Source organism: Pseudonocardia sp. ICBG1034 (genome assembly GCF_020131375.1).
Lineage (GTDB): Bacteria > Actinomycetota > Actinomycetes > Mycobacteriales > Pseudonocardiaceae > Pseudonocardia > Pseudonocardia alni.
In genome coordinates this window covers 169516-227186 of sequence record NZ_JAHLEK010000023.1, presented here as the reverse complement: position 1 = coordinate 227186, position 57671 = coordinate 169516, and the positions used below count along the sequence as shown (strand labels likewise).

Genomic DNA, 57671 nt, shown 5'->3' with positions numbered 1-57671 from the left:
CGCGAGTGCCGACGAGCTCGTCGTCGCCGTCCGCGAACACGCTCCCGGCGAGCAGGTCCCGGTCGGTCTCGTCCGCCAGGGACGACCGCTCACCGTGACCGTCACGCTCGGGCAGCGCTAGTACCCGTACGCTGGCGCTGTGTTCGAGAACATCGGCATGCCGGAGATCCTCGTCCTGGTCGTGGCGGGGCTCTTCATCCTGGGCCCGGAACGGCTGCCCGAGGCCGCGGCCTGGGTCGGTCGCGCGGTCCGCCAGGTCAAGGAGTTCGCGAGCGGCGCCCAGAACCACCTGAAGAAGGAGCTGGGCCCGGAGTTCGACCAGATCCAGCAGCCCCTCAACGACCTGCGCAGCCTGCGCTCGCTCAACCCGCGCACCGCGATCACCCGCAGCCTGTTCTCCGACGACGGGTTCGCCGGCCCGGTCAAGCCGAACGGCTTCGCCCCCGGCGCCGGGACCGCCGCGGCGGCCGGCGGCGTGGCGGCGGCCGGGGGCGCGGCCGCCGCGAGCACCCCGCCGCCCGTCCGGGAGCCGCAGCCCCCGCTCACCTCGGGCGAGAAGCCCCCGGTCGACTGGGACGCCACCTGAGCCCACCCGCTCCGACGCCCCCGGCGCCGCACCCGATCCCGGGGTGCGGCGCCGGCGTCGTGCGGGACGGGGTCAGCCCAGCAGCGGGGGCCTGCGCAGGTGGTGCGTCGTCGCCTGCTGGTAGGCGTGTGCGGCGGCCAGCACCGTGGCGTCGGCGTGCCGCGGCCCGACGACCTGCAGCCCCACCGGCAGCCCGGCGGAGGTGAAGCCGCACGGCACCGACGTCGCGGGCTGCTGGGTCATGTTGAACGGGTAGGTGAACGGCGTCCACGACGTCCAGCGTGGGTCGTGCCAGCCCTCGGGGACCTCCCGGCCGCCCTCGAACGCGGTGATCGGCAGCGTCGGGGTGAGCAGCAGGTCGTACTCGGAGTGGAAGGCGCCCATCAGCGTCCCCAGCTCGTTGCGCACAGCCATCGCGCCCAGGTAGTCCAGCGCCGAGACCCCGGCGCCCTGCTCGGCGATCTCCACCAGCGCCGGGTCCATGGCCTTCCTGGCCTCGGCGCCGATCGGCTCCAGGGACTTCGCGGCCGCGGCGAACCAGAGCGTGTGGAACGGCTCGATCGGGTCGGCGAAACCGGGGTCGGCGTTCTCGACGGTCGCGCCGAGCTCACGGGCGAACACCGCGACCGCCTCGGCGACCAGCGCCGCCACCTCCGGGTCGACGTCGACGAACCCGAGGGTGGGGGAGAACGCGATCCGCAGGCCCTGCGCGCCCCCGGCGAGCCGCTCGACGGCGGACTCGCGGGGCACGTCGAACACCCACGGGTCGCGGGTGTCGGGCTGGGCGACGACGTCGTGCAGCAGCGCGGCGTCGTCGACGGTGCGGGTCATCGGGCCGACGTGGGCGAGCGTCCCGAACGCCGAACCGGGGTAGTGGGCGATCCGGCCGTAGGTCGGCTTGTGCGCGACGGTGCCGGTGAACGCGGCCGGGATGCGGACCGAGCCGCCCGCGTCGGTGCCCAGCGACAGCGGGCCCATCCCCAGCCCGACGGCCGACGCCGAGCCCCCGGACGAGCCGCCGGCCGTCCTCGTCGGGTCCCACGGGTTGGTGGTCACGCCGGTCAGCGGCGAGTCGGTCACGCCCTTCCACGCCAGCTCGGGCGTGGTGTTCTTCCCGATCAGCACCGCACCCGCGGCGCGGACCCTGGCCACCGGCGGGCCGTCGACCTCGAACGGCCCGTCCGGCGACGTCGTCGTCGAGCCGCGGCGGGTGGGCCAGCCGATCGTCAGGAGCATGTCCTTGATCGAGGTGGGGACGCCGTCGAGCGGCCCGACCGGTTCCCCGGCCTGCCAGCGCGCCTCGGAGTCCTTCGCCTGCGACAGCGCCGAGTCGGCGTCGACCAGGCAGAACGCGTTCACCGCGCCGTCGTGGGCCTCGATCCGGTCCAGCGCGTCGCGGGTGGCCTGCACCGGCGAGATCTCGCCGCTGCGGTAGCCCGCCAGCAGCTCGGTGGCGCTGAGGTCTGCGGTCGTCACGGCAGTCACACCTTTCCTGCGGATGAGCTCACGTACCCACGTTCGGGGTCCACCACGTTGCGCAGCTCCCGGCAGTCCCGGAAGCGCGCGAGGTTGTCGGCGAACAGCTCGACGAGCATGTCCTTCCAGCCGACGACGTCTCCGGACATGTGCGGGGAGAGGAGCACGTGCTCCATCGCCCACAGCGGCGAGGTCGCGGGCAGCGGCTCGACCTCGAACACGTCCAGGGCGGCGCCGGCGAGCCGCCCGGTGGCGAGCGCGTCGGTCAGGTCGTCCTGCACGACGAGCGCGCCCCGGCCGACGTTGACGACCCGCGCCCGCTCGGGCAGCAGGGCGATCGTCCCGGCGTGCAGCATCCCGCGGGTCGCGTCGGTCAGCGGGGCGGCGAGCACCAGGTGGTCGGTGTCGGGCAGCAGACCGGGCAGCTCGTCGAAGGCGTGCACGCCGTCCGCGGCACGCCGGCCGACCAGCCGCACCCGCATCCCGACCGCGCCCAGCAGGTCGGCGACGGCGCGCCCGATCGGCCCGCTCCCGACGACCGTCGCGACCTTCCCGGCGACGGTCTCGGTCTCGCGGTGGCGCCAGGTCCGCTCCCGCTGCAGCGCGAGCGAGCGGGCGGTGTCCTTGGCGAACGCGATCACCGCGCCGAGCACGAACTCGGCGATCGGGCGGTCGAACACCCCGCGCGAGTTCGTCAGCGTCGCACCCGAGGCGAGCAGGGCGGGGAACGCGACCCGGTCGACGCCGGCGCTGGCGGTGTGCACCCAGCGCAGCGCCGCGGTGTCGGTGGCCTCCCAGACGTCCTTGACGGCGTCGGAGGTGAAGTCCCAGGTGAGCAGCACGTCGCTGCCGGGCAGTACGGCGGCGAGCTCGCCGGCGTCGGCGGCGAAGCGGAGACGTGCGTCACCGGCGTGCCGCTCGAGGCCGGGCGGGGTCTCCCCGCCGTGCAGCACGGCGACGGTGATGGGGTCCTGACCAGCGGAAACCGGCAACGGGAGATCCTGTCGGTAGGGAGGTCGGGCGGCGTTGACACGCTAGGAAGCGCACCTACGATTGTCAACAATCCGCGTATCGGACAGGGGGATCGGATGACGAAGCTGATCAGGATCGAGCTCGCGAAGCGCGGCGTCGCGTGCACCGCGAGGCTGCTGGAGGCCGAGGCGCCGCGCACCGCCGCGGCGGTCTGGGAGGCGCTGGCCGACGGCCCGCAGGGTGGCGACGCGCAGCACGCCAAGTACGCCCGCAACGAGGTCTACACGATCGTCCCGCGGTTCGGCCCGAGGATCGGGCAGGAGAACCCGACGGTCACGCCCATCCCGGGCGACGTCTGCTACTTCGACTTCCACGGCGGGATGCTCGACAGTGCGTTCAAGGACGACCAGGGCATCGACGCCGCCGAGGGCGGGATCGACCTCGCGATCTTCTACGGGCGCAACAACCTGCTGCTCAACGGCGATGTCGGCTGGGTGCCGGGCAACGTGTTCGCCACCGTCGTCGACGGGCTCGAGGAGATGGCGACCGCCTGTCACGACGTGTGGCGCGCGGGCAGCGTGGGGGAACGGCTCGTCTACTCGCGGGCGTCGTGACCCTTGCGGTGACGCGGTCTCTGTAGGATTGTCGACAACATGAGCACGGTCGGATTCCTCTACCCGGGCTTCTCCGCCGAGGACGACTACCCGCGCGCCGAGAAGCTGCTGACCGACGGTAGCCGGCTCGCCCTCGTCCACACCGCGATGCCCGAGGACGCCCACCGCGAGGACGCGCTGCTGGCCATCGGCGGCGACGAGGTCCTCGCCGACGGTGCGCGCCGGGTCGTGGCGGAGGCGGGCCCGCTGGACGCGGTCGTCTGGGCCTGCACCTCGGGGTCGTTCATCTTCGGCCCCGAGGGTGCCGCCCGGCAGGTCGCGGCGCTGGAACGGGTGTCGGGGGTGCCGACGTCGAGCACGTCGTTCGCCTTCGTCGACGCCTGCCGGCGGCTCGGGATCCGCTCGGTGGCGGTCGGGGCGACCTATCCGCCGGACGTCGCAGGCGCCTTCGTGCACTTCCTGACCCACCACGACATCTCCGTGCACACACTGTCCGCCCGCGACATCATCACCGCCGCCGAGGTCGGGACGTTGCCGCCGGAGACCGTGCTGGAGTTCGCCACCGCGGTGGCCTCGGACGCGCCCGGCGCCGACGCGGTACTGCTGCCCGACACCGCGCTGCACACCGTCGACGTGCTCGACGCGCTGGACGCACGCGTGGGCAGGCCGGTGCTGACCGCGAACCAGGTGAGCATCTGGCAGGGCCTGCGTCTGGCCGGGGCCGACGTCGACCGTCCCGGCCTGGGGACACTGTTCCGGAGAGGGTGAGTCGTGGGGCTGGACGTCTCGGAGCTCGAGCCGGTGAGCCGGCGCTCCACCGCGGAGATCGTCGCCGACCGGATCCGTGCGGCGATCATGCGCGGCACGTTCGCGCCGGGCACGCAGCTCGGCGAGGTGGATCTCGCGAACCGGCTGGGGGTGAGCCGCGGCCCGCTGCGCGAGGCGATGCAGCGCCTCGTCGCCGAAGGCCTGTTGCGCAGCGAACGCCACCGCGGCCTGTTCGTGCGCGAGCTCGGTCCCGACGACGTCCGTGACGTCTACCTGGCCCGCACCGCCGTCGAGCGGGCCGCGGCGCTCAAGGTGCTGGAGGGTGACCGGGCGTCGGCCGTCGTCGCGCTGGAGATCCCGCTCGGCGTGATGGCCGCAGCGGCCGAGGCGGGCGACGCCGTGGCCCTCGCCGACGCCGACCACGACTTCCACGCCGCGCTCGTCGCTGCGTCGGGGAGCCCGCGGCTGCGCCGGATGACGGAGGGTCTGCTCGTCGAGACCCGGATGTGCCTCGCCGCGTTCCAGCAGACGGCCCCGCCCGCCCGGGCGCTGCTCGCCGAGCACGAACGGCTGCGCGACGCCCTGCGCGACGGCCGCACCGAGCTGCTGCTCGACCGGTTGGCCGCCCACATGGACGACGCCGTCACCCGCATCCTCGCCGCGATGCCCGGGGCGGCCTGAGTGGCTGTGAACCGAGCCGCCGGACACCCCGGGGACTAGTTCGCATACGTAACATGTCGGCACGTGGTGGGTGTCCTCGAAGGTTTCCTGGTCATCGGCGTCGTCGTGGTCGTCGGGTACGTCCTCGGCCGCGGAGGCCTGCTCGGTGACCAGGGCTCGAAGGTCCTCGCCCGCACCGCCTTCTTCGTCGCGACGCCCGCGCTGCTGTTCACCACACTCAGCCGTTCGGACGTCGGCGCCGTCCTGTCCTCGGGGCTGGTCGTCACCGCGCTGACCAGCACCCTGGCCTGCCTGCTGTTCGTGCCGGTCGCGCTGCTGCGCCGCCGCCCGGCAGGCGAGGTCGTCGTCGGGTCGATGGCGTCCGGCTACGTCAACGCGGGCAACCTCGGCATCCCGATCGCGGCCTACGTGCTCGGGGACTCCGCCGCCGTCGCCCCGGTGCTGCTGTTCCAGCTCGCGATCCTGACCCCGCTGTTCACGACCCTGATGGACGTCCTGCCCGGCGACGGCCGCGGCGAACGCCCCGGGTGGGTCCGGGTCGCCCTCGCCCCGCTGCGCAACCCGATCGCGATCGCCACCGCCGCCGGGCTGACCGTCTCCGCGACGGGCGTCGTGCTGCCGGAGCCGGTGACCGCCCCGGTCGAGCTGCTCGCCGACCTCGCGGTGCCCGCCATGCTGCTCGCGTTCGGGATCTCCCTGCACGGCGCCCGCCGCCCCGGGACGGGGGAGACCGCGGGCTCGGTGTGGACCGCTGTCCTGATCAAGAACGTGCTGCACCCGCTGATCGCGTGGGCCTTCGCCGCGGGCGTGCTCGGCCTGACGGGCCCGGCGCTGCTCGCCGCGGTGGTGCTGGCCGCCCTGCCCACCGCGCAGAACGTGTTCGGCTACGCCGTGCGCTACGACCGCGCCGTCCGGCTGGCCCGCGACGCGGCGCTGGCCTCGACCGTCGTCGCCGTCCCGGTGCTGCTGGTGATCGCCGCACTACTGGCCTGACCAGGGCTTCCTCGTCGCCACGTCCGGGATGTGGGGGTCCTTCGCTCGTCCCTTTGCTCTGCTCACCGATACGCAGCACCGGCCCGCGCCGGCGCCGGGCGGCCGCACGACGGGCCGGTCACCCGCGTCGCGCGGTGCGTCGAGATGCCGCCCGGCGGTCGGTGGAGATCGACGACTCCCGCCGAGCTGCATCTCGACGCCGCCGAGGGCTGTCCGCCCGGCAGCGCGGGCCCGTCCGGGGCCGCAGCGCCGGGGCGGTCCGGGCGTGTGCTGCGTATCGGTGAGCAGAGCAAAGGCGGGCCCGACCGGCCCTTGCCCGGACCCACCCGCCCGTGTTTCCCTAGGATTGTCGACAACTCGACAACCCGAGACGCACCACCCTCGACGCATCAGGAGCTGCGAACCCATGGCACAGCTGTCCCCGCTGCTCAAGCAGGCCACCCCGGTCCAGGCCGCCCGCGGTGAGGGCGTCTACCTGTACGACACCGATGGGCGCCGCCACCTCGACTTCACCGCCGGCATCGGCGTCACCTCCACCGGGCACTGCCACCCGACGGTCGTCGCGGCCGCTCAGGAGCAGGTGGCCACGCTGATCCACGGCCAGTACACGACCGTGATGCACCAGCCGCTGCTGACGCTGGTCGAGCGGATGGGCGACGTGCTGCCCGAGGGCATCGACTCGGTGTTCTTCACCAACTCCGGCTCCGAGGCCGTCGAGGCGTCGGTGCGGCTGGCCCGCCAGGCCACCGGCCGGCAGCTGATCGTCGCGTTCGACGGCGGCTTCCACGGGCGCACCATGGGTGCCGCGGCGCTCACCACCTCCGGGGCGAAGATCCGGGCCGGGATCGCCCCGATGATGGGCGGGGTCGCGTTCGCGCCCTTCCCCTACGCCTACCGCTACGGCTGGTCCGAGGAGCAGGCCGTCGCGTTCGCCCTGTCCGAGCTCGACCGGCAGCTGGCGAGCACCGCGCCGGCGTCCGACGTCGCCGCGTTCATCGTCGAGCCGGTGCTCGGCGAGGGCGGCTACGTCCCGACCCCGCCCGCGTTCCTGCACGGGCTGCGCGAGCGCGCCGACCGGCACGGCATCCTGCTGATCGCCGACGAGGTACAGACCGGCTACGGCCGCACCGGGAAGTTCTGGGGCCACCAGCACGCCGAGGGCCTCACCCCGGACATCATCGTCACCGCCAAGGGGCTCGCGTCCGGCTTCCCGCTCTCGGCCATCGCCGCGCCGAAGGCCCTCATGGAGAAGGCGTGGCCCGGCTCGCAGGGCGGCACCTACGGCGGCAACGCCGTCGCCTGCGCCGCCGCGCTCGCCACGCTCGAGGTCGTGCAGGGCGAGGGCCTGGTCGAGAACGCCCGCGTGCAGGGGGAGAAGCTCCTCGCCGGCGTCCGGGACGCCGCGCAGGGCATCGCCGCCATCGGCGACGTCCGCGGCCGGGGCCTGATGGTCGGCATCGAGTTCGTCGACGCCGACGGCAAGCCCGACGGCGCCACCGCGGCGAAGGTGCACGCCGCGGCCGCCGCGCAGGGCCTGCTCCTGCTGACCTGCGGTGTGTACGGCAACGTCGTCCGGATGATCCCGGCGCTCGTCGTGACCGCCGAGCAGGTCGACGAGGGTCTGGCGCTCTGGACCAAGGCATTGAACGACGCGCTGTCCTGAGATCCGCCCCCGGGGGAACGGACGAGGCCCCGCACACCTGCCGGTGTGCGGGGCCTCGTCGTCGTCGGAGGTGCGGATCAGCGCCCGACGGGGGAGATGTTCAGACTCATCCCGGCCAGACCGCGGGCCTTCACGGTCAGCTTCTCCGCGATGGCGTCGAGGGCCTGCGCCGCAGCCGACTCCGGCTTGCCGAGCACGATCGGGGTGCCGGCGTCGCCGCCCTCGCGCAGCGCGACGTCGAGCGGGATCTGGCCCAGCAGCGGCACCGTGGTGCCGACCGTGCGGCTCAGCGAGTCCGCGACGATCTGCCCGCCACCGGAGCCGAAGATCTCGTTGCGCGAGCCGTCGGGCATCTCCATCCAGGACATGTTCTCCACGACCCCGGCCAGGCGCTGGCGGGTCTGGGTGGAGATCGACCCGGCCCGCTCGGCGACCTCGGCGGCGGCCTGCTGCGGGGTGGTGACGACCAGCAGCTCGGCGTTCGGCACGAGCTGGGCGGTGGAGATCGCGACGTCGCCGGTACCCGGGGGCAGGTCGAGCAGCAGCACGTCCAGGTCGCCCCAGAACACGTCGGCGAGGAACTGCTGCAGCGCGCGGTGCAGCATCGGGCCACGCCAGACGACCGGGGTGTTGCCGTCGGTGAACATGCCGATCGAGATGACCTTCACGCCGTGCGACTGCGGCGGCATGATCATGTTCTCGATCTTGGTGGGCCGGTCCGCGGCACCGATCATGCGCGGGACCGAGTGGCCGTAGATGTCGGCGTCGACCACGCCGACCTTCATCCCGCGCCGGGCCATGGCCGCGGCCAGGTTGACGGTGACCGAGGACTTGCCGACGCCGCCCTTGCCGGACGCCACGCAGAACACGCGGGTCAGCGAGCCGGGCTGGGCGAAGGGGATGACGGGCTCGTCGGCGTCGCCGCGCAGCGAACGGCGCAGCTCGGTGCGCTGCTCGTCGCTCATCACGTCGAGCTCGACCTCGACCCGCTCGACGCCGGGGACCTTCGAGACCGCCTCGGTGACGCGGGAGGTGATCGTCTCGCGCATCGGGCAGCCCGCGACGGTCAGGTAGACCCCGACGTGGGCGAGGCCGTCGGCGGAGACGTCGACGCTCTTGACCATCCCCAGCTCGGTGATCGGCTTGTGGATCTCCGGGTCCTCGACGGTGCCGAGGGCTGCGCGCACGGCCTCGACGACGGTGCTGGTGCTGCCGGTGACGGACATGGGCTCCTACGACCTCTTTCCTCTCGCGTCACCCCATGCTACGTGGGTGCTTCCGAGGTCTCCGGGTCACCGGCGGTGTCGCCCGGCACGTCCGCGCTGACGAGGTGGTGCGGGTGTCTCTAGCATTCCTGCGATGGACGACACGAGTGGCACCCCGACGCGCGAGCACCCGGCGCGCCGCCGCGTGGTCCCGACCCCGGCCGAGCTCGCGTCGTGGCGCAGCTTCCTGCGCGCGCACGCGGGCGTCACCAGACAGCTCGAGACCGAGCTGGAGGGCGAGCAGCAGCTGTCCCTGGCCGCCTACGACGTGCTGGTCCAGCTGTCCGAGGCGCCCGGCCACCGGCTGCGGATGACCGAGCTGGCCGACGCCGTGCTGCTCTCCCGCTCCGGGGTCACCCGGCTCGTCGACCGGCTGGAACGGGTCGGGCTCGTCGCCCGGGCCAGGGTCGCCGACGACGGCCGCGGGGTCACCGCCCGGCTCACCGACACCGGCTACGACCGCCTGCGCACCGCCGCGGTCACCCATCTGCGCGGGGTCCGCGCGCACTTCGTCGAGCGGCTCGACGCCGACGACCTCGCGGCGCTCGAGCGCATCATGGGCCGCCTGGTCCCTGAGCGCTCCTGAGCGCTCAGCGTTCCTTCTTGCGCATCTTCTTCCGGGCACCCGGCTCGACCGGGAGCTCCTCGCCGCGGCTGCGGGCCACGGCGTCGTCGAGCCGGTCACCCAGCTTCTCCAGCTCGCCGCGCAGGTAGTCCCGGCTCGCGGTCTCCCCGACGGCCAGACGCAGCGCCGCCAGCTCCCGGGCGAGGAACTCGGTGTCGGCCTTCGTCCGCTCGGCGCGCCGCCGGTCCTCGTCCAGCGCGATCCGGTCCCGGTCGTCCTGCCGGTTCTGAGCCAGCAGGATCAGCGGTGCGGCGTACGCGGCCTGGGTGGAGAACGCCAGGTTGAGCAGGATGAACGGGTAGGGGTCCCACTGGATCGACCAGGCGACCAGGTTCAGCGCGATCCACACGACGACGATCACCGTCTGGATCGCGAGGAAGCGGCCCGTCCCGAGGAACCGGGCGATCCGCTCGGAGAAGCGGGCGAAGCCGTCCGGGTCCACCTCGAACCGCCGACGCCCGACGCGCGGCTGGTCCAGCCGCCGTCCGATCCCGGGCTCAGGCACCGTGCACCCCCCCGTCGTCGGTACGGTCGCCGGCGCCGTTCGCGGCCCGCGCCGCGCCGCCGTGCACCTCGCCCGGGGCGAGGTCGCGGTCGCGCCAGCCCTGCGGCAGCAGGTGGTCCAGCACGTCGTCGACGGTAACCGCGCCCAGCAGGTGGTCCTCGGCGTCGACGACCGGGCCCGCCACCAGGTTGTAGCTGGCGAAGTAGCGGGTCACCTCGCCGAGCCCGGCCTCGGGCCCCAGCTGCGGCAGGTCGGCGTCGACCATGCCCGCGACCAGCTCGAACGGCGCCGCCCGCAGCAGCTGCTGGGCGTGCACGCAGCCCAGGTAGCGCCCGGTCGGGGTCGCGGTCGGCGGGCGGACGACGAACACCATCGACGCCAGCGCCGGGGGCACCTCCGGGTTGCGCACCCGGGCGAGCGCCTCGGCGACGGTCACGTCCGGCCCCAGCGTGATCGGCTCCGGGGTCATCAGACCGCCCGCGGTGTCCCACTCGTAGCGCAGCAGGCGGCGCACGGGCTCGGACTCGTCGGGCTCCATGAGCTCCAGCAGCCGGCCCGCCTCGTCGTCGTCGAGCTCGCCGAGCAGGTCCGCCGCGTCGTCCGGGCTCATCGCCTCGAGGACGTCGGCGGCACGGTCGTCGTCGAGGTAGCCGAGCAGCTCGCGCTGGTCGGACTCGGACAGCTCCTCGAACACGTCGGCGAGCCGCTCGTCGTCCAGGGCGTCGACGACGTGGCGCTGCCGGTCGTCGGGCAGCCGCGACAGCGCCGCGGCGACGTCGGCCGGGCGCATCGAGTCGAACACCGCGAGCAGCCGGTCCGCGCCCTGCGCGGCGGCGACGTCGAGCCCGGACACGGCCTCCCAGCCGTACACCTCGACCCGCGGCCTGCGCGCCAGCCGGGTCCGCCGGAACCGCAGCGCCACCTTGGTGATCACCCAGTCCCGGGTCCGGCTCGGCTCGACCGCGACGTCGACGACCGAGCCCTCGGTCCCGCCCTCGCGCACCGTCGCGGGGGAGTTCAGCAGCTGCCCGAGCACGAGGGTCTCGTTCGGGCGCTGGTCGAACGAGCGCAGGTTCACCGAGCCGCTGGCCAGCGTCACCGCGGTCGGCGCGATGTCGGCGACCCGCAGCATCGGCACGAAGATGCTGCGGCGTGCGGACAGGTCCACGACCAGGCCCAGCACCCGCGGTGGATGACTGTCCACGCGCAGCGACACCACGACGTCGCGGACCTTGCCGATCCGCTCACCGTCCGGGCCGTAGACGGCCAGGCCGGCCATCCGCGCGACGAACACCCGTACCGAGGCCATGGCGCCGAGACTAGAACCCCCGGCGGTACCGCGACCGCCCCGGCCGTGTGACTAGGCTCCCCCGCCGTGAACGAGCCGCAGCACGATCCCGGCCAGGGCCCCGAACCCCTCCGCTACGACATCGTCGACGTGTTCACCGACCGTCCGTACGCCGGTAACCCGCTGGCCGTCGTGCACGGTGCCGAGGCCCTGTCCACGGCCCGGATGCAGGCGATCGCGCGGGAGTTCAACCTGTCGGAGACGACGTTCCCGCTGGCTCCGACCGGCGACGGCGAGGGCGGCGCCGACTACCGGGTGCGGATCTTCACCCCGCTCGCCGAGCTGCCCTTCGCCGGGCACCCCAGCGTCGGCACCGCCTGGGTGCTGGCCCGCGACGGCGCCATCGGCGAGGGCGACCGCGTGCAGGAGTGCGGGGCCGGTCTGCTGCCCGTGCGGGTCGACGGCACCGGCGCCCGGGTGTGGGGCGGCGCGCCGTCGGTCGGCGCCGAGCTGAACGCCGTCCGCCTCGCCGCCGCGCTCGGCCTCGGCCCCGACGACGTCGACGGCGCCGCCGTGCCGGGCGTGGCCGGTGCCGGGACCGACTTCGCGATCCTGCTCGTCGTCGCCGGCGCGGTCGCCCGCGCGGTGCCCGACCCCGCGGCGCTGGCCGCCGCGGTCGCCGACAGCGGCGCGACGGGGCTGCTCGTCGCCGCCGTCGACGCCACCGCCGAGCGGGTCCACGCCCGCATGTTCGGCATCGGGATCGGGGTTCCCGAGGACCCGGCGACGGGCTCGGCCGCCGTCGCGCTCGGGATCTTCCTCGCCGACCGCGGTCTGGTCACCGACGACGGCGAGCACTCCTTCGTCGTGACCCAGGGGGTGGAGATGGGCCGTCCGTCCACGTTGTACGCCGGCGTCCGCACCGAGGGCGGCCGGGCCGTCGGCAGCTGGGTCGGCGGGACCGTCGTCGCGGTGGCCAGGGGTTCCCTGACCCCACCTCCCGAACAGGGGTGACCGACGGGTAACCCCGCCTGACCACCGGCGGGTGAGAAACCAATCACCTGGACGGGGCGCCGCGGCCGTCGTCGTGCCAGCATCAGTCCTCAGCCCGAGCGCCCGTGTCGTGACGACGTCGTCGCCGCGACGCGGGCGAGGACGATCTCGACGAGGAGCCCGCCTGTGAGCACCACCCTCCGCGCCCGCCGGTCCTGCCTGGCCGTGCCCGGATCGAGCCAGAAGTTCATCGACAAGGCTCGCACGCTGAACTCCGACCAGGTCTTCCTGGACCTGGAGGACGCCTGCGCCCCGCTGGCCAAGCCCGGTGCGCGGACGACGATCGTCGAGGCCCTCAACGAGGGCGGCTGGGGCGAGAAGATCCGCGTCGTCCGGGTCAACGACTGGACCACCGAGTGGACCTACCGCGACGTCGTCCAGGTCGTCGAGGGCGCCGGCGCCAACCTCGACGCGATCATGCTGCCGAAGGTGCAGACCCCCGAGCAGGTCGTCGCGCTCGACCTGCTGCTGACCCAGATCGAGAAGACCAACGGTCTCGAGGTCGGGAAGATCGGCATCGAGGCGCAGATCGAGAACGCGCTGGGCCTGACCAACGTCAACGCCATCGCCACCGCGTCGCCGCGGGTCGAGACGATCATCTTCGGCCCGGCCGACTTCATGGCCTCGATCAACATGAAGTCGCTGGTCGTCGGAGAGCAGCCCCCCGGCTACGACGTGGGCGACGCCTACCACCACATCCTCATGTCGATCCTGATTTCGGCCCGCGCGCACGACAAGCAGGCCATCGACGGCCCGTACCTGCAGATCAAGGACGTCGACGGGTTCCGCCGGGTCGCCGGCCGGTCCGCGGCACTGGGCTTCGACGGCAAGTGGGTGCTGCACCCCGGCCAGATCGACGCCGCCAACGAGACCTTCTCCCCGGCGCAGAGCGACTACGACCACGCCGAGAACATCCTCGACGCCTACGAGTACTTCACCTCCGAGGCCGGCGGCAAGCGCGGCGCGGCGATGATCGGCGACGAGATGATCGACGAGGCCAGCCGCAAGATGGCCCTGGTGATCTCGGGCAAGGGCCGCGCGGCGGGCATGACCCGCACCGACAAGTGGACCCCGCCGGAGGCGTGAGCGCAGCTCGCGCACCGAACCTCAGCGCTGAGGCCCCGACCGCCCGCCGACCGACGACGCTCACCGAGGAGTAACCAGCATGGCCCGGCTCGCCCAGACCGCCGGTCTGACCGACATCCAGACCGAGATCCTGTCCACCGTCCGCTCGTTCGTGGACAAGGAGATCATCCCGCACGCGACGGCGCTGGAGCACGCGGACACCTACCCGCAGGACATCGTCGACGGGATGAAGGAGATGGGGCTGTTCGGCCTCATGATCCCGGAGGAGTACGGCGGCCTCGGCGAGTCGCTGCTCACCTACGCCCTGGTGGTCGAGGAGATCGCCCGCGGCTGGATGAGCGTCTCCGGCGTCATCAACACCCACTTCATCGTGGCGTACATGCTCCGCCAGCACGGCACGCAGGCGCAGAAGGAGAAGTACCTGCCGAGGATGGCCACGGGCGAGACCCGTGGCTCGTTCTCGATGTCCGAGCCCGACCTCGGCTCGGACGTCGCGGCGATCAAGACCCGCGCGAAGCAGGACGGCGACGACTACGTCATCGACGGCGCCAAGATGTGGCTGACCAACGGTGGCACGTCGAACCTGACCGCCGTGCTGGTGAAGACCGACGAGGGCGCCGAGCGTCCGCACCAGAACCTCACCACGTTCCTGGTGGAGAAGCCCACCGGCTACGGCGAGGTCGCCCCCGGCCTGATCGTCCCGGGCAAGATCGACAAGATGGGCTACAAGGGGGTCGACACCACCGAGCTGGTGTTCAAGGACCACCGGATCTCCGGCGAGCAGATCCTCGGCGGGGAGCGTGGCAAGGGCTTCGCGCACATGATGGACGGCGTCGAGGTCGGCCGCGTGAACGTCGCCGCCCGTGCCTGCGGCATCGCGATCCGGGCGTTCGAGCTGGGCGTCGAGTACGCCCAGCAGCGCTCGACCTTCGGCAAGCCGATCGTCCAGCACCAGGCGATCGCGTTCAAGATCGCCGAGATGGCGACCAAGGTCGAGGCCGCGCACCTGATGATGGTCAACGCCGCGCGCCTCAAGGACCGTGGCGAGCGCAACGACGTCGAGGCCGGCATGGCCAAGATGCTCGCCTCGGAGTACTGCAAGGAGGTCACCGAGGAGGCGTTCCGCATCCACGGCGGCTACGGCTACTCCAAGGAGTACGAGATCGAGCGGCTCATGCGCGAGGCGCCGTTCCTGCTCATCGGCGAGGGCACCTCGGAGATCCAGAAGACGATCATCTCCCGGGGTCTGCTGCGCGACTACAAGCTGCGCTGACCGCACCCGCGTCCACGGCCCCGTACCCCGTCCCGGGGGGCGGGGCCGTGTCGTCCGGTCGGTGGGGTGTGACCTGCGGCTCCGCGACTAGTGTTCGGGGCACGTCGCGGTCGGGTCGAACGTTGCACCGACGACGAGACAGGACATCTTCCACGAGGAGCACGCCATGACCAACCCCTTCGGCGGCCAGACTCGTCCGGCTCCGGGCCTGCCGCAGCTGCCCACTCCGCCGACCGGGTGGCCGGTGGGCTCCTACGCCACCTACGAGGAGGCGCAGCGGGCCGTCGACCACCTCGCCGACTCCGACTTCCCGGTCGCCGACGTGACGATCGTCGGCGTCGACCTGATGCTCGTCGAGCGGGTCATCGCCCGCCTGACCTGGGGTCGCGTGCTGGCCTCCGGCGCGGCGCAGGGCGCCTGGCTGGGTCTGTTCGTCGGTGTCCTGCTGTTCGTGTTCTCCCCGGACGGCAACTTCCTGCCCATCGTCGTCGGCCTGGTGTCCGGGGCGGTGTTCTTCATGGCCTTCGCCGCGGTCAGCTACAGCGCGAGCAAGGGCCGCCGGGACTTCCAGTCCGCCAGCCAGATGGTGGCGGGCCGCTACGACGTCCTGTGCGAGCCGCGCAACGCCGAGCGGGCCCGCGAGATGCTGGCCAAGCTGGCGATGGGCGGCCCCGGCGGGGGCTTCTGACCGGCTCCCGCCCGGCCCGCACGACCCCGCGGCCGTCGTCACCCGACCGGGTGGCGGCGGCCGCCGTGCGTCGGCAAGCGGACATCGGTTCCCACAGGGCACACCGCCTCCTATAGTTCGCGCGTCGGACATATCGGAGGGGCGCGATGACACAGGTGTCGGGCGGACCGGCGGGGCGTGAGCTCCCGCCGGCGGCGGTGGACGAGGAGGTGCTCCTCGCCGAACAGCGGGCGTGGACACCGTGGAAGATCGCGGTGTGGGCGGGGATCGCCCTGCTGGGCGGTCTGGCGTGGGTGATGCTCGCGCTGGTGCGCGGGGAGACGGTCAACGCGATCTGGTTCGTGTTCGCCGCGGTGAGCACCTACGCGATCGCGTACCGGTTCTACTCCCGCTACATCGAGAACAAGCTGCTGCGTCCGGACGACCGGCGCGCCACCCCGGCCGAGTACAAGGAGAACGGCCAGGACTTCCTGCCGACCGACCGGCGGGTCCTCTACGGCCACCACTTCGCCGCGATCGCCGGTGCCGGTCCGCTGGTCGGACCGGTCCTGGCCGCGCAGATGGGGTACCTGCCCGGCACGATCTGGATCATCGTCGGCGTCATCGTCGCCGGCGCGGTCCAGGACTACCTGGTGCTGTTCTTCTCGATGCGCCGCGGCGGGCGCTCGCTGGGCCAGATGGCCCGCGAGGAGCTCGGCCGGGTCGGTGGGATCGCGGCGATCATCGCGACCCTCGCCATCATGATCATCCTGATCGCGGTGCTCACGCTGGTCGTGGTGAACGCGCTCGGCGAGAGCCCGTGGGGCGTCTTCTCGGTGGCGCTGACCATCCCGATCGCCCTGTTCATGGGCGTCTACCTGCGGTACCTGCGGCCCGGGAAGGTCTCCGAGGTCTCCTGGATCGGCTTCGTGCTGCTGATCGGCGCGATCGTCGCCGGCGGCTGGGTTTCCGAGACCGGCTGGGGCCAGGCGCTGTTCACCCTGGACCGGACCACCATCGCCTGGGGCGTGATCGTCTACGGCTTCGTGGCCGCGGTGCTCCCGGTCTGGCTGCTGCTCGCCCCGCGCGACTACCTGTCGACGTTCATGAAGATCGGCACGATCGTGCTGCTCGCGGTGGCGATCATCGTCGTCCGCCCCGAGCTCGCGGCGCCCGCGTTCAGCGAGTTCGCCGGCCGCGACGACGGCCCCGTCGTCGCCGGGTCGCTGTTCCCGTTCCTGTTCGTGACGATCGCCTGCGGCGCGCTGTCCGGCTTCCACGCCCTGATCTCCTCGGGCACCACGCCCAAGCTGGTCGAGAAGGAGCGCCAGACCCGCTTCATCGGCTACGGCGGCATGCTCATGGAGTCCTTCGTGGCGATCATGGCGCTGGTCGCGGCGCTGTCGATCGACCGCGGGCTCTACTTCGCGATGAACGTGCCCGCGTCGCTGACCGAGGGCACCGTCGAGGGTGCGGCCGCGTTCGTGAACTCGCTCGGCCTGATGAACGTCAACGTCACCCCCGACCAGCTCGCGACGACCGCGGCACTGGTCGGCGAGGAGTCGATCGTCTCCCGCACCGGGGGCGCGCCGACGCTGGCGGTCGGCCTGGCGAACATCATGCAGCAGTTCATCGGCGGGCCCGGGATGTGAGCTTCTGGTACCACTTCGCGATCATGTTCGAGGCGCTGTTCATCCTCACCGCCGTCGACGCCGGCACCCGGGTGGCGCGCTTCATGCTGCAGGACGCGATCGGCACCGTGGCCCCGAGGTTCAAGGACACCTCGTGGCGGCCGGCCGCCTGGATCTGCACCGGGCTGATGGTCGGTGCCTGGGGCGCGATCCTGCTGATGGGCGTGACCGACCCGCTGGGCGGGATCAACACGCTCTTCCCGCTGTTCGGCATCGCGAACCAGCTGCTGGCGGCGATCGCGCTCGCGGTGTGCCTGGCGATCGCGGCCCGGCGCGGGCACGTGCGCTACCTGTGGATCATCGTCGTGCCGCTGGCGTTCGCCGCCGTCGTGACGGTCACGGCGTCGATGTACAAGATCTTCTCCTCGAACCCGAAGATCGGGTACTGGGCGCAGCACTTCGCCTTCCGGGAGGCCATCGCGTCCGGGGAGACGAGCTTCGGCACCGCGGGAACCCCGCAGGCGATGGCGGCCGTCGTCCGCAACACCTTCGTCCAGGGCACGCTGTCGATCCTGTTCGTGACGCTCGCGCTCGTCGTGATCGTCGCCGCGGTCCTGGCCGCCTGGACGTCGATCTCGACGGGCGGCCGCCCGGACCACGAGGAGGAGCCGGTTCCCTCGCGGCTCTACGCCCCGGCCGGCCTGGTCGCGACCCCGGCGGAGAAGGAGCTGGAGAAGGAGTGGACCGAGACGGTCGGCGCCCCGGCCCGGTCGGGGCACTGAGCGTGGCGGGACCGACCGTGGCGGCCGTGACGCTGGCCCGGCTGCGGGCGCTGCACGGCTGGTGGCGCGGGGTGATCGGGGCGGACCTGTACGACCGCTACCTCGACCACCACCGTCGCAGCGGGCACGACCACCCGCCGATGACCGAGCGGGAGTACTGGCGGGCCCGCACCGCGTACCAGGAGAGCAACCCGCAGGGCCGCTGCTGCTGAGACGGCACCCCGTCTCCGGCCGGATCCGCTGCGCCGCACGGGTGGCCGGAGCTCCACGTTCGGCCCAGCGCGCCCTCCCGGGTGGGTGTCACACCCCACCGGGGAGGGCGCGTCGGGTTCCGGACACGGGCTGCTGCGGGCAGGATCAGGCCCCGTGAGCGGCGAGGCGTGGCAGGAGAGCGACCAGATCCGCCCGGCCACGGTGCACCGTGCCTACGGGCGGGGTGCCGCGGGCTTCGACGCCTTCGTCGCGACCCTGCCCGGCTACCGCACCCACCTGCGGGTGTCGGCGTCGCGGATGGGTCTGGGCGACGGCCACGGTCTGCGTCTGCTCGACGTCGGCTGCGGCACCGGGGTGTCCACCGAGGCGCTGCTGACCAGCGTCGGAGGTGCCGAGGTGGTCGCGGTCGACGCGTCCGCGGAGATGCTCGCCGTCGCCCGGAAGAAGAACTGGTCGCCCCGGGTGACGTTCGTGCACTCCCGGCTGGAGACCCTCGCCGAGGCCGGCATCGAGGGCCCGTTCGACGGGATCCTCGCGTCCTTCCTGGTGTCCAACCTGCCCGACGCCGAGCACGGCCTGCGCCGGCTGCTGAGCCTGCTCGCGCCCGGCGCCCCGCTGGCGGTGCACGACTACGCCGTCGGCGGCCGCAGCCGGATGCGCTGGACGACGGCGAACTGGACCTGGATGCTCCCGATGGCCTCGCTGCGCTGGGGGGCGGCGGACCTCGCCCGCTACCGGGCCAGGCGAATCGCGACGGCCGGTGGGCCCGAGCAGATGGTGCACCGGATGGAACGGGCCGGGTTCGACGACGTCCGGGTCCAGACCGTCGGCGGGGTCCAGCAGCACCTCGTGCACACGTTCCTGGGTCGGCGCCCCGACGAGCCCGACGTGGTGGGGGAGCGCCAGGAACGCCGCGCCCGCCGCTCGGCCATCGCCGCCGCGGGGTGGCGGCCCCTCCGGGACGAGCCCGCCCCGGCTCCCGAGGACACGACCGAACCCGTCGACGAGGGCGGCCCCGAGGACCCCGGCTACGCCGAGACACTCCCGGAGCAGGTGCTCGAGGACGACGGGGTCGAGGTGGGGGAGGGCGACGCCGACGTCGCCGCGGACCCGGGCCCGTCCGGTGCGGCGGACGACCCCGCCCGCACCGAGGACGACGACCCGGACACCCGCCCGCGCGGGCACGCCGTCGCCCGGGCGCTGCGGTACGGGCTGCCGGACCCCCGTCCCGAGCGCTCCGACCCCGGCGCCGCGGAACCCGGCCCCGGTGCCGCGGAACCCGAGCACGGAGTCCCCGCATCCGACCCCGATGCCGCCGGACCCGACCGGGGCGCTGCCGGGCCCGGGCCTGCCGGACCCGGCGCCGCGGGCCCCCGGCGCCCGGCGCCCGGCCCCCGTCCGCGCCGCCCGGTCGGGCTCCGGCGCCCCGGCCCGCCGCGGCCACGCCCCGGGGACGCGCCCCCGCCCGCCGGGGACGACGAGCCGCCGACCCCGCCGACGGGCACCCGCCGGGTCTGACCGGCGGGCGTCCCGGGCCTACAGCCAGCCGTTGCGGCGGAAGTTGCGGTACAGCAGCCCGCACAGCGTCGCGATGACGATCAGGACCATCGGGTAGCCGAAGTCCCAGTGCAGCTCGGGCATCGAGTCGAAGTTCATGCCGTAGACGCCGGCGATCATCGTCGGCACCGAGATGAGGCCCGCGTAGGCGGTGATCTTCCGCATGTCGTTGTTCTGCCGCATGCTGATCTTCGCGAGGACCGCGTCGACCAGGGTGGTCAGCAGCTCGTTGAAACCGGCCACCTGCTCGGCGACGCCGCCGAGGTGGTCGTCGACGTCGCGGAAGTAGGACCGCACGTCGTGCGGGACCAGCGCGCTGTAGCCCTCGGCGAGCTTGCGCATCGGCCCGACCAGGGGCATCACCGCACGACGCAGGTCGAGGATCTCGCGCTTCATGACGTAGATCTGCTCGGGGTTCATCGTCGAGCGCGGCGAGAACACCTCGGCCTCGACGGCGTCGATGTCGTCCTCGATCTGCCCGCAGACCTCGATGTAGGAGTCGACGACGTGGTCGGCGATGGCGTGCAGCACCGCGGCCGGGCCGAGGGACAGTTGCTCCGGGTCGTCCTCGAGCCGCCGCCGGACCTCCCGCAGGCCGGTGTGGCGGCCGTGCCGGACGGTCACGACGAAGTCGCGCCCGAGGAAGGCCATGACCTCACCGGTCTCGACGATCTCGTTCGACGTCGTCGGGTCGGCGTGCCCGACGTAGCGGACGGTCTTGAGCACCATGAACAGCGTGTCGTCGTAGCGCTCGAGCTTGGGGCGGTTGTGCGCGTGCACCGCGTCCTCGACGGCGAGCTCGTGCAGCCCGTAGGTCTCGGCGACGCCGGCGATCTGCTCGGAGTCCGGCTCGTGCAGCCCGATCCAGACGAAGCCCTCGCCGCGCTCGCGGACCTCGGCGATCGCCTCGTCGTGGGTCCAGCGGCCGGGGAGCCGGCGGCCGTCGACGTAGACGGCGCAGTCGACGACGTAGGCGGACAGCGGGACGCGCAGCCGGACGGGCGGGCTCGCGGCGGCCCGCGCCGCGGCGCGCTCGGCGCGGCGGGACGGGCGGATGGTGGGGCGGAGCTGGGAGAGCGAGGGCATCACGAGGACCACCTCCGGGCGTGCCGGTGCGGCTCGGGGGCGAGCGGCACCGGGGAACGGTGCGACCGCGCAGGGCGGCCGCCGGGCCGGAACTCGCCTCCCGCCGGGATCAGCCCGTGACGTACTCCGGGGCCGTGTGCAGCGGGAGGCGGCACCTACTGCTCGCCGGTGTCTGGGACGCGGACACCGCACTCACCTCCCTGCTGTTCCGGTGGACGTCCTGTGTCTCGTCCGTGCGCGGGCGGACGTCACCGAGATGTGACATCCCCGACCGTGCACGTGTGAGCCGGACCGCCCTTCCTCGCGCGGGCCACCGGATAGATTACTCCCGCAACGAATCGACAGCGTGATGGGAGCGTGAACGGTGCAGTTCGGGCGCTACTACGAGGAGTTCGAGGTCGGTGCGGTCTACAAGCACTGGCCCGGCAAGACGGTCACCGAGTACGACGACCACCTGTTCTGCCTCCTCACCATGAACCACCACCCGCTGCACATGGATGCGCACTACGCGGAGGAGACGACCGACTTCGGCAAGAACGTCGTGGTCGGCAACTACATCTACTCGCTGCTGCTGGGCATGTCCGTGCCGGACGTGTCGGGCAAGGCGATCGCGAACCTCGAGGTCGAGTCGCTCAAGCACACGAAGCCGACCTTCCACGGCGACACGATCTACGGCGAGACCGAGGTCCTCGACAAGACCCCGTCGAAGTCGAAGGACGACCGCGGCGTCGTGTACGTCGAGACCCGCGGCTACAAGCAGGACGGCACCGTCGTGTGCACCTTCCGCCGCAAGGTCATGGTGCCCAAGCGGTCCTACGGCGACAGCCGCGGCGGGGAGCAGCCCGGCCGCCCCACGCCGCAGGTCTGACCCGCGGCACAGCACGCCGGCACCGGCCCCCGACTCCGTCCCGGAGCGGGGGCCGTCGTGTGTCACCCACACGCATACCGCGGGGCCGGGCGGGCACCCGCCGTGGCGGTCAGGTCCGGGGCAGGCAGCCCCAGCCGCCGAGGGTCTCGGTGAGGCCCTCGACGACGGCCAGCGCCGCGTAGTCCGCCCGGTCGACGAACCGGGCGTCGGTGGCGTCGTCGCCGGCCCGCGGGACGCCGTCGCCGGTCGCCAGGGTGCAGACGTAGTCGGCGATCCGGTACGGGCCGCGGAGGACCACCCCGGCCAGGCGCCCGGGGACGACCGTCAGGCCGGTCTCCTCGGCGAGCTCGCGGACCACGGCCTCGTGCTCGCTCTCGCCCGCCTCGACCCGGCCGCCGGGGACCGACCAGAGCCCCCGACCAGGCTCGTTCGCCCTGCGGACGAGCAGCAATCGTCCGTCCGGGTCGAACACGATTCCACCCACGCAGGCGACGTGTCGGCTACTGTCGGTCATCCGGAACGACGGTACGCTGCTCGGGTGCCGGTACCGGGGCCAGTCGGCCCTCCGGTACCAATGACATGTCTGTGTGTCCGACACACCGAGAAACGGGTGGGCAGGGAACGTGAAGAAGATCCTGATCCTGGTAGCGGTGGCGCTGGGGATCTTCCTGGTGATCACCAATCCCAATGGTGCGGCCGGTTCGGTCTCGAACGTGGGCAACATCCTCTACGACGCGGCGCAGTCCGTCTCGACCTTCGTCACCAACCTGATCTGAGCCCGTGCTCGCGCCCCGGGAGATCGACGAGTACCTGCTCCCCACGGAGCGACGCGTCATCCGTGTGCGCCAGCACTGGGCGGTGATGGTCAGACACATCTGGCAGACGGCGCTGTTCATCGTCGTGGTGATCGGTGTCGAGCAGCTGCTCGACCGGCCCGGGGTCGACCCGGTGCTGGACGTCGTGGTCGACAACCTGGCGTTCTACCTGGTCGTCGTCGCGGTCCTGCGCTACACGGCGCTGTCGATCCTCTGGTGGATCGAGCGGATCGTGATCACCGACAAGCGGGTGATGATCGCCCAGGGGATCATCGTGCACAACGTCGGCATGATGCCCCTGGGCAAGGTCACCGACCTGACGTTCCAGCGTTCGCTGTCCGGGCGCATGCTCGGCTACGGGACGATGGTCGTCGAGTCCGCGGGCCAGATCCAGGCGCTGAACCGCATCGACTACATGCCGCGCCCCGAGGAGATCTACGAGGCGCTCTCCGAGCTGGTCTTCGGGGAGAAGGGCAAGACCCGCGCGACCGGCATGCTCGCCAAACCGCGCTGGCGGCGCTGACCCCGCCGACAGCTCGCCCGGCAACGGCTGCGCGGGGCCCCCGGTTGTCGGAGCAGGCGGTCGCGCACGTCCGGACCGCGCCGGCCGACTGGACCGGGTCGTCCCACCCGACGGGGGAGTAGGCGCCCCGTCCCGGGGTGCGTCGGCGATGAGCGGGGCTAGGGTCGGGCGCGTGTCCGTCATCGACCTGCACGCCCACTCCACCGCGTCCGACGGCACCGACTCCCCGGCCGGGCTGGTCCGGGCGGCCGGCGCCGCGGGGCTCGACGTCGTCGCGATCACCGACCACGACACCACCGCCGGATGGGCCGAGGCGGGGGCCGCGCTGCCGGCCGGTCTCGCACTGGTGCGCGGCGCCGAGTTCTCCTGCCTGAGCCCGACCGGCCGCGCGGGGGAGCCGCGCTGCTCGGTGCACCTGCTCGGCTACCTGTTCGACCCGGAGCACTCCGCGATCGTCGCGGAGCAGGAGCGGCTGCGGTCCGAGCGCGTGCAGCGACTGGAGACGATGATCGGGCGGATGGCCGCCGACGGGTACCCGGTCGACGTCGACACCGTGTTCGCGCACCTGCCCGAGGGCGGCAGCGCGGGCCGGCCGCACCTGGCCCGGGCGCTCGTCGCGGCCGGCGTCGTCGGGTCGGTCGACGAGGCCTTCGCCGAGCTGCTGCACAACGACAGCCCCTACTACGTGCCACGGGCCGACACCCGGGTCGAGACGGCCGTCGAGATGATCGTCGCGGCGGGCGGGGTCGCGGTGTTCGCGCACCCACTGGCCCGCAGGCGCGGTGTGGTCGTGGAGCCGTCGGTGCTCGTCGACCTCGTCGGCTGGGGGCTGGGCGGGATCGAGGTCGACCACCCGAACCACGCCCCGGCCGACCGCGAGCTGCTGCGCGGGATCACCGCCGAGCACGGCCTGCTCACGACCGGCTCCAGCGACTACCACGGCACGAACAAGACGACCCCGCTCGCCGAGGAGACGACCGACCCGGAGGTCTACGCGGCACTGACCGAACGGGCCACCGGCGTCCCCGTGCTGCACGGCGGATCCGACGGCACCGCGTGACGGTGCGTCGCCGGGAGTGATCGACGGTCGGTGACCGTCCCGGAGTACCGTGGCGCCCATGGCCCGGACCACCGCTCCCGCCACCGGGACCCCGGACGGTCAGCTCGGCCTGGACCTGCTCGACCCCGGCTTCGGTGCGACCGCGCTGCACCGGGTCACCCCGGCCCGGCTCGACACCTGGGACGCCTGCCCGCGCCGCTACCGGATGCTGCACGTCGACCGCCCGGCCCCGCCGCGCGGCGGCGGGTTCGCCCACACCACGATCGGCGCGGTCGTGCACCTGGCGCTGCGGTCGCTGGCGGCCCTGCCCGCCGAGCGGCGCACCCCGGAGCAGGCCGCGTCCCTGGTGGACCGGCACTGGACCGGCGAGGGGTTCGCCGACGACGCCCAGGTCGCCCGGTACCGCGAGCGCGCCCGGGACTGGCTGGCCGCCGCCGTCGACGGCCCGGCCGGGCGGGACGAGCCGCTCGCCGTCGAACGGTGGGTGCGGGCCCCCGCCGGGCCGCTGCTGGTCGAGGGCCGGGTCGACCGGATCGACGCGCGCGACGGCGAGGCCGTCGTCGTCGACTTCAAGACCGGGCGCCGGGTGCCGACCGCGGCCGACGCCGCGGACTCCCGGCAGCTCGCGCTCTACGCCGTCGCCACCGCCTCGGTGTTCCGCCGCCCCTGCCGCACGGTCGAGCTGCACCACGTGCCGACCGGGACCGTCGCCGCGCACACCCACGACCAGGCCTCCCTCGACCGGCACGTCGCCGCGGCCGCGGAGTCCGCCGACGCCGCCGCCGGGGCGACGACCGCGCTGGCCGACGGCGGCGACGCCGACACGCTCTTCCCGGCCCGCACCGGCGCGCACTGCGGGACCTGCGCGGTCCGCCGGAACTGCGCGCCGGGCCGCGCCGCCGTCCCGGAGCCGCGACCGTGGGACCTGCTCGCACCGTGACCGCCGACCCGCAGTTCCCCGGTCCGCCGCCCCGCGGCCGCCCGCCGGGCCCGCCCGCCCCGTACCGCGCCGGGCCGTCGTACGGACGCCCGCACCCCGGCCCCGACGGCTACGACCCCCGCCCGCCGGTCCCGCCGTCCGGCCCGCCCGGGCGGCGGGGCGGCGTCGGGCCACCGGCCGGTCCGCGCCCCACCGAGGCACTGCCCGAGTCCCGCCGCGCGCCGCGCCGCGGCGACGCCGGGTCCCGCCGCGGGCCGTCCTTCGGCGCGGGCGAGCCGCCGCGCGCCGACGAGCACCCCGCCGCCCGCGCGCCCGGCCGTCGGGCCGACCGCCGCCGCGCCGAGGAGGGCGAGCGGCGGGCACGGCGCCGCACCCCCGGACCCGACGTCGACGGCGCCGGCGCCCGGCTGCTGCGCGGTCTGGCCGGGGTGCTCGCCGGCGGGCTGGTCGTGCTCGCGCTCGGGCTGGTCGTCGTGGAGTGGGCGGCCGGGAACAGCGGGGTCCCCGGTCCCGGCTCCGGCGCGATCGTCGCGCACGTCGGGGCGGCGGTCGTCGCCGTCGTCGGCCAGGTCGTCGCGGACCGGCGGCGGGACCGCACCGGTCTGCTCGCCGCGCTCGGGGTGGTCGTGACGGCGTCGCTGGTGCTCGGGTTCGGCTGGTTCCTGTAGCCGCGCGGAGCCGACGCCGGCTCAGCCGGCGGTCCCCAGCACGACGAGCTCGTCGCCGCGCAGCTCGACCAGCAGGGCGCCCTGGGCGGCGAGCAGGACCGGCGCGGTGACCGGGCCGCGGTCCACCGGCAGGGTCCGGGCGACGACACCCGTGGCCGGGTCGACGTCGGCGATCCCGCCGGGGACGGGCACGAGCAGCCGGTCGCCGTAGCGGGTCCCGGGGCCCAGCGTGCCGGGCAGGCTCCAGCGCGGCTGGAGGCTGCGGGTGTCCAGCGCGACCGTCGCGCCGCCGGTCCACCAGTAGCGGCGCCGGTCGTCGGCCGTGGTGCGGGCGACCCCGTCGGCGGGTGCGGCGACCGTCGCGCCCGCGTCGACCGGGAACTCGCCGATGCTGCGCCCGGACCGGTCGTAGAGGGCCAGGCGGGGTGCGCCCGGGAGCAGGACGGCGACGCGCTCGGACGACGCGGCGACCACCTGGGCGCCGTCGGTACCGGTGACCGACGACGAGTCGAACGCGGGCCGGTCACCCTCGGTCCCGCTGGGGCGCAGCACCGTCAGCCGCTCGGACGGCTCGCCGGGGCAGCGCTCCAGGATCGCGGCGCGGTCCTCGGCGGCGGCGAAGGATCCGAACGTGCACCCCGACCGCGGCTGCGAACCGGGCTCCTCCAGCGCGCGCACCGTGCCGTACTCGGCGGTGCGGACCAGGTCGGAGCGGAAGGTCTCGACGTAGTCCTGGCCGGTCGCGAGCACCGGGTCCTGGCCGATCAGCCGGGTGCCGGGCCGGGCGTCGAGGGTCCGGGCCGGTCCACGGGCCCCGGAGCCGGGCTGGAGCGTGGACAGCTCCGAGCAGTACTCGTCGTTGCGGTAGAGCGCGAGCACGCGGCCGTCGGCGAACCCGGTGGTGCACAGCGGCAGGTCACGGGAGTAGCTCCAGCGCTCGGCGCCCGTGCGGGCGTCGTGCCCGGAGACCCGCGACCCCGCGGCGACGACGACGCCGTCCCCGACCGCCAGCGGTACCGGGGTGTCCGGGCTGGCCGCCCGCCACAGCTCGGTGAACCCGGCCGGGACCGGGCCGACCGGCGGCGGTGGGGTGGGCGCGGTCGCCGCCGTCACCGACTCGGTGTGCGCGGCCGGGCTCTGCACGGCGTAGAGCACCGCGACCCCGGCCAGCAGCAGCACGAGCACCGCGGCGACCAGTCGGTCGCCGCGGTGTCGTCGTTCGGCGGGGACGCCCGGGAGCGGGAGCCGGTCCCGCAGGGGTCGGCCGCGCAGCACGCGTGGGGTCAGCTGGCGGCCGCGTCGGCCCCGTCGGCGGACTCGCCGCCGCCGGGTCCGCGCCGCGACCCGCCGCGGCGACGACGGCGGCGCGGCTTGGCCGCCCCGCCCTCGGCCGACGCGCCGGCGTCCGGCCCGTTCTGCGGGGCGCCCTCGGCGGAGCCCGCGGAGGCGGCACCCTCGGCGGGGGCCGAGGCACCCGCCTCGACCGCGACCCCGCCGCGGGTCCGGGAACGGGACCGGTTGCGCCGCGGGCGGCGACCGCCCTCGTCGCCGTCGCCGTCGCGGCTGCCCTCGCGGCCGCCGCTGTCGCGCCCGGCGCCGTCACGACGGCTGCCGCGCGGCTTGCGGGCACCCTGGTGGTCGCCCTCGGAGTCGATGTACTCGGCGTCGAGCCCGGCGCGGGTACGCGCGGACAGCGGGAGCCGCCCGGACGCCGTCGTCGGGATGTCGAGGTCGGTGAACAGGTGGTCCGAGGTCGAGTAGGTCTCGACCGGCTCGTCGATGCCCAGCGACAGGTCGTCGGAGATCATCTTCCAGCGCGGGGTCTCGTCCCAGTCCACCAGCGTGACCGCGACGCCCTCGCGCCCGGCGCGGCCGGTGCGGCCGATCCGGTGCACGTAGGTCTTGGCGTCCTCGGGGCACTGGTAGTTGATGACGTGCGTGACGCCGGTGACGTCGATGCCACGGGCCGCGACGTCGGTCGCGACCAGCACGTCGACCTTCTCCGCGCGGAACGCGCGCAGCGCCTGCTCACGGGCGCCCTGGCCGAGGTCACCGTGCACCGCGGCGGCGGCGAAGCCGCGCTCGGCGAGGTCGTCGGCGACCCGCTGGGCGGTCCGCTTGGTCCGGGTGAAGATCATCGTCAGGCCGCGGTCCTTGGCCTGCAGGGCCCGGGTGACCAGCTCGACCTTGTCCATCGCGTGCGCGCGGTAGACGAGCTGCTTGGTCCGCTCGTGGATGGAGCCCTGGTCGGCCTCCTCCGCGCGGATGTGCGTCGGGCGGGTCAGGAAGGCACGCGAGAGCTGCACGATCGGGCCCGGCATGGTGGCCGAGAACAGCATCGTGTGCCGCTCCTCGGGGAGCATGCGCAGGATCCGCTCGACGTCGGGCAGGAAGCCCAGGTCCAGCATCTCGTCGGCCTCGTCGAGGACGAGCGCCTTGACCCGGCCGAGCACCAGGTGGCGCTGCTCGGCGAGGTCGAGCAGCCGACCCGGGGTGCCGACGATGACGTCGACGCCCTTGCGCAGGGCCTCCAGCTGCGGCTCGTAGGCACGGCCGCCGTAGATGGCGACGACGCGCACGCCCAGGTTCTTGCCCGCGGCGGCGATGTCCCGGGCGACCTGCACGCACAGCTCGCGGGTCGGGACGACGACGAGCGCCTGCGGGACGTCCTTGGTGCGGTCGGCGGCCTCGCCCTCGGCGGTGGCCGCGGCACGCTCACCGGGCGGGGTGATCCGCTGCAGCAGCGGGACGCCGAAGCCCAGCGTCTTGCCGGTGCCGGTGCGGGCCTGGCCGATGACGTCCTCGCCGGCGAGCGCCAGCGGGAGGGTGAGCTCCTGGATCGCGAACGTGCGCACGATGTCGTTCTCCGCGAGCGCGGAGACGATCTCGGGCCGGACGCCGAGCTCGGCGAAGGTCGGGGGGAGCTTCTCGCCGCCGGGGTTGGTCACGCCGAGCGGGGTCTCGCTGGGGGTGATGCCGGTGGGCAGGAAGCCCGGGTCGGCCTCGGGGGTGTCGGTGCTGTCGACTCGGGACAGTGTGATCGCCTCTCTCCGCGCACAGGAGCCGTGGCGTGGCTCGTCGACCGGCCCCGGGCCGTCGGGGACGGTCCGGGCGGGAGAGCCGCCGAGGCGCTGCGCGCACCAGTTCGGGTGCGGGTCCCGGTGAGACGTGCTCGGCCGTGTCGGCCGCTCGTCCCGTTACCCGGTCCCCGCGCGGTGGGCGCGTCCACATGGAGTTCCATGAGCCCGAAATCCGGTGACGCGCTGCCCGCATGGTACCCGCCGCGGCGCGCGAACACGACGGCGCGGGCGTCGCCGGGTGTGGTGAGTTGTCTCGCCCCGTGGCCCGGGTGGCCGTCGCGGGCCGCCCGGCGGGCCCGTACCGCCCGGTTAGGGTGGCGGTCATGACCACTGGAGGCGACGCGCCGACGGCCGCGACCGTGGAGCTGCTCGGCGTGCTGGCCTACGGCGAGCTGTCGGCGTTCGACCGGCTCGCCGAGGACGCCCGGGCCGCGCCGACGCTGGCCGGCCGCGCGCAGCTGTCGACGATGGCGGCCGCCGAGATCGGCCACTTCCGCCTCATCGAGGACCACCTGGGCCGCAGCGGGATCGCCGTCGCCGACGCCATGGCGCCGTTCGTCGCGCTGATCGACAGCTACCACGCCTCGACCGCCCCGCGGAGCTGGCTGGAGTCGCTGGTCAAGGCCTACCTCGGCGACGGTCTCGGCGCCGACTTCTACCGTGAGGTCGCGGGCTGGGTGGACCCCGGCACCGGCGACCTGGTGCAGCGGGTGCTCGCCGACACCGGGCACTCCGCCTTCGCCGAGCGCGAGGTGCAGGCCGCCTGCGCCGCCAACCCGGCGCAGCGCGACCGGCTGGCCCTGTGGGGCAGGCGGCTGCTCGGTGAGGCCGTCACCCACGCCCAGCGGGTCGTCGCCGAGCGCGACGAGCTGGCCGAGTTCATCGTGCTCGGCTCGGGGGAGAAGGGCGGCGTGGCCGGGCTCATCCGGACGGTGCAGACCGCGCACGGCCGCCGGATGGGCAGGCTCGGACTCTCCTGAGCCCCGGTCCGGCCGTCCGCTCCCGGCTCGCCGATGCTCCGGCCCGATCTGGACTAGCCTGGCGCGGGCAAGGTGATCAGAAGTGACGGATCGGGAGGACCACCGGTGAAGGTCAAGATCGGCATCGCGGAGACCCCGCGGGAGCTCGTGGTGTCCAGCGACCGCACGCCGGACGAGGTGGCCCAGCTCGTGAGCGGGGCGATGAAGTCCGACGACGGGCTGCTGGACCTCACCGACGACGAGGGCCGTCGCTACGTCGTCCCGGTCGCGCGCATCTCGTACGTGGAGATCGGCCCGTCCGAGGAGCGCCGGGTCGGGTTCGGCCTCAGCGGCTGAACGCACACGGAGTCGTCCGGGCCCGGTACCCGTCCGCGGGGCCGGGCCCGACGTGTGTCCGGGTCCGGTGGGCGCGGGTCAGTCGGTCTCCGGCGGGGGCGGCCCGTCCAGCGCGAACGGCGGCCTGCCGGTGCCGGTGATCCGGAACCGGTCCCACACGTCCGGCTCGGACAGGGTGCCGACGGCCGTGTGCCCGGGCGTCCGGACCTCGGCGGTGCCGCCGCGGCTGCCGAGCAGCGCGGTGAGCCGGGGGTGCGCGGCGACCCGGCCGGACCAGTGGAGCCTGCCGTCGAAGGGCTCGTGCCGGGCGTCGAGCAGTACCTCGACGTCGACGGTCTCCCCGTCGAGCACCAGGGTGGCGGGGCCGCGGTAGCCCTCGTCGTGATCGTGGTCGCCGCTCACCGGTCGCGCCCCGAGGCGTCGTCCACCTGCGGCTCGGGGACCAGCCGCAGGATGTCGGCGTTCGCGGTGGGGGAGTCGATCCCGGCGACGCCGGCGATCCCGCCCCAGATCAGGGCGGACAGGTAGTTGGTGAGCGCGTCGCGGCTCATCGTCCGGCGGTCCAGCCACCACTCGCCCGCGGTCTGGACCATCCCGATGATCCCGTGCGCCCACGCCTCCGCGCCGCCGGAGTCGCGGCCCTCGGCGCGCAGCCGCTCCCCGAACAGGGTGGTCAGCAGGGCGCCGATCTGGCCGCGGACGTCCTGCGCGATCTCGGCGCCCGGCACCGGCTCGGCCGGGTTCGCGACGACGAACCGGTACAGCTGGGGCTCGTCCTCGATCATCCCGAGGTAGGCGTCGATGACGGCGGCGACGTGCTCGATCGGCTCGGCCTCGATCGCCAGCACCGGGTAGATCCGCTGCATCAGCATGTCCGCGGCGTGCTCGCTGACGGCCCGCTGCAGGTCGGCGCGATCGGCGAAGTGCCGGTAGAGCACCGGCTTGGTGATGCCGGCCGCGGCCGCGATCTGGGCGACCGAGACCCCCGGGCCGTGCTCGCGGATCGCCTCGACGGCGGCGGAGACCATCTCGGTCCGCCGTTCCTCCCGTCGGCGGCTGCGCGCGTCCGGCTTGACATCCCTCGTGTCCTGGGGCACGTTACCAGTGGTAACCGTTACCGGCGGTAACAGCAAGGGTTCCGGGTGTGGAACCCGCCACCGCAGGCCCCCTCCCAGCAGGAAGGCGCGACCGATGAGCGCTCCCGCCCGCACCGGCAGCAAGACCAACCTCGCCGACCGCGAGGACACCGCCCGACGGCTGCTCAAGAGCTCGGTCACGACCTCCTACGACCCGTCGATCGACATCGACTGGGACGCCCCGCTGGTCGAGGGCAAGTACGGCATCGTCCCCGAGCGCGTGTCGCTCTACGGCACGCCGCTGTGGGACGGCCTCACCGAGGACCAGCGGATCACGCTGTCGGTGCACGAGTTCTGCAGCGTCGCCCGGATCGGGCTGTGGTTCGAGATGATCCTCATGCAGATGCTGCTGCGCTACGCCTACGACCGCGACCCGCGTCGCGCGCACATCCAGTACGCGCTGGTCGAGATCGCCGACGAGTGCCGGCACTCGATGATGTTCGCCAAGGCCACCGAGCGCTACGGCGTGCCGGACTACGCCCCGCGCCGGCTCACCCACGAGCAGGGCCGGCTGATGAAGACCATCGGCACCGGCCCGGCGATGTTCGCCGGCACCCTCTACGTCGAGGAGATCCTCGACCAGCTCCAGCGGGAGGGCATGCGCGACGACCGCGTCCAACCGCTGTCCCGCATGATCAACAAGATCCACGTCACCGAGGAGGCGCGGCACGTCCGCTACGCCCGGGAGGAGCTGCAGCGGATCATGCCGAGGACCAACCGCGCCGAGCGCGCCTGGGCCCGCTACCTCACCGCGCGGATCGCGTTCGTCGTCGCCCGCAACCTCGTCCACCCCGAGGTCTACCGCAGCGTCGGGATCGACCCGGCCGTCGGGCGGAAGGCGGCGCTGGCCAACCCGCACCACCACGAGATGCTGCGCTGGTCCTCGCGCAAGCTCGTGCCGTTCCTGCGCGAGCAGGGGATCGTCGGCGGCCCGACGGAGACCCTGTGGAAGCGCGCCCACCTGATCTGAGGAGGCATCCCGCGATGAGCACACGGATCGTCACCCGCGACGGGACCGGCCTGTTCGCCCGGGTCTCGGGCCCGGAGTCGGCGCCGGTCACGGTGCTGCTGGCGCACGGCTGGACCCTCGACGAGCGCTGCTGGGCCCCGGTCGCCGACGCCCTCGCCGTCGGTGCGCCCGGCGGCGGCCCCGCGCCGCGGGTGATCCGCTACGACCACCGCGCGCACGGCCGCTCCGACGACACCCCCGACGAGCTCAAGACCCTCGACGTCCTCGCCGACGACATGGCCGAGGTGATCACCCGGCTCGCCCCGACCGGGCCGCTGGTGATCGCCGGGCACTCGATGGGCGGGATGACGGCGATGGCGCTGGCCCAGCGCCACCCCGACCTCGTCGCGTCCCGGGTCACCGGCGTCGCGCTCGTCGCGACCGCCAGCGGCGGCCTCGGGGCGGCGGCGACGCTCGGGATGACCGGGCGGCCCGCGAAGATGTTCCTGGCCGGCAAGGACAAGGTGACCGTCAGTCCGCTGTGGACCGGGCGCCGGTCGCTGTCGACCCACCCCACGCTGCTGCGGGCCGCGCTGCAGCCGTTGCTGCTCGGCGCCCGGCCGGACCGGCTCGCCGTCCGCGCGACCTGCGAGGCGATCGCCGACTGTCGCCCGACGACGATCTCCGGGTTCACCCCGACCCTCACCACCCACGAGCGCGACGAGGCGCTGGCGGCGTTCTCGTCGCTGCCGGTGGAGATCCTCGTGGGGACCCGGGACCGGCTCACACCGCCGCGGTTCGCCCGGCGGATCCACCGCAGCCTGCCGCGCGCCGAGCTGACCGTGTTCCCCGGCGCCGGGCACATGCTCCCGGTGGAGCGGGTCGGCGGGGTCACCGGCCGGATCGCCGCGCTGGTGCGCCGGGCCGGGGCGGAGCAGGCGGCCTGAGCCGCCCGCCCCACCGCGGGGCCGGGCCGTCAGATCTGGTCGAGGCCCTGCTTCGGGAACCCGGCGATGCCCCGCCAGGCCAGCGAGGCCATCAGCGCCACGGCCTCGTCGCGCGGGACCCGCTGGTCGGAGTCCAGCCAGAACTGGGCGCCGACCTGGCTCAGCCCGACGAGACCGACGGCGAGCAGCCGCGCACGGTCCTGGTCCAGCCCGGCGTCGGTGGTGACCGCGCCGGCGACCGCGTCGATGCAGCGGTCCAGCGCGCTCTCCACCAGCGCCGCGGCCTCCGGGTCGCCCCGCAGGTCGGACTCGAACACCAGGCGGTAGGCCTTGCCCTCGCCGGCGACGAAGTCGAAGTACGCCGCGACGGCGGCCTGCACGCGCTCCTTGTTGTGCTCGGTCCGCTCGATGGCGTTGGAGACCCGCTCGACGAGCTCCTCGGCGTAGGTCGTGAGCAGCGCCTGGTACAGCTCCAGCTTCCCGGGGAAGTGCTGGTACAGCACGGGCTTGGAGACGCCTGCCCGCTCGGCGATGTCGTCCATCGCGGCGGCGTGGTAGCCCTGGTCGGCGAACACGTCGCGGGCGGCCAGCAGCAGCTGGGCGCGCCGCGCACCGCGGGACAGTCGTGCGCCCCGTGGCGTGGCGGTTCCGGTCATGGGCCCCCTACCTCTCACCCGTCGTGGGAATACCCTACTAGCAGGTAACCGCGTTGACGAACGATCCGTGAACGGGCTTCTCCGCAGAAGGGTGACAACCTCTCACGATCGGCGGCGCGGGCCCCGGGCGGCGAGCCCGAGCGCACCGAGGACCGGCACGGCGGCCACCACGACCGCGGGCGTCCCCAGCACGGCGAGGACCACGCCGGCGACGGCGAGCACCACGGCCGCACGGACGTGCGCGCGGACCTGGGCCCGCGCGCGGCGGGCGATCAGCAGGGCGGCGGCCACCTCGGCGGGGCCGCCACGGGCGCAGATCCTCTCCGATCCGGGTGCGGGCACCACGACCGGGTCCGGCCGCGCGTCCGGGCCGTCCGCGGACCCGGGGCCGGCCCCGTCGTCGGTGGGCCAGGGCACCAGCTCCACGGCCAGGTCGGCGGCGGCCAGGGCGGCCCCGTCGGTGGCCGGGTCGGCCGCCACCGCGACCGTGCGGCCGCGTACCCGCAGCCCGGCGACGGCCGCGGCCCGCGCCGCCGCGTCCAGACCCGGGCGGACGGCGTCGGGGTCGGCCGGGTCGAGACCGGACGCCGCGGCGAGGGCACGGGCGGCGCCGTCGTCGTCGGGGGTGAGCAGGACCGGCGCGACCCCGGCCGCGGCCAGTTCCGCCACCCCCGGTCGGGCCGCGGGGTGCGGCGCCCGCGGCAGCGCGAGCACGGCGCGGGCGCACCCGTCCCAGGCGACGACGAGGACGGCGCGGCCCTCGGCCACCGCCCGCTCCCGCTGCACCGCCAGCGGCGGGGGCACCCGGATCCCGTGCTCGGCCAACCAGTCCGGGCTGCCGAGCAGGACCGCGTGCGCGACGACGGTCGCCGTGGCGCCGCCGTCGCCCGGGCCGGGCTCCCGCAGCTCGGCCACCAGGCCGGACACCCCGAGGCCGGGATGCTCGTCGGCCTCGGCGACGTCGGGCACCGGGCCGTCGACGGCGTCGGCCAGCGCCCGCGCCGCGACGCGCAGGTCCGACCCGGGCCGCGCGCCCGCCGCGACCGACGCGGCCAGCCGCAGCACCAGCGCCGGGTCCTCGCCCCGGCCCGCGTGCACGGTGACCGTCCCGGGGCCGGTGCCGGTCAGCACGTCCGGCCCGGCCAGCGCGACGGTGTCCACCCGGCCCACGAGTCCCGGGCCGCCCGCGGGCCCGGTCCAGCCCACCGGCTCGCGACGCCCGGGCAGTGGCGACGGCAGCCGCACCGCGTCCCCGCCCGCCCGGTCCGCCGCCCGCAGCGCCGCCGGCAACGCGGCCAGCAGCGGCACCGGGCAGGCCCCGACCAGCACCGCGATCCCGGCCGGGACCGCGACGGGCCACGGGGTGCCGGTGCCCGCCGCGAACGCGGTCACCGCGACCGCGGCCAGCGCCGCGGGCGGGGTGAGCAGGGCGCTCCACCGGTCCGCGACGGTGCGCAGGCCCGCGCGGACCTCGTCGGCGTCCCCGTCGGCCGGGCGCCCGGTGCGCTGCACCGCGGCCGCGACGACGGTCAGCACCGCGGCGGCGCCGGGCAGCAGGACGGGCCCGGCGAGCGGGTCGGCCGGCACCGCGTCCGCGCCCGCGGGCGAGACCGCCGCGACGGCCAGCACCGCGGCCGACCACCCCAGCGCGGCGAGCACGGCCGCCGCGACGCCGGTCTCGGCGGTCACCGTGCCCTCCCGCAGGCCACGCACGGCGACGCGCAGACCCGCGCGCCCCGTCGTCGCGACGACGGCGAGGGCGACCAGCAGGGCGGCCGTCGCGCAGGGCGGGGCCCACGCCGCGCCGGCGAGTGCCGGGCCGGCGAGCGGCAGCAGCAGGGCGAGCAGGGCCGCCGTCGGCGGGGCGACGGCCCGCAGGACCGGAGGCAACCGCCGTCAGCTCCCCGGGGCGGTCGGGAGCGTGAACTCGCACGACCGCAGCACACCGCCGGAGCGGTAGTCGAGGAACAGCCGGTAGCTGCCCGGGGCGGGGACCGACACCGCGAACGCCACCCCGGGGCCGGACCGGTCGGTCGCGGCCGCGCCGGTGATCTCGGGACGGACCGGGAACCGGGCCAGGTCGCCCTGGCGGACCGCGGTCATCCGGCCGAACGCGCCGCCGTCGACGGGCTCGAGGTCGGTGACCGGGGTGCCGTCGCGCCCCACCGTCGCGAACAGCCGGGACTCCCCGCCGGGGACCAGGGCGCCGTCGAGACGGACCTGCTGGTCACTGCCCCCGCAGAGCCCCGCCCGGTTCTCGGCCGGGAAGGTGAAGGCACCGTAGGTACCGGGGACGTGCAGGTCGGCCCCGAGGTCCAGGTGCGGGCCGCCGGTCGGGGTGAACCCGGCGTACAGCCGCCACACGCCCTGGCCGGGGAACCGGACCGGCGCGCGCCACACGCCGTCGGGGCCCTGGGTGGCGCGCAGCCGCATGTAGCCGGCGACGTCGCGTCGCAGCACGGCGACGTCCATGACCCCGGAGCCGTCGGAGGGGGCGTCGAACCGGGTCACCGGGGCGCCGTCGGAACCGGTCACGGTGAACGCGACCTCGGTGGGCTCGCGCCAGGGGTGGACGGTCCCGACCGGGGTCAGGGTGTAGCCGGCCGCGGTGGTGAGCACGCCGCCCGCGCCGGTCGTCGCGTCGCCGGTGGCCAGGCCGGCCGCGAGGACGCCGTCGTCGCCGCGCTCGTCGCCGGGGTCGCCGGCCCGCGCGTCGGCGGCCGGGGTCGCCGAGAGGGCGCCCACCGCACCGCCCGCCGTCCAGGCCGCGGTGAACACCAGCACCGACGCGGCGCCGAAACCGGCGAGCCGGGCCGCGGCCGATCCGGCGATCCGCCCCATGCCCACCTCCTCCGTCGCGTCGTCCACGGGGTACAACGTCCGGGGGGCGATCTCGTTGCGCTCCGTGGAGCGCCGGATGCGGACGGTGATCACAGCGAGACGGGGATCACCCGGCGCGGCGGGTGACGCGCACGACACGTCATGCTGGTCGGATGGTCGCCGCCCCGTCGATGTCCGTTCACCCGCCCGTCACCGTGCCCGCCCCGGTGACGGCGCCGGGTGCCGCGACGTCCCCGGGCACCGCGGGACCGGCGGCCGCGGAACCGGCCGCGGCGGAGCGCCCGCCGTGGCCCGGCCGCGCGGTCACCTCCGGCGGGGTCACCCTGCACGTGCGCGAGACCCCCGGCTCCGGCGACGCCGACGCCGTCTACGTCCACGGGCTCGCCGGGTCGGCCACGAACTGGACCGACCTCGCCGGGCTCCTCGCACCACGGGCGGCCGGCCTGTCCGTCGACCTGCCGGGGTTCGGGCTGTCCGAGCCGACCGCCGTCGCCGACTTCGGCCCGGACGGCATGGCGGACGCGCTGCTGTGCTGGCTGGCCGGGCGCGACCGCCCGGTGCACCTGGTCGGCAACTCCCTCGGCGGTGTGATCGCGACGACGGTGGCGGCCCGCCGTCCCGAGCTCGTCCGCAGCCTCACCCTGGTCTCGCCCGCGGTGCCGGACCGGCGCCCCGACCCGCGACGCCTGTCGGACCCGCGGATGGCGCTGGCCATGGTGCCGCTGCTCGGGCGCGGCGCGCGGCGGGCGCTGGCCGAGGAGCCGCTGCGGGCCCGCGCCGAGCGGATCGTGAAGGTCTGCTTCGCCGACCCGCAGCGCGGCTCCGCCCGCCGGCTCGAGGAGCTGATCTCCGAACACGAGCACCGCGCGACGCTGCCCTGGGCCGGCGCGGCCACCGACGGCGCCACCCGCGGTCTGCTCGGGCTGTGGGCGGGGCGCGAGATCTGGCGCCGGATGGCCCGGGTGCGGGTGCCGTCGCTGGTGGTGTGGGGCGAGCAGGACCGCATCGTGTCCCCGCGACTGGCCGCGCGGACCGCGGCCACACTGCCCGGGGCGCGGCTGCTGGTGCTGCCCCGGGCCGGGCACGTCGCGCAGATCGAGCGGCCCGCGGCGGTGGCCGACGCCGTCGCCGCGCTGTGGGACACGGTGCCGGTCGGAGCGGGTGCGGGAAGATGACGCGCACGTGGCGCGTTGAGACGCCCTGAGACCCGCACGCAACCCGCGAGGAGTGGACGAGATGGCGCTACCGCCACTGGTGGAGCCGGCAGCCGAGCTCACCAAGGACGAGGTCGAGCGGTACAGCCGCCACCTCATCATCCCCGACGTCGGGATGGACGGGCAGAAGCGCCTGAAGAATGCGAAGGTGCTGGTCGTCGGCGCGGGCGGCCTCGGCTCGCCCGCCCTGCTGTACCTGGCCGCCGCGGGCGTCGGCACCCTGGGCATCGTCGAGTTCGACGTCGTCGACGAGTCGAACCTGCAGCGTCAGGTGATCCACGGGCAGTCCGACGTGGGCCGCCCGAAGGCCGAGTCGGCCCGCGACTCGATCCGCGAGGTCAACCCCTTCGTCGACGTCCGCCTGCACGACGAGCGCCTCACCAGCGAGAACGTGCTGGACGTCTTCCGGGACTACGACCTGATCCTGGACGGCACCGACAACTTCGCCACCCGCTACCTGGTGAACGACGCGGCGGTGCTGCTCGGCAAGCCCTACGTCTGGGGCTCGATCTTCCGGTTCGAGGGTCAGGCGTCGGTCTTCTGGGAGGACGCCCCGAACGGGCAGGGCCTCAACTACCGCGACCTCTACCCCGAGCCGCCGCCGCCCGGGATGGTCCCCTCCTGCGCCGAGGGCGGCGTGCTGGGCGTGCTCTGCGCGTCGATCGGCTCGATCATGGTCAACGAGGCGATCAAGCTGCTCACCGGGATCGGTGAGCCGCTGCTCGGCCGACTGGTGATCTACGACGCGCTGGAGACCACCTGGCGCCAGGTGAAGATCCGCAAGGACCCGGAGACGCCGAAGATCACCGAGCTGATCGACTACGAGGCGTTCTGCGGCACCGTGACGCAGGAGGCGCAGGACGCGGCCGCCGGCAGCACGATCACCGTCGGCGAGCTCAAGCAGATGATCGACGCGGGCAAGGACTTCCAGCTCATCGACGTCCGCGAGCCGCACGAGTACGAGATCGTGAGGATCCCGGGCTCGGTCCTGATCCCGAAGGACCGGATCCTGTCCGGTGCCGCGCTGTCGGAGATCGCCCAGGACAAGCCGGTCGTGCTGCACTGCAAGTCCGGCGGCCGGTCCGCCGAGGCCCTGGCCGCGCTGCACAAGGCCGGGTTCCGCGACGCCGTCCACGTCGGCGGCGGGGTGCTGTCCTGGGTCAAGCAGATCGACCCGTCGCAGCCCACCTACTGACCGGGGCCGACCCGCACCGCCCTACACCGACGGCCGCCGTCACCGGTACACCCGGGACGGCGGCCGTCGCCGTTCCTGGTGTGGCACAGCGTGACCGCTTATCGATCGCACGCGACCGTCCGAGTGAACATCGTCCGTTCAGCCCTGCATTTCGCCCGTTGGGCGAAACATGTCGACCGATCGTCGCGACATGGGGATGCACGCGATCACTAGGTCGGGAGGACGCTCGGTGGAGGACTCGCTGCGCACATGCGCCCTGCAGGGGTGCGACGCACCGTTGGAGCCCACGGGGGACGTGTCCGGCGGCCGTCCACAGCGGCGCTACTGCTCCGCCGCCCACCGGCTGGCGGCCCGCCAGGTCCGCCGGGCCGCGGCACAGGCGGCGGGGGACCAGCGGCTCGCCGACACGCTGCCGTGGCTGCGTGAGCCCGAGGCCGTCGAGGCCGACGAGCGCGTGGAGCCCGCCCGGCGGGGGACGGCGACCCGCCGCCCCGTCGTGGCGCGGCAGGCCGCGTCGGCGGGCCCGGACCGCCCCGGACCGCTGCGTGCCCCGCGCAGCCCGCTGCGGCACCGGCGCACGCTGGCCCTGATCGGGGCGACGGCCGTGCTCCTCGGCGGGTACGCGCTGACGACCTCGCCGGCGGTGACCGGGGTCCCGGCGCCGCAGGACCGCACCGCCGACCAGTGGGCCGGGCAGGCCCGCATCGCGCTGGCGGCGCTCGACGACAAGCTCGGGACGCTCAACGCGAGCGAACGGACCTGGCGGGCGTCCGCGCACGAGCCGGACCGCACCCCGGCCGCGGTCGCGAAGCTGCAGCAGCAGCGCGACACCCTGCTCCAGCAGCGCGCCGCCCTGCAGTCGCAGCTGCAGGTCTACACGTCCCGGCAGGACGCCGTGGACGCGCTGGCCGCCGCCGAGCAGCAGCTCGCCGAGATGGACCGGATCGTCGCCGACCTGCCGCCGGCCACCCGCCGGACCCCCGACCAGATGGCCGCGGCCGCGTCGCTGGAGGAGCAGCGCGACCTGCGCGCCCGCAACCGCGACGCCTGCGCGGAGCGGCTGGCCGCCATCGACGACGGCATCGACCGGGCCCGCACCGCCCCGCTGCCCGGCGACGGCGACGAGACCGAGAAGGTCTCCGACGACGTGCTGGCCCTCGCCCGCGGCGAGGACCCCGCCACCCCGGAGCCGTCCGGGGTGCGCCGCAACCCCGAGGTCCTGGCCGGGGGCCGGGAGACCGCCGGGGACCGCGAGCGCGACGACGTCGGCACCAGTGGCCCGCCCGACCCGCGGGGCCCGCTGGACGAGACCCGGCCGCGGGCCGAGGGGCCGGAGGGCGCCTCGGCCCGCGGGCCGGGCAGCACACCCGGCCGGGACGCGGGTCCGGGGGAGAAGCTCGGTGGTGCCGTGTCCGGTGCCGCCGACGGCGTCGCCGGCCTGACCGGCGGCGAGCCGGGCCCCGGCGACGGCGCGGGCTCCGGTGCGGGTTCGGGCGCGGGTTCGGGCGCCGCGAGGAAGGCCGATCGGCCCGAGGTCATACCGGCGTCGTCCGAGGGGCCGGTCGAGAAGGTCGGAAACGGCGTCGGCAAGGCCGCGCAGGGCGTCGGGGACACCGCCGAATCGCTGGGCCGGGGTGTCGACGACGTCGCGGGCGGGCTGACCGGGAAGAAGTCCGGCTCGGGTTCCGGCGGCTCGGACGCCGGGTCCTCCGGTCCGTCCGACGAGGCCCCCGCCCGGTCCGCCCCCGCGCCGCGGAAGGACCCCGCGCCGCGGGAGGAGTCCTCGCCGCGCGCGGCCGCGTCCCCTGCGAGCCCGCCCGCGTCGACCGCCCCGGCGGAGAGCCCCGGCACGGAGCGCTCCGGCTCGGGAGCGCAGGGGTCCGGCGGGAGCCGCGGCTCCGGCGGCATCGTCAGCGCCGTGGCCGGGTCCTACGTCGAGTCCGCCATGGGGCGGGAGGCGGCGGCGCCGGTGCTGGCGGAGGCCGACCGGCAGGCAGCGGAGCAGATGGCCGAGCGCAGCGGGTCCTCCGGGGCCCGGTCCGGCGGCTCGTCCGGCTCCTCCGACGGCTCGAGACCGGACTCGCGGTCCTCCGGCTCCCGCTCCTCCGGATCGGACTCCGACTCCGGATCCTCGGGGTCGCGGTCGTCCCGGTCCTCGGACTCCGGTTCGTCCTCCCGGTCGTCGGACTCGGGCTCGTCGTCGTCCCGGTCGTCCGGCTCGGGCTCCTCGTCCTCCTCGGACTCGGGGTCGTCGGACTCGGGGTCGTCGCGGAGCAGCAGCTCGGACGACTCCCGCTCCTCGTCCTCGGACTCCGGCTCGCGGTCGTCGGGGTCGGACTCGGACGCGGGCGGCGGCAGCTCCTGGTATTGACGGGGCCGCCCGCGGCCGGCTCGTACGGAGCGGTACGCAGGGGGGCGTGGCGAGCGCACCCGCGCGGCCCGGCAGCCGCCCCACCGGCCCCGATCGGTCCACCGTTCACCCGATCGGTCGTGGCGCGTCGCGCGGTTCGGGCGTGGCGCGACGAACGCAGGCCGGTGACGCGGGTACCGTCCCCGCTGTGACCGCTGCCCGCACGCTCGCCACCGCGCCGGCCGCGAGCGTCCTGCCCGAGCACGTCCGCACCGCCTTCGGCGTGCGCGAGACGTCCCCCCGTCCCGTCGTGTGGGCGGGCCAGCGGGCCTGGCAGTGCGGGGACGTGCTGCTGCGGCCGGTGTCCGACCACGTCGTCGCCGCCTGGTCGGCGACGGTCCTGGAGAACCTCGAGGTCGACGGTGTCCGCCTCGCCCGCCCCGTCCGCAGCTCGGACGGCCGGTGGGTCGTGGGCGGCTGGGCCGCGTCCCGGCACGTGCCCGGCGTCCCCGAGCCGCGGCACGACGAGGTCGTCGCCGCGTCGCTGCGGCTGCACGCCGCCACCGCGACCGTGCTGCGCCCGCGCCTGCTCGACGACCGCGACGACCTGCTGTCCCGGTCCGCGGCCGCTGCGTTCGGCGAGCGCCGCCTGGACCTGCACCCCGAGACCGGCGGCCGGCTGTTCGCCGAGCTCGCCGCGCACCGCCGCACGATCCGGCTCACCCCGCAGGTCGTGCACGGCGAGCTGTTCGGCGCCATGCTGTTCGACCCGACGGGGCGGCCCGCGGTGCTCGACCTCGTGCCGTTCTGGCGGCCCGCGGAGTGGGCGGCGGCGGTCGTCGTCGTCGACGCGGTCGCCTGGGGCGGTGCCGACGAGGAGCTGATCGAGCGCTGGTCGGAGCTGCCCGAGTGGCCGCAGTCGCTGCTGCGGGCGGTGCTCTACCGGCTGGCCCTGCACGCCCAGCACCCGGACGCGACGACCGAGTCGCTCACCGGGATCGAGCGGGTCGCGAGCCTGGTCAGCCGCCGGCTCTGACGTGGCCGCTCCCGGCACGCCGCTGCTCACCGGCGCCGCGGGGAACACGGGGACGCGGTTACGTCCCCGGCCGACCCGGCGCACCACCGGGTGGGCGGCGCGTTCTGCGACGCCCCGCTCGGCGTCCCGATGCACTGAAGCGGCTCACAGCCGTCGCGACACCCGTGTGAGATAAGCGTTGCGGGGGTGTCACACGGGGCCACCCGTCGGAAACTGGGGCTCCCTAGCGTCGTCGACGACGTGACCGCCGGCGATCAGGAGACCGATCCGTGACCACCACCTCTGCCCCGGGGCGCCGCATCGGCGGCCGCTGGATCGACCACTGGGACCCCGAGGACGAGGGGTTCTGGCAGCGCACCGGCTCGGCGATCGCCCGTCGCAACCTGTGGCAGTCGATCTTCTCCGAGCACATCGGCTTCTCGATCTGGACCATCTGGTCGGTCCTGGTGCTGTTCATGGGGCCCGAGTACGGGTTCACCGCGGCACAGAAGTTCTTCCTGGTCGCCGTACCCACGCTGGTCGGGTCGATCCTGCGGCTGCCCTACACCTTCGCCGTCGCCCGCTTCGGCGGCCGCAACTGGACGATCTTCGCGGCGTCGTTGCTGATCGTGCCCACGATCCTGGCGATGGTCGTGCTCGAGCCGGGCGTGTCGTACACGACCCTGCTGGTCGTCGCGGCGGTCGCCGGAGTCGGCGGCGGCAACTTCGCGTCGTCGATGGCGAACATCAACGCGTTCTTCCCGGAGAAGGAGAAGGGCTGGGCGCTGGGGCTCAACGCCGGCGGCGGCAACCTCGGCGTGCCGGTCGCGCAGCTGCTCGGCCTGCTCGTCATCGCCACCCTCGGCGCCGGCTCCCCGCGGGTGCTGCTGGCGGTCTACCTGCCGTTCATCGTGATCTCGGCGTTCCTGGCGTGGAAGCGGATGGACAACATCGCCGCCATGTCCAACGACACCGGCGCCTTCACCGAGGCCTGCCGGGACCGCCAGACCTGGATCATGTCGTTCCTCTACATCGGGACGTTCGGGTCGTTCATCGGCTACTCGTTCGCCTTCGGCCTGGTCCTGCAGAACCAGTTCGACCGGACGCCGTTGCAGGCCGCCGCGGTCACCTTCATCGGCCCGCTCATCGGGTCGCTGATCCGCCCCTACGGCGGCAAGCTCGCCGACCGGTTCGGCGGCGCGGTCGTCACGCTGTGGAACTTCGTCGGCATGGCCGTCGCCACGCTGGTGATCATCTTCGCCTCGGGGATCGAGTCGCTGACGCTGTTCACCATCGGCTTCATCGCCCTGTTCACGTTGTCCGGCGTCGGCAACGGCTCGACCTACAAGATGATCCCGGCGATCTTCACCGGGCGGGCGCGCGTCGCGATCGCCGGGGGCGCGGACCGCGGGACCTCGTTCGACACCGCGCGACGGCTCTCCGGCGCGGTCATCGGCATCGCCGGCGCGGTCGGGGCGCTGGGCGGGCTGTTCATCAACCTCGCGTTCCGCCAGTCGTTCATGACGGTCCAGTCCGGCACGCCCGCGTTCTGGAGCTTCCTGGCGTTCTACGTCCTCTGCATCGGCGTCACGTGGGCGGTGTACCTGCGCCCGCGCGCCGCCCTGGTCGGGAGCACCGAGGCCGCCGCGATGGCCCGGGTCTGAGCCGTGGGTCCGGACGACCGGACCGCCACCCACTGCCCGTACTGCGCCCTGCAGTGCGGGCAGTGGGTCGGCCCGTCCGGCGAGGTCGACGCCCGTGACTTCCCGACCAACGCCGGGGGCATGTGCCAGAAGGGCTGGACCTCCGGCGCTCTGCTCACCCATCCGCAACGCCTGACGTCGCCGCTGGTCAGGACCTCGCGGACGGCCGGTTTCGTCGAGACCGGCTGGGCCGACGCGCTCACCGGCGTCGCCGCGCGGCTCGCCGCGCTGCGTGCCGAGCACGGACCCGACTCGGTCGCGGTGTTCGGCGCGGGCGGGCTGACCAACGAGAAGGCCTACCTGCTCGGGAAGTTCGCCCGGGTCGCGCTGGGCACCAGCCAGATCGACTACAACGGACGGTTCTGCATGTCCTCGGCGGCCGCCGCGGGCAACCGGGCCTTCGGCGTCGACCGCGGGCTGCCGTTCCCCGTCACCGACCTCGACGACGCCGAGCTGGTCGTCCTCGCCGGCGCGAACGTCGCCGAGACCATGCCGCCCCTGATGTCGCACCTGACCGGCGCGCGCCTGGTCGTCGTCGACCCGCGGCGCACCCCGACCGCGGAGCGCGCGCTCGCCTCCGGCGGGCTGCACCTGGCGCCGCGCCCGGGCACCGACCTGGTCCTGGCGCTGGGGATGCTGCATGCCGCCGTCGTCGACGGGCACCTCGACCTGTCCTACGTGGACGACCGGACGACCGGTTTCGACGACGTCTGGGCGATCGCCTCGCAGTGGTGGCCCGAGCGCGCGGAGCGGGTCTGCGGCGTCGCCGCCACCGACATGCGCACCGTCGTGCGCTGGCTCGCGGAGTCCACGCGGCGCTACGTGCTCACCGCGCGCGGCGCCGAGCAGCACGCGCACGGCGTCGACACCGTCGCCGCGTGGATCAACCTGTCGCTGGCGCTCGGCCTGCCCGGCCGCCCCGGCTCCGGGTTCGGGACGATCACCGGGCAGGGCAACGGCCAGGGCGGGCGGGAGCACGGACAGAAGTCCGACCAGCTGCCCGGCTACCGGCACATCGCCGACCCGGCCGCCCGCGCGCACGTCGCACGGGTGTGGGGGGTGCCGGAGCCCTCGATCCCCGGGCCCGGCCGCAGCGCCGTCGAGCTCCTCGACTCCCTCGGCCGCCCCGGCGGGCCGAAGGCGCTGCTGGTGTTCGGCTCGAACGTGCTCGTCTCCGCGCCCGACGCCCGCGCCGTCGCCGAGCGGCTCGACGCGCTGGACCTGCTCGTCGTCGCCGACGTGCTGCCCGGCGAGACCGCGCTGCGCGCCGACGTCCTGCTCCCCGTCGCCCAGTGGGCCGAGGAGGAGGGGACCATGACCAACCTGGAGGGGCGGGTCCTGCGCCGCCGTCGCGCGCTCGCCCCGCCGCCCGGGGTGCGCACCGACCTCGAGGTGATCGCCGGACTGGCCGCGGCCCTCGACGCGCCGGGGGAGTTCCCCGCCGATCCGCGGACCGTGTTCGACGAGCTGCGGCGCGCCTCGGCCGGTGGGATCGCCGACTACGCGGGCGTGTCCTACGACCGGCTCGACGCGGGCGAGGCCCTGCACTGGCCGGTCCCCGCCGACGACCACCCCGGGACCCCGCGGCTGTTCACCGAGCGCTTCGGCCACCCGGACGGACGCGCCCGGATGCTGCCGGTCGACCACGTCGAGCCGGACGAGGGCACGGACGGCGGCTTCCCGCTGACCGTGACGACCGGGCGGGTGCTGGTGCACTACCAGTCCGGCGCGCAGACCCGGCGGGTCGCCGAGCTGGCGGACGTCGCGCCCGAGGTGTTCGTCGAGGTGCACCCGGACACCGCCGCCCGGCACGGTCTCGCCGACGGCGACCTGGCCGACGTCGTGTCCCGGCGCGGGACGACGACGGCGCGTGTCCGCTGTGTCGCCTCGCTGCGCCCGGACACGGTGTTCCTGCCCTTCCACTTCGGTGGGGCGGGGGCGGCGAACAACGTCACCAACCCGGCCCTGGATCCGGTGAGCCGGATGCCGGAGTTCAAGGTGGCCGCGGTGCGGCTGGAACCCGCCTCGACGGGCCGGAACCCCTCCGACGGATCCGGCACCGCCACCGAGCTGAGCCCCACCGGCGCGGGTCGGTCCGCGCGCTGATCCGCTGCTCGCGCGCGTCGGGACACGCGCGAGCAGCGGATCACCGCGCGCTCTGCGGATCACCGCGCGCTCTGCGGATCACCGCGCGGACGGTGGGCGCCGCGCCCGCTGCCGGGGGAGCCGCCGGGGCTCGCACCGGAAATCGTGCAGCCGTCGAGCGTTGTTAGGGATACCCTGACGGACATGTCCGCGCCCGAGCACCGCACCCTCGTCGACCACGCCCTCGTCGTCGACGTCACCGGGGCGGCCCGAGCCGTCACCGCGGCGGCGGTCGCCGAGCTGGACCGCCGCGCCGACGCCGTCGCCGGTGTCCCGCCGCTGCCCGGCACGCCGGAGTGGGAGGCCGAGCAGGGCACCGACGGCCCGGCCCGTCGCGAGACCGCCTGGCAGCTGGCCGCGTTCCGGATCGCGCTGGCCGCCGGCCTCGACCCGTTGCCGCAGCTGGTCGGGCTCCGCCGTATCGGGGTCAGCTGGGAGACGGTCGGCCGTGCCGCCGGGATCACCCGCCAGTCCGCGCACGAGCGGTGGTCGGCGCGCGTCGCCGGCGTCCTCGACCGCTGAACGCAGCACCCGGCACGTCGCGACGGCGCACCCCGCGCGCTGCACGGGCGCACCTCGCACGCTCCCGCCCCACGTCGCACACCCTGCAGAGGCTGCGAGGTGGGAGGAACCGCTGCGAGGTCCCGGCTCACGGAGGGCGCCCGCCGAGAATGAGGACCTCGTAACGCCCGTGCAATGGCCGGCGTTCTGCCCGTAACCCCCCGTTCCTACCGTCGGTGTCATGAGCAGGCGCGTGGTGGTGATCGGGCACGGCATGGTCGGCGCCCGTTTCGTGGAGGAGGTCCGCCGGCGCGACCCGGACGGCGAGCGGGTGACGCTCACCGTCCTCGGCGCGGAGTCCCGCCCCGCGTACAACCGGGTGCTGCTGTCCACCGTGCTCGCCGGCGGGCTGCGGCCCGCCATGGTCGCGCTGCCCGTCGTCGACGGCATCGCCCTGCACACCGGCGTCGCGGCGACGGCGTTCGACCGGACCGCGCGCGTCGTCCACGCCGACGACGGCACCGTCCACCCCTACGACGAGCTGGTCCTCGCCACCGGCTGCCGCGCCTGGCTGCCGCCGGTCGACGGTCTCGCCGACCCCGGGGCCCCGGAGGTCCCGGCCCGCGGCGTGAGCCTGTTCCGCGACCTCGACGACTGCGGGCGCATCCTCGACGCGGCCGCGCCGGGCGCGCGGATCGCCGTCGTCGGGGGCGGGCTGCTCGGGGTCGAGGCCGCCCGCGGACTCGCCGGACGCGGTGTCGCCGTCACCCTCGTGCACCCGCGCACCCACCTGATGGAGCGCCAGCTCGACGCCGGCGCCGGTGAGGTGCTCGCGACCGCGCTGCGCGGGCTCGGGGTCGACGTCCGCTGCGGTGTCGGCGCCAAGGCCTGGGACCCCGAGGCCGGCCTGGACTGCGACGACGGTTCCCGGATCGCCGCGGACCACGTCGTCGTCGCCGCCGGGGTGCGTGCGAACAGCGGGCTGGCCGCCGACGCCGGGCTCGCGGTCGACCGGGGGATCCTCGTCGACGACCGCCTCGCCACCGCCGACGGCCGGGTGCACGCCCTCGGTGACTGCGCGCAGCACGCCGGCGCCCCGGGCGGGCTCGTGCAGTCCGGCTGGGAGCAGGCCGCCGTCCTCGCCGACCTGCTGACCGGCACCGACCCGGCCGCGCGCTACCGCGGCACCCGCCCGGTCACCCGGCTCAAGGCGCGCGGCATCGACCTCGCCGCCCTCGGCGACCCCACCGCGGGCGACGAGGAGCTGCGTGTCTCCGACCCCCGCCGCGGCCGCTACGGCGTGCTCGCGCTGCGCGACGACCGCGTCGTCGGGGCCGTCCTCATGGGACTGCCCGACGCCGCCGCCATGATCACCGGGCTCTACGACTCCGGCGCCCCCGCTCCCTCCGACCGGCTCGCGCTGCTGCTCGGCCGGGCCCTGCCCGGCGAGACGTCGCCCGCCACCGACCCGGTCCGGATGCCGGGAAGCGCCGTGGTCTGCCGCTGCAACAGCGTCACCAAGAACGCGCTGGTCACCGCGTGGCGCGCGGGCGCCCACGACGTCGACGCGCTGTCGCGGCGCACCCGGGCCGCCACCGGCTGCGGGAGCTGCCGCGACGTCGTCTGCGGGATCCGGGACTGGCTCGCCGACATCGACCCGCCGCAGGAGAGCGCGGCATGAAGGAGCAGAGCATGAGCCGTCTGGTCGTCGTCGGGAACGGCATGGTGGGCCACCGCCTCGTCGCCGCGATGCGGGACCGGGACACCGCCGGGGACTGGGAGATCACCGTCCTCGGCGAGGAGACCCGCCGCGCCTACGACCGGGTCGCCCTGTCCTCCTACGTGGACGGACGCTCCGAGGAGGAGCTGCGCCTCGACGACGACGAGCTGCGCGGCGACCCGCTGGTGACCTACCACCTCGGTGACGCCGTCGCGACGGTCGACCGTGACGCCCGCCGCGTCACCACCGCGTCCGGCCGCACCCTGGCCTACGACGCGCTGGTGCTCGCCACCGGCTCCTACCCGTTCGTCCCGCCGGTCCCCGGCAAGGACCTGCCCGGGTGCTTCGTCTACCGCACCCTCGACGACCTCGACGCGATCAGGGCGGCCGCCGCGGCCGCCGCCGACGACCCGGCCCGCAAGGGGCGGCCGTCGGCGATCGTCGTCGGCGGCGGGCTGCTGGGCCTGGAGGCGGCGCGCGCGATGCGGCTGCTCGGGCTGTCCCCGCAGGTCGTCGAGATCGCGCCGCGGCTGATGCCGGTGCAGGTCGACGCGGGCGGCGGTGCGCTGCTCGAGCGGCTGGTCACCGCGCAGGGCATCGCCGTGCGGACCGGGGTGTCGCTGGCCGCGGTGTCCACCGACCGCGGCAGGCTGGTCGGGACGCTGTCCGACGGCGTCGAGCTCGACGCCGACCTGGTCGTGTTCTCCGCCGGCATCCGGGCCTCCGACCAGCTCGCCCGCGACTGCGGCCTGCCGGTCGGCGAGCGCGGCGGCGTCTGGGTCGACGACCGCTGCCGCACCCGTGACGACGCCGTCTGGGCGATCGGCGAGTGCGCCGCGCTGGAGGGCCGCACCTACGGCCTGGTCGCCCCCGGCTACGCGATGGCCGAGGTCGTCGCGGACCGGCTGCTCGGCGGCGAGGCCCGGATGACGCCCGAGGAGCTGGACATGTCCACCCAGCTCAAGCTGCTCGGCGTCGACGTCGCCAGCTTCGGCGACGCGCACGCGGTCACCGAGGGCGCGCTGGAGATCGTCGTCAACGACCCGGTCGAGGGGACCTACTCCAAGCTGGTCGTGTCCGACGACGCGTCCACCCTGCTCGGCGGTGTCCTGGTCGGCGACGCGTCGCGCTACGGCGCGCTGCGCCCGCTGGTCGGGTCCCGGCTGCCCGACGACCCGGTCACCCTCATCTCCAAGGGCGGCGCCGAGCCCGACGCGTCCGCGCTGCCGGACTCGGCCCAGATCTGCTCGTGCAACGCCGTCACCAAGGGCACGCTGTGCGCGGCGATCGCCGACGGTGCGCACACCGTGCCGGAGCTGAAGGCGTGCACCCGCGCCGGTACCACCTGCGGCTCGTGCGTCCCGGCGCTCGCCCGGATCCTGGAGCAGCAGGGCGTCGAGGTCTCGAAGGCCCTGTGCGAGCACTTCGACCACTCCCGCGCCGAGCTCTTCGAGATCGTCGCCGGGGCGGGCATCACCTCGTTCTCCGCGCTGATCTCCCGGTACGGCCGCGGGTCGGGCTGCGACATCTGCAAGCCGGTCGTCGGGTCGATCCTCGCGACGCTCTACAACGAGCACGTCCTCGACGGCGAGCGGGCGACCCTGCAGGACACCAACGACCACTTCCTGGCGAACATGCAGCGCAACGGCACCTACTCGGTGGTGCCGCGGATCGCCGGCGGCGAGGTGACCCCCGAGGGCCTGATCGTCATCGGCGAGGTCGCCCGCGACTACGGGCTCTACACCAAGATCACCGGTGGACAGCGGATCGACATGTTCGGCGCCCGCGTCGAGGACCTGCCGGCGATCTGGCGCCGCCTGGTCGACGCCGGGTTCGAGTCCGGGCACGCCTACGGCAAGTCGCTGCGCACCGTGAAGTCGTGCGTCGGCACGACCTGGTGTCGCTACGGCGTGCAGGACTCGGTCGGCCTCGCCGTCGAGCTGGAGCTGCGCTACCGCGGGCTGCGCAGCCCGCACAAGCTCAAGTCCGGCGTCTCCGGCTGCGCGCGCGAGTGCGCCGAGGCCCGGTCCAAGGACTTCGGCGTGATCGCCACCGAGCACGGCTGGAACCTCTACGTCGGCGGCAACGGCGGCTTCACCCCGCGCCACGCCGAGCTGCTCGTGTCCGACGTGGACACCGCGACGCTGGTCCGGACGATCGACCGGTTCCTGATGTTCTACGTCCGCACCGCCGAGCGGCTGCAGCGCACCGCGCCGTGGATCGAGGCGATGGAGGGCGGGCTGGACCACCTGCGCGCCGTGATCGTCGACGACTCGCTCGGCATCTGCGGCGAGCTCGACGCCGCGATGGCCCGGCACGTCGACTCCTACGCCGACGAGTGGGCCGGCGTCCTGGCCGACCCGCAGAAGCTGGAGCGGTTCGTCTCCTTCGTCAACGCGCCCGACACCCCCGACCCCACCGTCCGGTTCGTCGAGGAGCGGGGACAGAACGTCCCGGCCCCCGGCCGTCCCGACGAGCCCGTCCTGATCGGCCTCCCGGAGGTGTCCTCCCGATGACCACCCGGCTCGACGCGACCACCACGACCACCACGACCGCCGCGCCCGCCCCGGCCGGGACCGAGCCCACCGGCTGGCTCACCGTCTGCCCGGTGGACCGGCTGCAGCCCGGCCGGGGGGCCGCCGCACTCGTCGGCGACACCCAGGTCGCGTTGTTCCGTCTCGCCGACGGCTCGGTGTACGCCCTGGGCAACATCGACCCGTTCACCGGGGCCGCGGTCGTCTCGCGCGGCATCGTCGGCGACCGCGGCGGCGAACCGACCGTCGCCTCACCGCTCCACAAGCAGGTCTTCGCCCTGCGCGACGGCCGCTGCCTCGCCGGGGCCGACGACGGCGACGCTGTGAGCCTGCCCGCGTTCGCGGTGCGGGTCATGGGCGACGCGCTGCAGGTCGGGCTACGGTGAACGGGCCTTCCCGCACCGTCGTGCCCACCACCACCCGCGACGCTCCCGGCGACCTCCGCGCGTCCTCCGCGCCGGCCGGCCGGGGTATCGGAGGAACGGAGAACCGGTGACCCGATCCGCCGCCGCACGAGACACCGCCGCCGCGCCCGACGCGGTCGCGGTGCCACCGCTGGCCGGGTTCACCGTCGGCATCACCGCCGCCCGGCGCGCCGAGGAGCTCGCCACGATGCTGGAGCGCCGCGGCGCGACCGTCCAGCACGGGCCCGCGCTGCGCATCGTGGCCCTCGCCGACGACGCCGACCTCGAGAACCGCACCCGCGAGCTCGTCGCCGCACCACCGGACATCACCGTCGCGACCACCGGGATCGGCTACCGCGGCTGGATCGAGGCCGCCGACGGCTGGGGGCTGGGCGAGGACCTGCTCGCCGCGCTCGGCCGCTCGGAGATGCTCGCCCGCGGCCCCAAGGCGCGTGGCGCGATCCGCGCGTCGGGCCTGGTCGACGCCTGGTCCCCGGAGTCGGAGTCCACCGCCGAGGTGCTGGAGCACCTGCTCGACCGCGGCGTCGAGGGCAGCCGGATCGCGGTGCAGCTGCACGGCGAGCCGCTGCCCGACGTCGTCGACGCCCTGGAGATGGCGGGCGCCGAGGTCGTCACGGTGCCGGTCTACCGGTGGGCGCCGCCGCTGGACCTCGGCCCGCTGGACCGGCTGATCGACACCACCCTGGCCGGCGGGATCGACGTCCTGTCGTTCACCAGCGCCCCCGCCGCGGCCGGGATCCTCGCCCGCGCCGGGGAGCGCGGTCTGCGCGAGGGCCTGCTCACCGCGCTGCGCGGTCCCGTGCTGGCGCTGTGTGTCGGCCCGGTCACCGCGGCGCCGCTGGAGGCACTCGACGTGCCGACCGTGCAGCCGCAGCGCTCCCGGCTCGGTGCGATGGTGCGGACCTGCGAGTCCGTCGCCCCGGCCCGCGCCCGCAGGCTCCCGGTCGGCGGCCACCAGCTGGAGCTGCGCGGGCACGCGGTGCTCGTCGACGGCACGCTGTGCCCGCTCCCGCCGACGCCCATGGCGCTGCTGCGGCTGCTCGCCAAGCGCCCCGGCCGGGTCGTGTCCCGCGCCGAGCTGCTCGCCGCGCAGCCCGGCGGGGCGGGCGACGAGCACGCCGTCGAGAACGCGATCGGCCGGCTCCGCGCGGCGCTCGGCGTCCCCGGCCTGGTGCAGACCGTGGTGCGCCGCGGCTACCGGCTCGCACTCGAACCCGAGCACGGCGCGCACTGCGCCGAGGACCCGGAGGTGACCCGGTGACCGGGCTCCCGCTGCTCCTCGTCGCGCACGGGTCGCGCTCCGACGCCGCCGACGCGGTGATCCGGTCGCTCGCCGCGGCCGTCGCCGCACGCGGCCCGCAGGTCGAGATCTGCTACGTCGACGTCCGCGGTCCCACGGTCGTCGACGCCGTGATCGGGCTGCGGGACCGCGGCCACGACGGCGCCGTCGTCGTCCCCGCGTTCCTCGCCGCCGGCTACCACGTGCGCACCGACCTGCCCGCCCAGCTCGCCGAGGTCGGCGCCGACCCGGCCCGGTTCCCGGTCACCCGCTCCATGGGGCCCGACCCCCTGCTCGCCGCCGCGGCCCTGGACCGGCTGCGCTCGGCCGGTTACCGCGACGGCGACGCCGTCGTCCTCGCCGCGGCCGGCTCGTCGGACCCGTCCGCTGTCGCCCAGGTGCACGCGAGCGCCGGAATGCTCGCCCGCCGGGTCGGCCGTCCGGTCCCGGTCGGGTTCGCCGCCACCGGCAGCCCGTCGGTGACCGAGCTGGTCGCCCGGCTGCACGACGCCGGGGAGCAGCGGGTCGCGGTCGCGTCCTGGCTCCTGGCCCCCGGGGTCTTCCAGACGCGGCTGCTCGGATCGGGGGCCGACGTCGTCGCCGACCCGCTGGGCGTGCACGACGACGTGGTGACCGCCGTCCTCAAGCGCTATGCCGCCGGGGCCGCCGCGGTGCTCGCCGCCTGACCGTGCCCCGGCCCGACCCGGACCTGGTCGCCCGGCTGCGGGCGGCGGGCTGCGTGTTCGCCGAGGACGAGGCCGCGCTGCTCACCGCCGCGGCCGACGGGCCGGAGCTGGAGGTGCTGGTCCGGCGCCGCATCGCGGGGGAGCCGCTCGAGCACGTCCTCGGCCGGGTGGACTTCGACGGGCTGACCGTGCGGGTCACCCCGGGGGTGTTCGTGCCGCGCCGTCGCAGCGAGGCGCTGGTGCACGCGGCCGTCGCCGCGCTGCCGGGCTCCGCGCATCCCGGGCGCCCGCTCGTGGTCGACCTGTGCTGCGGCTGCGGGGCGCTCGGGCTCGCCGTCGCGCGCCGGGCCGCCGTCGACCTCCACGCCGCCGACGCGGACCCGGTCGCGACCGCCTGTGCCGCGCAGAACCTGGCCGGGGTGGGGACGGTGCACACCGGTGACCTGTTCGCCGCGCTGCCCACCGGGCTGCGGGGACGCGTCGACGTGCTCGTCGCGAACACCCCCTACGTGCCCAGCGGCGCGATCGGCTCGATGCCCCCGGAGGCCCGCGACCACGAGCCCCGCACCGCGCTCGACGGCGGCCGCGACGGCCTCGACCCGGCCCGCCGGGTGGCCGCGGGGGCGGGGGAGTGGCTCGCGCCGGGCGGGGCGCTGCTGATCGAGACGGGCACGGCCCAGGCTCCGGTGCTGGCGGAGGTGTTCGGCGGGCACGGCCTCGTCGCGCACATCGGGCACGACCGGGACCGCGACGCGACCTGGGTGGAAGGGCGCGCGGCGTCCTGATCGGGCGTCCCTTTGCTCTGCTCACCGATACGCAGCACCTCCGCAGTCCCGTCGAGCGCCGCCCGGCGCATCGAGACGCACGTTCTGCCCCGGCAAGGCGAGAACGTGCGCCTCGATCGGGCGCCGGGCCCGGCTCGATCCCGGCGCCCAGCCGCTACCCACGCGCTGAGCGACGAGGTCGCAGCGCTGCCGGTCGAGACCTTCACCCCGGGGGGGATCATCGCCGGGATCAGGGCGCGCCGGGGTGGCCGAGGGCCGCCTCAGCGCCTGCGGTGCTCACGGGGCAGCCGGCCGTCGACCATCAGGATCCCCTCGGCCCGCAGCCGGGCCGCCTGCTCGGCGGCGATGTGCGGGGCCGAACGCCCGTCGGAGCGCAGCACCCGGTGCCACGGCAGGTCGTGGCCGTCCTCGGCGAGGATCCGGCCGACCAGGCGCGCCGAGCGGATCCCGGCCAACTCGGCCACCTCGCCGTAGGTGAGGGTCTGCCCGGGCGGGATCGACCGGACGACCTCGCGCACCCGTTCCAGGGTCTCGGAGTCCACGCCTGCAGTCTGACGCTGTCGGTGCCCCGTGGTCTCATCGCCCCATGAGCCGAACAGCCCCCGAGCAGGCGTCGCCGCGCCTGGTGCGTGCGGACCCCCGGCCCGCTCCCGTGCGGGAGTGGACCGGCGCCGCCGCGCGGGTGCTCGCGCACGAGCGTGGCGCGCTGCGGGTGCTGGGCGGCCCGGGCACGGGCAAGACGAGCCTGCTGCTCGACGCGGTGGTCCGCCGCATCCGGGCCGGGGAGCCGCCGGGGTCGGTGCTGCTGCTGGTGGGCAGCCGCCGGGCCGCGGAGGAGCTGCGCGGCCGGCTCACGTCGCTGCTGACCGCGGGCGGAGGTGAGCTCGCCGGGGACTTCGGGGTGCGCACCACCCGCGAGCTGCTGGTGCGGACGGTGCACTCCTACGCGTTCGGGGTGCTGCGGCTGCACGCCGCGCGCCACGAGGACCCGCCGCCGCGGCTGCTGGCCTCGGCCGAGCAGGACGTGGTGGTCCGCGAGCTGCTCGCCGGGGAGATCGACGGCTGGGGCGGCACCGTCCCCGGCTCGGGCTGGCCGGAGCGGCTCGACCCGGCCCTCGGGCTGCCCGGGTTCGCCGCGGAGCTGCGGGAGCTGCTCCTGCGGGCGGCCGAGCGCGGGCTGGGGCCACGCGAGCTGGCCGAGCTGGGCCGCGAGCACGGGCGCGAGGAGTGGGTCGCCGCGGCCCGGTTCTTCCGCACCTACGAGGAGGTCACGCTGCTCCGCGGGGCGGCGGGGCGGGGCGCGCCACAGGCGACGGCCCCGGCGCTGGACTCCGCCGAGCTCGTCGCCGCCGCGCTGGACACCCTGGCCGCGGACCCGGACCTGCGGGAGCAGGAGCGGCGCCGGGTCCGTCACCTCCTGGTGGACGACGCGCAGGACCTCGACCCGCAGCAGATGGAGCTGGTCGCGGCGCTGGCCGAGCACGCGGGGTCCACGCTGCTCGCGGGCGACCCCGACCAGGCGGTCCTGACCTTCCGTGGTGCGGACCCGCAGGGCCTGACCGTGCTCGACGCGCCCACCGAGGTCCTCACCGTCGACCACCGCCAGCGGCCCGGGGTACGGGCGGCGGGCCTGCGGGTGGCGGAGAAGCTGCCCGGCTCCGGGGTGACCCGGACCCGGCGCGGCCCGGAGCACGACGACCCGGCCCCCGAGGCCCCGGACGGGGCCGGGGTGGGCGAGGCGCTGCAGGTCCGGGTGTTCGGGTCGCCGTCCGCGGAGGCCGGGTGGATCGCCGACCGGCTGCGGCGCGCACACCTCGTCGACGGGGTGCCCTGGTCGGACATGGCGGTGCTGTCCCGGTCCGCGCGGCGCACCCTGCCCGCGCTGCGCCGGGCGCTGGCCGCGGCCGGGGTCCCGCTGGCCGCACCACCGGACGAGGTGCCGTTGCCGCGCCAGCCCGCCGTCGTGCCGCTGCTCCTCGTGCTGCGCGCGGCATGGCGGCCGTCCGCGGTCGACGCCGACCTCGCGACCTCCCTGCTCACCTCACCGCTGGGCGGCGGCGACCCGATGCGGATGCGGCGGCTGCGCCGCGGCCTGCTGCGGATGCACGCCGCCGCGGGGCACGACGTGCGGACCTTCGCCGACGACGAGCGCGTCGAGGCGGGTGAGGTCGACCCGGCCGCGGCGAGCAGCGACCCGTTGCTGGTCGGGATGCTGCGCGACGCCGTCGCGGGCCGCCCCGACCCGCTGCCGATGCTCTCGCCCGCCGAGGCCGCCCCGATGCGCGACGTGGGCCGCCTCCTCGACACCGCCGCCCGCTCGATCGGCGCGGGCGAGCAGGTCGAGGAGACGTTGTGGAAGGTGTGGCGGCGCACCGGCCTGGCGAAGCGCTGGAGCGAGGCCAGCGCCCGCGGCGGCCCCGGCGGAGCGGCCGCCGACCGGGACCTCGACGCGGTCCTGGCCCTGTTCGACGCCGCCGCCCGCTACACCGACCGGCTGCCCGGCGCCGACGTCGGCGGGTTCCTGGAGTACCTGCTCGACCAGCAGCTGCCGGGGGAGACCCTGGCCCCGCAGGCGCCCCGGGGCGGCGCGGTCGAGCTGCTCACCGCACACGGCGCCCGCGGCCGCGAGTGGACGGTCGTCGCGGTGCCCGGGGTGCAGGAGGGGCTGTGGCCCGACGTACGGCTGCGCGGCAGCCTGCTCGGCCACGAGCGGCTCGTCGACCTCGTCGGCGGGGTCGCCGCCCCCGACGACGCCGTCTCCCGCACGGCGCCGCTGCTCGCCGAGGAGCGGCGGCTGTTCTACGTCGCCTGTACCCGAGCCCGGACGACGCTGCTGGTCAGCGCCGTGCAGGGGGAGGACGAGCAGCCCTCCCGGTTCCTCGACGAGCTCGACCCCCGCCCCGCCGACGTCGCCGAGGCCCGCCCGGTGCACCGGCCCGAGCGCTCCCTGGTGATGGCCGAGCTGGTCGGGGAGCTGCGGCGCGCCGTCACCGAGCCCGACCACGGCGACCCGGGACGCGCCGCACGACGGCACCGGGCGGCGACCCAGCTGGCCCGGCTCGCCGCGGACGGCGTCCCCGGGGCCCACCCCGACGACTGGTACGGCGTCGCCGACCTGTCCGACGGCGCCCCGCTGCGCGCCGAGGGCGAGCTCGTCCCGATCTCGCCCTCCGACGTCGAGACGATCGCCGGCTGCCCGCTGCGCTGGGTGCTGTCCCGGCACGGCGGCGACGAGACCGGCGCGCTGTCGGCGGTCACCGGGTCCCTGGTGCACGCGCTGGTGCAGGCCCGCGCCGCCGGGGCCGACCCGGTGGAGCTGGAGGAGGCGCTGCGCTCGGCGTGGCGGCGGCTGGACTCCGGGGCGCCGTGGTTCGGGCGCCGCGAGCTGGTCCGGGTGCGCGAGATGCTCGCCGCCTTCGACGACTGGGTCCGCCGCAGCCGTACCGAGGGGCTGGAGCTGGTGGCCGTCGAGCAGCCGGTGCAGCTGGACCTGGACGGCGAGGACGACAGCGAGGGCGACGACCCGGGCCTGCCAC

53 protein-coding genes and 1 pseudogene (2 of these 54 only partly in view) are annotated in these 57671 nt (G+C 75.1%); 39 read left to right on the top strand and 15 right to left on the bottom strand.

What is annotated here, in order from left to right:
* Together KPF22_RS25260 and tatB are read left to right on the top strand one after the other, a co-directional pair.
* Positions 1-121 carry the 3' end of a S1C family serine protease gene (locus KPF22_RS25260; RefSeq protein ID WP_208819296.1) on the top strand. 1457 nt of this gene lie to the left of the window's left edge, so only the last 121 of its 1578 coding nucleotides appear in the window; the start codon falls outside the window, past its left edge; it ends in the stop codon at positions 119-121.
* 18 nt (positions 122-139) lie between these two features.
* Positions 140-586 carry a Sec-independent protein translocase protein TatB gene (tatB, locus tag KPF22_RS25255; RefSeq protein WP_208819294.1) on the top strand — a complete coding sequence of 149 codons (447 nt, stop codon included), beginning with the start codon at positions 140-142 and terminating at the stop codon, positions 584-586.
* A gap of 72 nt (positions 587-658) precedes the next feature.
* Here the strand turns inward: tatB and KPF22_RS25250 are convergent, their stop codons facing one another.
* Together KPF22_RS25250 and KPF22_RS25245 are read right to left on the bottom strand one after the other, a co-directional pair.
* Positions 659-2062 carry an amidase gene (locus KPF22_RS25250; RefSeq protein WP_224403481.1) on the bottom strand — a complete coding sequence of 468 codons (1404 nt, stop codon included), beginning with the start codon at positions 2060-2062 and terminating at the stop codon, positions 659-661.
* Between the two features lie 5 nt (positions 2063-2067).
* Positions 2068-3054 (bottom strand): D-2-hydroxyacid dehydrogenase, encoded by a 987-nt coding sequence (locus KPF22_RS25245; protein WP_224403480.1) that lies wholly within the window; start codon positions 3052-3054, stop codon positions 2068-2070.
* Positions 3055-3150: 96 nt separating this feature from the next.
* Here KPF22_RS25245 and KPF22_RS25240 point away from each other — a divergent pair, with 96 nt between their 5' ends.
* The 5 genes from KPF22_RS25240 (at position 3151) to KPF22_RS25220 (ending at position 7753) form a co-directional block, all read left to right on the top strand.
* Positions 3151-3648, top strand: a complete 498-nt coding sequence (locus KPF22_RS25240) for a DUF3830 family protein (RefSeq protein ID WP_208819290.1) — start codon at positions 3151-3153, stop codon at positions 3646-3648.
* A gap of 39 nt (positions 3649-3687) precedes the next feature.
* A complete protein-coding gene (locus KPF22_RS25235) occupies positions 3688-4416 on the top strand; it encodes a maleate cis-trans isomerase (protein ID WP_224403479.1) in 729 nt (242 codons plus the stop codon).
* Between the two features lie 9 nt (positions 4417-4425).
* Complete coding sequence (locus tag KPF22_RS25230) at positions 4426-5097, top strand: GntR family transcriptional regulator (protein WP_244326085.1); 672 nt, start codon at positions 4426-4428, stop codon at positions 5095-5097.
* Between the two features lie 63 nt (positions 5098-5160).
* Positions 5161-6090 carry an AEC family transporter gene (locus tag KPF22_RS25225; RefSeq protein WP_224403478.1) on the top strand — a complete coding sequence of 310 codons (930 nt, stop codon included), beginning with the start codon at positions 5161-5163 and terminating at the stop codon, positions 6088-6090.
* A 406-nt stretch (positions 6091-6496) separates the two neighbouring features.
* Complete coding sequence (locus KPF22_RS25220) at positions 6497-7753, top strand: aspartate aminotransferase family protein (protein ID WP_208819275.1); 1257 nt, start codon at positions 6497-6499, stop codon at positions 7751-7753.
* A gap of 77 nt (positions 7754-7830) precedes the next feature.
* Here the strand turns inward: KPF22_RS25220 and KPF22_RS25215 are convergent, their stop codons facing one another.
* Positions 7831-8979, bottom strand: a complete 1149-nt coding sequence (locus tag KPF22_RS25215) for an Mrp/NBP35 family ATP-binding protein (RefSeq protein ID WP_062400483.1) — start codon at positions 8977-8979, stop codon at positions 7831-7833.
* Positions 8980-9112: 133 nt separating this feature from the next.
* Between KPF22_RS25215 and KPF22_RS25210 the strand changes: the two genes are divergently transcribed.
* Positions 9113-9604 (top strand): MarR family winged helix-turn-helix transcriptional regulator, encoded by a 492-nt coding sequence (locus KPF22_RS25210; protein ID WP_208819273.1) that lies wholly within the window; start codon positions 9113-9115, stop codon positions 9602-9604.
* A gap of 4 nt (positions 9605-9608) precedes the next feature.
* Here KPF22_RS25210 and KPF22_RS25205 read toward each other — a convergent pair whose 3' ends face one another.
* Both KPF22_RS25205 and KPF22_RS25200 read right to left on the bottom strand, forming a co-directional pair.
* On the bottom strand, positions 9609-10148 hold the full coding sequence (locus tag KPF22_RS25205) for a DUF1003 domain-containing protein (RefSeq protein WP_224403477.1): 540 nt from the start codon (positions 10146-10148) through the stop codon (positions 9609-9611).
* Positions 10141-11457: a magnesium transporter MgtE N-terminal domain-containing protein gene (locus KPF22_RS25200; protein ID WP_224403476.1), complete on the bottom strand. Its 1317-nt coding sequence runs from the start codon at positions 11455-11457 to the stop codon at positions 10141-10143. Before KPF22_RS25200 ends, KPF22_RS25205 begins: the two co-directional genes overlap by 8 nt.
* Before the next feature lie 66 nt (positions 11458-11523).
* Here KPF22_RS25200 and KPF22_RS25195 point away from each other — a divergent pair, with 66 nt between their 5' ends.
* The 7 genes and pseudogenes from KPF22_RS25195 (at position 11524) to KPF22_RS25165 (ending at position 19659) form a co-directional block, all read left to right on the top strand.
* Entirely contained in the window at positions 11524-12450 is a 927-nt protein-coding gene (locus KPF22_RS25195) for a PhzF family phenazine biosynthesis protein (protein WP_224403475.1), read from the top strand.
* A gap of 165 nt (positions 12451-12615) precedes the next feature.
* Positions 12616-13575, top strand: coding sequence for a CoA ester lyase (locus tag KPF22_RS25190; RefSeq protein ID WP_224403474.1), 960 nt, complete (start codon positions 12616-12618; stop codon positions 13573-13575).
* A 79-nt stretch (positions 13576-13654) separates the two neighbouring features.
* Complete coding sequence (locus tag KPF22_RS25185) at positions 13655-14848, top strand: acyl-CoA dehydrogenase family protein (protein WP_062400495.1); 1194 nt, start codon at positions 13655-13657, stop codon at positions 14846-14848.
* Positions 14849-15014: 166 nt separating this feature from the next.
* Positions 15015-15536, top strand: coding sequence for a general stress protein (locus KPF22_RS25180; RefSeq protein ID WP_062400497.1), 522 nt, complete (start codon positions 15015-15017; stop codon positions 15534-15536).
* 146 nt (positions 15537-15682) lie between these two features.
* A pseudogene (locus KPF22_RS25175) lies at positions 15683-17928 on the top strand (carbon starvation CstA family protein).
* A 17-nt stretch (positions 17929-17945) separates the two neighbouring features.
* Positions 17946-18140 (top strand): YbdD/YjiX family protein, encoded by a 195-nt coding sequence (locus KPF22_RS25170; protein WP_224403473.1) that lies wholly within the window; start codon positions 17946-17948, stop codon positions 18138-18140.
* 154 nt (positions 18141-18294) lie between these two features.
* Positions 18295-19659 (top strand): methyltransferase domain-containing protein, encoded by a 1365-nt coding sequence (locus tag KPF22_RS25165; protein WP_224403472.1) that lies wholly within the window; start codon positions 18295-18297, stop codon positions 19657-19659.
* Between the two features lie 18 nt (positions 19660-19677).
* On the opposite strand, the gene corA is transcribed toward KPF22_RS25165, so the two are convergent.
* Complete coding sequence (gene corA / locus KPF22_RS25160; RefSeq protein WP_062404203.1) at positions 19678-20784, bottom strand: magnesium/cobalt transporter CorA; 1107 nt, start codon at positions 20782-20784, stop codon at positions 19678-19680.
* A gap of 364 nt (positions 20785-21148) precedes the next feature.
* On the opposite strand from corA, the gene KPF22_RS25155 reads away from it, so the two are divergent.
* A complete protein-coding gene (locus tag KPF22_RS25155) occupies positions 21149-21652 on the top strand; it encodes a MaoC family dehydratase (protein ID WP_020623563.1) in 504 nt (167 codons plus the stop codon).
* A gap of 109 nt (positions 21653-21761) precedes the next feature.
* Here KPF22_RS25155 and KPF22_RS25150 read toward each other — a convergent pair whose 3' ends face one another.
* A complete protein-coding gene (locus KPF22_RS25150; protein WP_224403471.1) occupies positions 21762-22166 on the bottom strand; it encodes an NUDIX hydrolase in 405 nt (134 codons plus the stop codon).
* Positions 22167-22275: 109 nt separating this feature from the next.
* Between KPF22_RS25150 and KPF22_RS25145 the strand changes: the two genes are divergently transcribed.
* The 5 genes from KPF22_RS25145 to KPF22_RS25125 all read left to right on the top strand — a co-directional run bounded on the left by KPF22_RS25145 (position 22276) and on the right by KPF22_RS25125 (position 25658).
* Positions 22276-22428, top strand: coding sequence for a hypothetical protein (locus KPF22_RS25145; RefSeq protein ID WP_167379107.1), 153 nt, complete (start codon positions 22276-22278; stop codon positions 22426-22428).
* Positions 22429-22432: 4 nt separating this feature from the next.
* On the top strand, positions 22433-22990 hold the full coding sequence (locus KPF22_RS25140; RefSeq protein ID WP_208819259.1) for a PH domain-containing protein: 558 nt from the start codon (positions 22433-22435) through the stop codon (positions 22988-22990).
* Positions 22991-23162: 172 nt separating this feature from the next.
* Complete coding sequence (locus tag KPF22_RS25135) at positions 23163-24050, top strand: PHP domain-containing protein (protein ID WP_374107530.1); 888 nt, start codon at positions 23163-23165, stop codon at positions 24048-24050.
* A 58-nt stretch (positions 24051-24108) separates the two neighbouring features.
* Entirely contained in the window at positions 24109-24990 is an 882-nt protein-coding gene (locus KPF22_RS25130; protein ID WP_224403469.1) for a PD-(D/E)XK nuclease family protein, read from the top strand.
* Complete coding sequence (locus tag KPF22_RS25125) at positions 24987-25658, top strand: hypothetical protein (RefSeq protein ID WP_224403468.1); 672 nt, start codon at positions 24987-24989, stop codon at positions 25656-25658. The genes KPF22_RS25130 and KPF22_RS25125 overlap by 4 nt, the downstream gene beginning before the upstream one ends.
* Before the next feature lie 21 nt (positions 25659-25679).
* Here the strand turns inward: KPF22_RS25125 and KPF22_RS25120 are convergent, their stop codons facing one another.
* A complete protein-coding gene (locus tag KPF22_RS25120; protein ID WP_224403467.1) occupies positions 25680-26933 on the bottom strand; it encodes a hypothetical protein in 1254 nt (417 codons plus the stop codon).
* 8 nt (positions 26934-26941) lie between these two features.
* A complete protein-coding gene (locus KPF22_RS25115; RefSeq protein ID WP_374107529.1) occupies positions 26942-28606 on the bottom strand; it encodes a DEAD/DEAH box helicase in 1665 nt (554 codons plus the stop codon).
* 455 nt (positions 28607-29061) lie between these two features.
* Here KPF22_RS25115 and KPF22_RS25110 point away from each other — a divergent pair, with 455 nt between their 5' ends.
* Together KPF22_RS25110 and KPF22_RS25105 are read left to right on the top strand one after the other, a co-directional pair.
* A complete protein-coding gene (locus tag KPF22_RS25110; RefSeq protein ID WP_020625914.1) occupies positions 29062-29718 on the top strand; it encodes a ferritin-like fold-containing protein in 657 nt (218 codons plus the stop codon).
* A gap of 105 nt (positions 29719-29823) precedes the next feature.
* On the top strand, positions 29824-30054 hold the full coding sequence (locus KPF22_RS25105) for a DUF3107 domain-containing protein (RefSeq protein WP_020625913.1): 231 nt from the start codon (positions 29824-29826) through the stop codon (positions 30052-30054).
* A 78-nt stretch (positions 30055-30132) separates the two neighbouring features.
* On the opposite strand, the gene KPF22_RS25100 is transcribed toward KPF22_RS25105, so the two are convergent.
* Both KPF22_RS25100 and KPF22_RS25095 read right to left on the bottom strand, forming a co-directional pair.
* A complete protein-coding gene (locus KPF22_RS25100) occupies positions 30133-30456 on the bottom strand; it encodes a DUF4873 domain-containing protein (RefSeq protein ID WP_224403466.1) in 324 nt (107 codons plus the stop codon).
* Positions 30453-31151, bottom strand: coding sequence for a TetR family transcriptional regulator (locus KPF22_RS25095; protein ID WP_224403465.1), 699 nt, complete (start codon positions 31149-31151; stop codon positions 30453-30455). Before KPF22_RS25095 ends, KPF22_RS25100 begins: the two co-directional genes overlap by 4 nt.
* A gap of 94 nt (positions 31152-31245) precedes the next feature.
* Here KPF22_RS25095 and KPF22_RS25090 point away from each other — a divergent pair, with 94 nt between their 5' ends.
* Together KPF22_RS25090 and KPF22_RS25085 are read left to right on the top strand one after the other, a co-directional pair.
* Positions 31246-32160: a diiron oxygenase gene (locus KPF22_RS25090; protein WP_224403464.1), complete on the top strand. Its 915-nt coding sequence runs from the start codon at positions 31246-31248 to the stop codon at positions 32158-32160.
* A 14-nt stretch (positions 32161-32174) separates the two neighbouring features.
* Complete coding sequence (locus tag KPF22_RS25085; RefSeq protein ID WP_224403463.1) at positions 32175-33086, top strand: alpha/beta fold hydrolase; 912 nt, start codon at positions 32175-32177, stop codon at positions 33084-33086.
* Positions 33087-33115: 29 nt separating this feature from the next.
* Here KPF22_RS25085 and KPF22_RS25080 read toward each other — a convergent pair whose 3' ends face one another.
* The 3 genes from KPF22_RS25080 to KPF22_RS25070 form a co-directional block, all read right to left on the bottom strand.
* Positions 33116-33742 (bottom strand): TetR/AcrR family transcriptional regulator, encoded by a 627-nt coding sequence (locus KPF22_RS25080; RefSeq protein ID WP_062400521.1) that lies wholly within the window; start codon positions 33740-33742, stop codon positions 33116-33118.
* 102 nt (positions 33743-33844) lie between these two features.
* On the bottom strand, positions 33845-35632 hold the full coding sequence (locus tag KPF22_RS25075) for an HAD family hydrolase (protein ID WP_224403462.1): 1788 nt from the start codon (positions 35630-35632) through the stop codon (positions 33845-33847).
* Positions 35633-35638: 6 nt separating this feature from the next.
* Positions 35639-36610: a hypothetical protein gene (locus tag KPF22_RS25070; RefSeq protein ID WP_208819240.1), complete on the bottom strand. Its 972-nt coding sequence runs from the start codon at positions 36608-36610 to the stop codon at positions 35639-35641.
* 125 nt (positions 36611-36735) lie between these two features.
* On the opposite strand from KPF22_RS25070, the gene KPF22_RS25065 reads away from it, so the two are divergent.
* The 13 genes from KPF22_RS25065 to KPF22_RS25005 all read left to right on the top strand — a co-directional run bounded on the left by KPF22_RS25065 (position 36736) and on the right by KPF22_RS25005 (position 54135).
* Positions 36736-37758, top strand: a complete 1023-nt coding sequence (locus tag KPF22_RS25065; protein WP_208819238.1) for an alpha/beta fold hydrolase — start codon at positions 36736-36738, stop codon at positions 37756-37758.
* A gap of 61 nt (positions 37759-37819) precedes the next feature.
* On the top strand, positions 37820-38992 hold the full coding sequence (moeZ, locus tag KPF22_RS25060) for an adenylyltransferase/sulfurtransferase MoeZ (RefSeq protein WP_208819236.1): 1173 nt from the start codon (positions 37820-37822) through the stop codon (positions 38990-38992).
* A gap of 229 nt (positions 38993-39221) precedes the next feature.
* Entirely contained in the window at positions 39222-41363 is a 2142-nt protein-coding gene (locus KPF22_RS25055) for a hypothetical protein (RefSeq protein ID WP_224403461.1), read from the top strand.
* Between the two features lie 187 nt (positions 41364-41550).
* On the top strand, positions 41551-42378 hold the full coding sequence (locus KPF22_RS25050; protein ID WP_083474553.1) for a TIGR02569 family protein: 828 nt from the start codon (positions 41551-41553) through the stop codon (positions 42376-42378).
* A 269-nt stretch (positions 42379-42647) separates the two neighbouring features.
* Positions 42648-44021 (top strand): NarK/NasA family nitrate transporter, encoded by a 1374-nt coding sequence (locus KPF22_RS25045; RefSeq protein WP_224403460.1) that lies wholly within the window; start codon positions 42648-42650, stop codon positions 44019-44021.
* Between the two features lie 3 nt (positions 44022-44024).
* Entirely contained in the window at positions 44025-46166 is a 2142-nt protein-coding gene (locus KPF22_RS25040; RefSeq protein WP_224403459.1) for a molybdopterin oxidoreductase family protein, read from the top strand.
* Positions 46167-46349: 183 nt separating this feature from the next.
* Complete coding sequence (locus KPF22_RS25035) at positions 46350-46727, top strand: hypothetical protein (protein WP_224403458.1); 378 nt, start codon at positions 46350-46352, stop codon at positions 46725-46727.
* A 220-nt stretch (positions 46728-46947) separates the two neighbouring features.
* Complete coding sequence (locus KPF22_RS25030) at positions 46948-48387, top strand: FAD-dependent oxidoreductase (RefSeq protein ID WP_224403457.1); 1440 nt, start codon at positions 46948-46950, stop codon at positions 48385-48387.
* An 11-nt stretch (positions 48388-48398) separates the two neighbouring features.
* Positions 48399-50942, top strand: a complete 2544-nt coding sequence (gene nirB / locus KPF22_RS25025; protein ID WP_224403974.1) for a nitrite reductase large subunit NirB — start codon at positions 48399-48401, stop codon at positions 50940-50942.
* Complete coding sequence (gene nirD, locus KPF22_RS25020) at positions 50939-51346, top strand: nitrite reductase small subunit NirD (protein ID WP_208819227.1); 408 nt, start codon at positions 50939-50941, stop codon at positions 51344-51346. Before nirB ends, nirD begins: the two co-directional genes overlap by 4 nt.
* A 106-nt stretch (positions 51347-51452) precedes the next feature.
* The gene (locus tag KPF22_RS25015) at positions 51453-52646 is read left to right on the top strand and encodes a uroporphyrinogen-III synthase (RefSeq protein WP_224403456.1); all 1194 of its coding nucleotides are present in this window, start codon (positions 51453-51455) and stop codon (positions 52644-52646) included.
* Complete coding sequence (locus KPF22_RS25010) at positions 52643-53350, top strand: sirohydrochlorin chelatase (RefSeq protein ID WP_208819225.1); 708 nt, start codon at positions 52643-52645, stop codon at positions 53348-53350. Before KPF22_RS25015 ends, KPF22_RS25010 begins: the two co-directional genes overlap by 4 nt.
* 2 nt (positions 53351-53352) lie before the next feature.
* The gene (locus KPF22_RS25005) at positions 53353-54135 is read left to right on the top strand and encodes a putative protein N(5)-glutamine methyltransferase (RefSeq protein WP_224403455.1); all 783 of its coding nucleotides are present in this window, start codon (positions 53353-53355) and stop codon (positions 54133-54135) included.
* A 260-nt stretch (positions 54136-54395) separates the two neighbouring features.
* Here the strand turns inward: KPF22_RS25005 and KPF22_RS25000 are convergent, their stop codons facing one another.
* Entirely contained in the window at positions 54396-54677 is a 282-nt protein-coding gene (locus tag KPF22_RS25000) for an MGMT family protein (protein ID WP_062400535.1), read from the bottom strand.
* 44 nt (positions 54678-54721) lie between these two features.
* Between KPF22_RS25000 and KPF22_RS24995 the strand changes: the two genes are divergently transcribed.
* Positions 54722-57671, top strand: partial view of an ATP-dependent DNA helicase gene (locus KPF22_RS24995; protein ID WP_208819219.1) — the 5' portion only. The gene runs 542 nt beyond the window's last position; 2950 of the gene's 3492 nt are visible here — the first part of the coding sequence; its start codon is at positions 54722-54724; its stop codon lies beyond the right edge, outside the window.

Excerpts from the sequence above, each read along its gene's own strand:
- KPF22_RS25240 (WP_208819290.1), top strand. The coding sequence starts at position 3,151 with ATGACGAAGCTGATCAGGATCGAGCTCGCGAAGCGCGGCGTCGCGTGC.
- KPF22_RS25065 (WP_208819238.1), top strand. The coding sequence starts at position 36,736 with ATGGTCGCCGCCCCGTCGATGTCCGTTCACCCGCCCGTCACCGTGCCC.
- corA (WP_062404203.1), bottom strand. The coding sequence starts at position 20,784 with ATGCCCTCGCTCTCCCAGCTCCGCCCCACCATCCGCCCGTCCCGCCGC.
- KPF22_RS25080 (WP_062400521.1), bottom strand. The coding sequence starts at position 33,742 with ATGACCGGAACCGCCACGCCACGGGGCGCACGACTGTCCCGCGGTGCG.
- KPF22_RS25110 (WP_020625914.1), top strand. The coding sequence starts at position 29,062 with ATGACCACTGGAGGCGACGCGCCGACGGCCGCGACCGTGGAGCTGCTC.
- nirB (WP_224403974.1), top strand. The coding sequence starts at position 48,399 with ATGAGCCGTCTGGTCGTCGTCGGGAACGGCATGGTGGGCCACCGCCTC.
- KPF22_RS25030 (WP_224403457.1), top strand. The coding sequence starts at position 46,948 with ATGAGCAGGCGCGTGGTGGTGATCGGGCACGGCATGGTCGGCGCCCGT.
- KPF22_RS25200 (WP_224403476.1), bottom strand. The coding sequence starts at position 11,457 with ATGGCCTCGGTACGGGTGTTCGTCGCGCGGATGGCCGGCCTGGCCGTC.
- KPF22_RS25235 (WP_224403479.1), top strand. The coding sequence starts at position 3,688 with ATGAGCACGGTCGGATTCCTCTACCCGGGCTTCTCCGCCGAGGACGAC.
- moeZ (WP_208819236.1), top strand. The coding sequence starts at position 37,820 with ATGGCGCTACCGCCACTGGTGGAGCCGGCAGCCGAGCTCACCAAGGAC.
- KPF22_RS25210 (WP_208819273.1), top strand. The coding sequence starts at position 9,113 with ATGGACGACACGAGTGGCACCCCGACGCGCGAGCACCCGGCGCGCCGC.
- KPF22_RS25035 (WP_224403458.1), top strand. The coding sequence starts at position 46,350 with ATGTCCGCGCCCGAGCACCGCACCCTCGTCGACCACGCCCTCGTCGTC.
- KPF22_RS25180 (WP_062400497.1), top strand. The coding sequence starts at position 15,015 with ATGACCAACCCCTTCGGCGGCCAGACTCGTCCGGCTCCGGGCCTGCCG.
- KPF22_RS25090 (WP_224403464.1), top strand. The coding sequence starts at position 31,246 with ATGAGCGCTCCCGCCCGCACCGGCAGCAAGACCAACCTCGCCGACCGC.
- KPF22_RS25085 (WP_224403463.1), top strand. The coding sequence starts at position 32,175 with ATGAGCACACGGATCGTCACCCGCGACGGGACCGGCCTGTTCGCCCGG.
- nirD (WP_208819227.1), top strand. The coding sequence starts at position 50,939 with ATGACCACCCGGCTCGACGCGACCACCACGACCACCACGACCGCCGCG.
- KPF22_RS25185 (WP_062400495.1), top strand. The coding sequence starts at position 13,655 with ATGGCCCGGCTCGCCCAGACCGCCGGTCTGACCGACATCCAGACCGAG.
- KPF22_RS25215 (WP_062400483.1), bottom strand. The coding sequence starts at position 8,979 with ATGTCCGTCACCGGCAGCACCAGCACCGTCGTCGAGGCCGTGCGCGCA.
- KPF22_RS25150 (WP_224403471.1), bottom strand. The coding sequence starts at position 22,166 with ATGACCGACAGTAGCCGACACGTCGCCTGCGTGGGTGGAATCGTGTTC.
- KPF22_RS25220 (WP_208819275.1), top strand. The coding sequence starts at position 6,497 with ATGGCACAGCTGTCCCCGCTGCTCAAGCAGGCCACCCCGGTCCAGGCC.
- KPF22_RS25130 (WP_224403469.1), top strand. The coding sequence starts at position 24,109 with ATGGCCCGGACCACCGCTCCCGCCACCGGGACCCCGGACGGTCAGCTC.